The organism is Pseudobacillus sp. FSL P4-0506 (assembly GCF_038003025.1).
In the GTDB taxonomy this organism is placed as follows: Bacteria; Bacillota; Bacilli; order Bacillales; family Domibacillaceae; genus Pseudobacillus.
Genome location: NZ_JBBOOI010000001.1, coordinates 3095281 through 3152951, shown reverse-complemented (window position 1 = coordinate 3152951; position 57671 = coordinate 3095281). Strand labels below are relative to the sequence as shown.

The window sequence follows — 57671 nt, the reverse complement described above, 5'->3', positions numbered from 1 at the left end:
CACCGTCAAAGATCAATTTGAAGGAGAAGTGCGTTCAGACGTATGGACATTTACAACCAAAGCAAAGGAAACAGGCGGTGGCGGTGGCGGAACAACAGAGCCACCTAGCAAACCAGAGATGCCTAATGGCCAAGAGAAAATTATCGAAATCAACGAAGAGCAAATCCAAGCGGGTTCACATGAATGGCGGCTTGATATGAAAGAAGAGAAGGCCGAACGGATGAGTTTAGTCCTATCAAAAGAGTTAGTGAAGAAATTAGCCGCTAGCCAGCAGCCAATGAAGGTTGTTCTTGATGGAGGTCATGATATGATACTTTCATCAGAAAACCTCACTTATTTACAGGAGCAAGACGACGAAATGATTCATATTAAAGTGTCCAAAAAAGCGCAAGTGGCCAAAGCTGCAGCTGCTCCCCAATTCAAATCTGAGGTTGTAGAGGTATCCATTTTAGCTGGAGAAAAAACCGTTATTTCTGATTTACCGACACCGCTTTTATTCAGTATGAAGTTGAACGGCTCCGTTGAAAAAGATAAAACAACAGGTGCTTCTTATAACGAGAAAACACAGAAGTGGGAGTATGCCGGGGGCTATTTGCAAGGGGAACATTGGGTCATCCCGATAAGACAAGATTCTAGATTCACCGTACTTTCCAGTGATAAAGTCTTTAAAGATACCAATCAGCACTGGGCAAAGAAGGAAATTCATTCCCTTGCTTCAAAACTGATTACAAGCGGAAAAACGGAGGAGCTATTCGCTCCAGAACAAAAGTTAACAAGAGCAGAATTTGCTGTCTTACTAGTTCGTGCGATGCAAGTACCGCTGAAAGAATACGAGGGGATTTTTAAAGATGTCCCAGAAAGCAAGACTTGGGCAGCTGCTCAAATTGAAGCAGCCAATCGAGCAGGGATAGTATTCGGAAAAGAGGGAGGAGTATTTGATGCTGATGCCAATATTACCCGTGAACAAATGGCTGCTATGATTATTCGTGCAATTGAGTATCAGCAGCCGCAACTGCTAGATTCATTGAAGTTAAACCAATCATTTAAAGATGACAACCGCATAAATAATTATGCCAGGGTGCCTGTCAAACAAGCTGTAGAGCTTGGTCTTATTAATGGTTATAAAAATGGCAAGTTTGAACCGAAAAAGGATACAACAAGAGCGGAAACAGCTGTTGTACTTTATCGAATGCTGAACAAATTAAATAAAAATTAATAAAGAAAAGCCAGCAAAAATGATTTCTATTGCTGGCTTTTTGTTTGATTTTTTCCTTTTTTTCTTGCGAATCCGCAAATGTCCTGTGTTTCGGACATCCATAATCCGTAACGGCAGAATATCGCTGATCCGCAAGCCAGAATTGATGCCAAACGTAAATAAAAAATAATCCCGATACGGTTGATGCAACAACCACTTCTTAATCATCAGGATCTTTTCTGGGCTCTGGATCGGTTCCACACTATTTTGTCCTTGTTTCGTCGTCATAAAAGGTTGCCTCCAGTTGCTATAAAAGATGGATTATGTCTCATTTAGTACGACTATACAATGCAACGCAATCGCTATTATGTCGCATTTGTGTTTTTATATCCTTCCATATATGCAAAAAAGGTAGGAAAGTTGAATATGTTATATTTTAATTAAATAGATAGCAATAATATGAGTTCATCTAATTATTTAAAGACCTAAGTAGCATAAAATATTTCGGAGGCGTTTAATGAAGAGAAATCCTCGAAAAATAACTATATTTTCAACAGGTATACTCTTGCTTTTTATATTTTTTGTTTTATATGATTACTTCAAATTTAATGAGCTCAATTGGATCGAAAACTTTTTGAAGTCTTTATTTATATTAACTTTTGTAAGAATCTTGAGTTGGTTATTTGATAGTAAAAAACAGCAAACGTAATCAATGACGCATAAAAGAAAACAGCCCTCAATGAGAGAGCTGTTTTCTTTTTAATTCCCTTTATTTCACAAAACTTACTAGTGTCTCTGTGGCTTGTCTCTCACGAGTCCATTTCAGGGAACACATAGTAAAACACCTCAGAATTTAAAATTCACTTAATTCAGCTGATACGTGTATCAGTTGAATTAGTCTTCGGAAGGTTTGCGAAATACTTTGATGTGTTGCTTTTTCATGTTAAAAGTAAACTCTATGTCCCAACCAGACTTTTTAACTTTAATTACATCTTCTTTAAAGTAAAATACAAACGCCGTGTCTAATTCTTCATCAACAATTAAATAATTAGGGGCCTCGTTCCAAAGTGAGAACTCTGCATTAGTGTATAATTTCCAACCATTATTTAACTCGTGTTGTTTCATGTGAGGTAGTTCACTGAATTTTTCCATTTGTTTTCTCCACGCTTCTTTTGGTGATTTTAATTCTCCGTTTGATTCTTCATACATAGTCTTACACCTTCTCGTTATTATAAATTTTCTATTTTTATTGAATAATCTACTTGGCTAACTAAAGAAGAAACAGCCTATAATTTTGAGTCTGACACCGAACCAAAAAAGCTGTCGGTTTTAACTTCTAAAGATCGGGGCATCTCTAATAAAGCATAATAACCATGATGTTGCATTGACAACTTTGTTTATTTTATATTCCATCCGGTTGTTTGATTAGTTTAAAATCTTCATCATCAAGTGCATTTCCCCTACTTATATGCAATTTCCACTCCTTATCTTTCTTTACAAGATGCATAGGTACTTGCTCAACGCTGCCATCCTCGTACTCTATTACTGTAATAACGGTTGCTTTATCTTCTGTTACACTTTTGACATTCTTAATTTCATAGTCCTCTAATGGTGAAACACCTTCTTCAAGTGTTTTATATGTTTTTAGCTTCACTTCGCGATCATCATTAAAACGATCATCAATAACTAAATCAACCAAACTTTCATGGTCTTTTGCTTTAACTAACTCTATATACTCTTTTACAAATTTTTCTGGAGAAAGACTGCCTTGTATCTCAGAGTTTGTTAGAAACGGAGTAACTACAACAGCGATTGCTGCAACAGCTAGAAACGGAACGAACCAAAGCTTTCTCATTTAATCCCACCACCTTCCATTTTATGATTATGTTACCATTTAGAGTTAAGATAGTTAAGCTTATTTATTTTTTTCATTTAATTTAATAAGAGCCCCTCGTAAAATTTAATAATTCTTCTGGATGCTTCGTTACAGAAACAACACAATTACCACTATGTTACATTCTTAACTTTGTTTTTCTTATATACCGTCTGGTTGTTTAATCGGTTTAATTAGTGCATAACACATTGATATAAAGAACATAAGTTCGTATAATTATTTTAAAAAGGAACTAATGTTCCTATATGGAGGTATCCAAATGTTATATGAAGATAGAAAAATGCTAAAGTGGCAGGGGTTTATGTTGTCGGAACATACAGAACAGCTCCAAGAAACTAAACCTGTTGTAAAAGAAATAGCGATAGATGAACAGCAAAAAGAAGTGTTTGATCGAGTTTTACGTCATGCCTATAATCAGCAATTGCCTGTCACGGTTCATTTAAATACGTTTGGTTATCCGTATATGGAAGTAACGGGTGTCATTCAATCCTTTCATCACAAACCTAATCACTTGAAAGTTTTAGGAAAGGGAGTGATATGCACAAAGGATATAGTGGCGGTAGATTTTGCGAATAAGAAGGATGAAGGAGATGGATATTGATTATACGTTGCTCCCTAAACGTTCTATTCTTTGCATAGACGTTAAATCTTTCTTTGCCAGTGTAGAAGCTGTCAGGCGTAAAATACACCCTCTGGATGCCTATATTATTGTGATCGCCAATAAAAATAGGTCTGGTTCAGTGGTATTAGCTGCTTCTCCACGAGTGAAAAAGGAATTTGGCATCCAAACGGGTTCCAGAGCCTTTGAAATCCCTCATGATCCACGATTCATACTGGTGGAACCGTCTATGAAGCTTTATTTAAAAGTAAATAAAATGATCATAGACATCCTTAAACGTTTTGTAGCAGATGAAGATTTGCATATTTACAGTATTGATGAAGCATTCCTTGATGTGACAGCTTCCAGAAAGCTGTTTGGAAACAAATTTGAAGTGGCTCGCACCATACAGAAAGTCGTTTTTAAAGAATTAAAGTTAGTCGTCACGATTGGAATTGGCGATAATCCTCTTTTAGCAAAACTAGCTCTCGACAATGAAGCAAAGAATGCAGCGAATGGGCTTGCTTATTGGTCGTATGAGAATGTCAGTGAAACGATCTGGAAGATCGAATTGAAAGATATGTGGGGAATATCGACAGGGTACATACATAGGTTACATCGTTTAGGGATTCATTCTGTCTATGATCTGGCTCATGCTGATCAACATAAGCTGAAAGACCGGCTTGGCCTAATGGGCTTACAACTTCACTACCACGCATGGGGAGTAGATTATAGCATTTTATCTGAAAAGCCCCAAGCGAAAGAAAAATCATTTTCTAAAAGTCAGATATTACTGCGTGATTATTACAACGAACGAGAGATTATGATTGTGATTCATGAAATGGTGGATGAAGTAGCGATGAGACTTCGTTTGCACCACGTAGCAGCCGGGAAAATCGCTCTTGCTATTAGCTATTCTCGGGACATTGAAGAAAGGGGATTTACACATCAAACACAGCTGCCTAGACAGACAAACTGCACGAAAGACCTGAATACTCAATTTGAAAAACTGTTTAAAAAATATTGGAGAGGACAGCCGATCCGGCAAATTTATGTGGGATGCGGCAAATTGGAACCGGCCTTGTATGAACAAATGGATTTATTTAGTACAAATGAAGAACTGGAAAAAAAACATGCACTTGATGAGGCCATGGACGAAATAAGGTTCCGTTTTGGGAAAAGTTCAATCTTTTGGGCGCATAGCCTGTTGCCAGGAGGAACCTTCCTGAAAAGATCCAATCATGTTGGGGGACATAGAGGGGAATAGAAGAAGGATATTCAATAAAAGCAGCTGAATAGTTACTCGAAGAAATTGCCTCCATTTGTCTGTCTTTTGTTTGGTCATCGACATTATAGCGGACGGGCGATTTTTTGTATTAAAAGAGCTGTCCATAAGTCAGTTATCCCGACTTATGGACAGCCTCTTAAAATGATTTGTAAAACATATTAAATCGTTAACAAATGATGACTTTCAGAATGACTGTAAACAAATTTCCCATCGACCATCGTTGCTACTACTCTAGTGTTTGGAATTTCATCTGGCGGGATTTGGAAAATATTTTTATTCATGATGATAATATCTGCGAATTTTCCTTCTTCTAATGTGCCTAATTCATGCTCTCTAAACACACTATAAGCAGATCCTTGTGTATAGGCTTTTAATGCAGCAGCCACGGTGAAACTTTCTTGTTCATTCCATGTATGTTCACCTGTGTGATCCATTCGAGTAACCGCATGGTAGATTTGTTTCATAGGATCTAAGGACGCAACTGGAAAATCCGTCCCGAAAGCTACATCAGCCCCTGCTTTCTTTAAGGATTCGCCAGGATAAATATAAGGGTATTTCTTCTCATCTACTCGGGTTGTATGGCTAGTTATAGGCATGAGGGCTAAATGAGAAGGCTGCACGGATGCAATCACCCCTAAGTCTTTAAATCTCTTTATATCACCTGGATGGATAATCTCAATATGCTCTAACGCATGGCGAGAATCTCTCTCTCCATTTTCTTTTCGTGCTTCTTCAAACATATCCAATCCTATATGAACAGCCCCGTCGCCAATGGCGTGAAAGCGAATTTGAAACCCTTCCTTATCTGCTTCCAACACCCATTCTGTCAACTGTTCCACAGAAAAAACGGTTTCTCCTTTTGTATCTGGTCTATCTACATAAGGATCAAGCATATAAGCCGTATGACCTGTAACTACTCCATCAATAAATTGTTTTAATCCGGTAAATTTTAATTTTTCTGATTGATAGCTATCACGTAATGTTTTTGCTCTTTCCATCTCTCCATTTAAAGCAGGATAGAGATGGATACGTGCCGTTAATTTACCCTCGTCATCAAACTTTTTAAAAAGATCAAACCCTTCATTCAGGCTAGGATACAGATCATTTACTGACGTCACACCTAGTTTAGCAGCGTGCTGAAGGAAAGACGCTAGCAATTCCTCTTGTTTTTCCCTAGGAAATGCCATTGCCTTCTCTGAAACTAAAGAGATCGCTTTTTCAATGAGGATCCCGGTCGGTTCTCCCATCGTATCTTTTTCAATTATTCCGTATGGGGGATTCTTCGTTTGACTATGAATATTGGCTACTTCCAAAGCTTTACTATTGACCCATGCATAATGAAATTCCGCATGATATAAAAAGACTGGACGCTCCTTCACTACGTTGTCAAGCGTAGAACGGTGGGGAAACTGATGATTCTCCCAATTGTTGCTATCCCAGCCATTTCCAATAATCCATTCATCTGCAGGGTTTTTTTCAGCAAACTCTTTTACCATCATGACGGCTTCTTCTTCAGAACGTGCAGACTGTAAGTTAACACTGAAATCATTAGTTAAACTTCCACTCAACAGATGAAGATGAGCATCATGGAACCCTGCTGTAATAAGTTGATCTCCAAAATCTAATTTTTTTGTGTCAGACCCTATAAAGGGTTGCATCTCGTTTGAGTCGCCAACCGCCACAATTTTGTTTCCTTTTACGGCAATTGATGCAGGAGAAGGCTGATCCCCTAAACCTGTAAAAACTGCTTGACTCGAAAGAATGATATCTGCTTTTGTCATTTTAAACCCTCCAATTATATAGTATTCAGTAAATTATGCGGATAAATCCATTTCTGGCGGCCTCTTTTTGAATCCCTTTGTTAGATAAGTTAAATAAATAACACCAGCCAGAGCCCATATACTCCCTAAAACTTTGGAGTAAGTATCTAGGTTTAGTAACAGCCATATATCTAAAACAGCCCCTATTAATGGCACAATAAGATAGAGGACTGTCCCTTTTATGGTTCTCTGTTGTTTTCGGATAAAGTAGTGACCGATAACCGAAAGATTAACAAATGTAAAGGCAAGAAAGGCTCCAAAGTTAATGAATGAAGCGACAATTGTCAAACTCAGCACCAAGGCTAATAAGGAAATCAAGCTAATGACAAGAATGTTGTTAACCGGGGTGTTTAACTTAGGATGCAGGCTTCCAAAAAACTTTTTCGGCAATTGACCATCTCTGCCCATAGCATATAGAACACGAGCCCCACTCGCTTGGGATACCATAGCTGACCCAAAAATACCAACTGCAGTAAGTGCAAGAAAGAGCGCGTCTACAAAATTCCCGCTAATTAACAGAATGATTTCATGTGAGGCGGCATCGGCATTTTTAAAAGACATATAATTTGGCCAAACATTATGTGCAATATAAGAAACGGTTGTAAAAATTAAGCCGCCAACTATCGTAATGATGAACACAGCCCGTGGAATATTCTTTTCAGGTTGAATGGTTTCCTCAGCAAAAGTCGTAACCGAATCAAAGCCAAGAAAGGAAAAGCAAAGCAAAGCAGCTCCAGCAATAATGAAAGAGAATGATTCTTTTGGGTTGTAAAAAGGAAGGCTTGTAAACAGTTCTCCTGTTCCTTCCCCTTGTAAAATCGACCGAATGGCCAAAACACAGAAAAGGATAATGAACCCTACACCAAAGATAGTGATCAATATGTTTGCGCCAGTTGCTAATTTAATCCCTCTGATATTGACGATGGTTACTAACGTTAACATCAATAAAATCCATATGTAACTAGGAATGGACGGAAAGGCCGCCTGATAAAATATACCGAATAGTAAATAGTTCACCATAGGAATAAGCAGATAATCCATTAAGAGCGACCATCCTACCAAAAAACCGACATGGGGATTAATCGACTTTTGGGTATAGGTATAGGCGGATCCTGCCACTGGAAAGGCTTTAGCCATTTGCCCATAACTATAGGCTGTAAATAGCATAACAATCGTGGCTAGAATATAAGCACCCGCCACCATTCCATGTGAAATCTGCGCTGCCACTCCATATGTGCTAAAAACCGTCCCAAATGCCATAAAGGAAAATCCAAAAAGGACAACAGGCAACAGAGTCAATGTCCTCTTCATCTCTTTAGTTTCTGACATCTAACAACCTCCTTTTCAACTAATATTAAGAATATTGCAAATTTTATACCAATTAGCGCAAGCGATGATTTTATCCTTTAGAAACCGAAAAAACCATTCCGAAACTATTCCAAAACGCATATTTTATGCTATTATTCATAATTTAAACCTCGTGTGGATGTTAATTAAGAAAAACTTGCAGGCGTTGTCACTTGTCCCTTTTTCACACAGAAGATAAACGGCCGCTTTATAGTCCTTCTAAGTCGGGATAGGAGCAGGAAAAAGTACGTTTGGAAAATTAAAAAATAATAGATTTAATAGAGTAGTTTATAGATAGAGCTTTAACCGATTTAGAAACAGATGGAGATACAGGAGAAAAAGCGTTTATTGCTAAAAATTAATAAAGTTTTTAAATCAGGTGGCTATGACAAAACAAATGAAAAGTGACAGGGATTTAATTATCAATTTGCCTTCTCTCAAAAACATGATTTTTGGGGGGGAATGTGTATGTGGATTTAGATAGCGGTTCTGCTGCTGTTTACAGCGATGCTAGCGATATGGTTACAACTAAAGAATAACGAATGCATAGCAGAGATGTAGAAAGGGCTTATCATAAAACTTCATTGTACACGAGCAACTTATCATGATTTCAAATTCGTTCCATTCTCTCTAATTGCAGTTTCATTACTCATTTAAAATCCTAAAGAATCATTTCTTTAAACCATGATAGGAAATAGATAGAATGTTTAAGATTATAGTGATTAAGATAAGGAGTTTAATGGAATAAAGGTTATCATTGTAGAAAAGCCATCTGTAGCTAAAAGCATTGCTGATGCTTTAAAAATAAGAACAAAAAAAGAAGGGAGCTTGTTTTTAAACAAACTCCCATTTATATAGAATGATATATTCTTCAAGACTGTATTAGTTTTGTTGCAGGAAATCCTCGGTTGAAATTACATTGGCATACATACTTTTAAGTGCGCTGACAAACGCATAGTGAACCTGTTCTGCTGGAACGACCTTATCTTGATAAGATAAGTCCCTTGTCGCACAGGCATCTTCAATCAGTGTAGCTTCAAAGCCTAGATCCACTGCAGCTCTAACTGTGGCATCAATACACATATGCGTCATCATACCTACAATTACTAGCTTGGTTACTCCTTTTTCTTTTAATTTGCTTTCTAATTCAGTTTTTAAAAAGCTGTTAGCGAAATGTTTTATAATAATGCTTTCGTGTTCTAACGGTAGAACAGCTTCATTTATTTCCACTCCCTCCGTATTTGGAAGAAAGAAGCCTAACTCTGGACTACTTGCGACATGCTGGACATGAAAAATATTATCTTTGTTATTTTGTCTAAACCAATTAAGAATTTTAGCCGCATTAGCGGCTGCTTTTTCAGGATTGCTTAATTCCATCCTTCCATTCGGAAAATAGTCATTTTGAATATCGACAATGATTAAAGCTGAGCTCATTTTTTTCACCTCATTTAAAATTTTAATTACAATATAATGATAAATAACATCTTAATTTTTATCGATACTTTGGCGAAACACTTTTAGATCAAAACATTTCATGGTGAAAGGAATTTATTATGGAACTTGATAACATTGATTTTAAGATCCTTCGGTTACTATCTGAAAATTCACGTATTCAATGGAAAGACTTAGGTAATCAAATTCATATGACGGGACAAGCAGTAGGGAATCGTATAAAAAAACTTGAGGAAAGTGGTGTGATTAAAGCTTACTCTCTACTAGTCGATGAAATGAAATTAGGACTTACTTATACAGCGTTTGTCATTATTTATATGAAAACAGCAGATCATGATTCGTTTATACGTTTTATCTATGGTCGAAATGAGGTAATTGAAGCTCATCGAGTATCGGGAGAAGGATGTTACCATTTAAAAATAAAAGTTACATCCCAAGACCAATTAAATCTTTTTCTTAATGAACTATTGGAATATGGGAATTACAGTATCCATTTATCCATCCAAGAGATTAAACAACAGAACCCGTTGACTGCCACATGATAACAAGTGGTTATTATTTTTCTATAAGATCAAAAACAACAAAAAAGGTATAATACCTCAATATTCGAGGTATTATACCTTTTTAAGTACATGACTTTAAAACCTTATTTATCAAAATAAGTAACCAAGTTTTATTCCTCGCTATTTAACATTTACTTTAGAAGTTCAGTTTAAAACTTTTGCGGGTTCTTCTTCTACTAAAGGAACAGTGCAGTTAAGGTTTTAATCCCGCTATAACAAAGGGTAAATAGAAGGAAATTAGTCTTCTTCCTACCATCAAAAATAGCCCTTTAAGATATATAGTCTTTGATATAAGTTTTGAAATAAAAAATTCTCAAATTCTAAGGGCTTTCCACCATAATTTTGCCTCTCCTAGAACCACAGTTTTCGTCAGTAAGGCTTTTTCCTTTGTAGGAGTGGATTGTAATTCTATGATGTGAGAAATAGTTACTATAAAAGATAATGAACAGTAGACAAGAGGAAAAGATTTATCATGAAAAGTTATTGTGCATGAACAACTCTCAATGACTTTTAAACTCGTTTCGTTCTCTCTAACCGTAGTTTTATTACTCATTCGAAATTCTAAAGAACCATTCCTTTAAACTACAAAGAGAAAGAGATATAATATTTTACATTACACTGATTAGGGAGTTTAACAGAATGAAGGTTATCATTGCAGAAAAGCCATCCGTAGCTAAAAATATTGCTGATGCTTTAAAAATAAGAACGAAAAAAGAAGGTTATTTTGAAGGCAATGGCTATATCATCACCTGGGCTTTTGGGCATTTATTACAGCTGTACGATGCGAAAGATTATGATGAGAAATTGAAAAAGTGGAGTATGGAAAACTTTCCATTTATCCCGTCGCATTTCCGGTACAAGGTAAAAAGCGATCCGCGCAACAGGGAGAAAGAAGACCTTGGAGCAAAGAAACAGCTAAAGATTATCTATTCTTTGATTAAACGAAATGACGTGGAGACTATAGTGTCTGCTTGTGACTATGACCGGGAGGGCCAAATTATTGGTGATACCATTATCTATAATCTCAAGTCCCAGAAAAAAGTATACAGATTGTTATTGAACGAGTGGACCCCTGAGGAAGTGTTAAAGGGTCTCCAAAATATTAAGCCAAATATTGAAATGAAGCCCCTTCAAGATGCTGGCTTAAGCCGCCAGTGGGCAGACTGGCTGATTGGCATCAATTTAACGTCAGTTGCTACATTAAAGTACCAAAAGGGAAGAGGACAGGCGTTAAATATCGGAAGGGTCTTGCTGCCAACCTTAAAAATTATTTACGACCGCGATAAGGAAATCGAGAATTTTGTACCGGAAGATTATTATAAATTAACGGCTACTTTTCAAACGAAAGACGGCGAAGAGTATGAGGGGACTTATTTCGAAGAGGGGCAGGAAAAGTTCAAAAGTAAAGAACCTCTCGAATTAATCGAGCAGATCCTAGCCAATCAAAGCGGCACAGTGATTGATAAAAAGGTCGAACGGAAAAAGGAGTTTCCGCCTTATTTATTTAATCTCTCAAATTTACAAGGGTACATTACAAGTAAATATAAAGGCTGGACGTCCGACAAAGTATTGAAAATAGCCCAGTCCCTTTACGAGAAAAAATTGATCACGTACCCTCGAACAGCGAGTGTGGCTTTAGAAGAAAGCCTTGTAGGCAAGGCAGCTAAAGTGCTGGATGTTTTAAAAAGGGGGCTGCCTTTTGAAGAGGAAATTAAATTTCAAAAAACGAAACGGATATTTAATAACGCAAAGGTGGAGAGTCATAGCGCGATTATTCCCACTTATTTGGTTCCTAAGTCGTTAACGAAAGACGAAGAGATGGTTTATACGGCCATTAAAAATCGCTTTATTGTTCAGTTTATGACGATAGCGGAATACGAAGAAACGAAAATCACAACTAAAGCAAATGTTAACGAAATAAAAGGTGTGTTTATTTCTAAAGGAAAAGTCCAGACAGTCGTTGGGTGGAAAAAACTCGAAAAAATTGAATCAAAGGATACGCTGTTACCGGCTGTTACAATCAATGAGCATGTGGATATAACAAAGCAAGATGTATCGTCCCATGTGACAAAGCCTCCGAAGCCTCATATCGAAAAAACATTGCTTCGGGTCATGGAAACCTGCGGAAAAGGCAGCAAGGGCGGAGAGAGTGAAGAGGGAGAGGAAATGCTTGCTTCCATTCTAAGCGGCTATAGCATTGGCACTCCAGCAACAAGAGCAGAAACGATCAAGAAACTAAAAGATATTGGTTACATTACGGCAGAAAACAAAAACCTGGTATGTACTGAACTTGGCAGAAAGCTGGTAGAAACGTTCCCGGTGAAGGAATTATTTGATTTGGAATTTACCGGACGGCTAGAAAAAACATTATCAGATATTGAAAAACAAAAATTCACCAAAGAATCTTTCCTGCATGTAATTTCTGAATTCACTTCGAAAGCCGTTGAAAAAATAAAAAGTGATCAGGAAGTCGTCATCAATGAGGTATCTAAAGAGAAAAAACAAGCTGAAGTGCTTGGAAAGTGTCCGCTATGTGGGCACGCGATCATTGAAGGACAGAAGGGCTTTGGCTGCAGCAATTGGAAAAGCGGCTGTAAATTTGTTATTTGGAAAAACGATAAGTTTTTAGCTTCCATGAAGAAGAAGCCGACTAAAACGATGGTAAAAACACTTTTGAAAAACGGAGTGGTGACAGTAAAAGGATTAACAAGCAAAAAAGGCAACAAATTTGATGCAAATTTGCGTTACGAAAAAAATCAAGACAATGAATACTTTAGTTGGAAAATGGAGTTCAATAAATAACACCCAATTTTCCTTAACGTTTAGAACAGCTCAATTCACTTCATTGGGCTGTTTTTTATTGAATAAGTGAGAAAGGACAACTCAATGTTTTGGTGCTTATTGTATCTATGGCTAGAAAAGGGAGAACATCTTAATCGTTATATTCCCAGTTCCTTAGCCAGCTCACAATGGTTAAATTCATGGAAGAAAGAGGATAAAATGGCCGTGTTAATCGTATGTGCCTGGTGTATAAAAATGTAGTTTTTAATATCCGCATTCAAAGATGAATTCAAGCAAAGCGTATTCATTATGGGTGAACAGTCTGGTTTCCACTTGTTTATCAAAGTGCACATGTAGTGTTCAGAAGAATGGTTCATTCAGGCCGTCTTTGATGGCATTAAGGTGTATTTTACTGCAGTCTATGTTATTAAATATATAATATGATCCAGACACTGGATAGAAACAATAAAGAGCGGTTCCTCCAATTCCATCAGTGTTTATTTAGAAAAAAATCAGTTGTTTTTGAGAAGGCTTTCCTCTATTATCTTTTATAAAAAGGTACGATAAATACCAGAGAAGAACAGCTACTTATTGTCTGTTTTACGGATTAGACCTATCCAGTTTTTGAAGAGTGCAAAAGCACTCTTTTTCATTAGAAAGAAACGTTGGAAATGATGAATACTATATTCCGCCTGGGATGCCAAATATCTTATTTATACATTTATATGTTCTTTCTAGCAATCATTATATTTAGTAGTATATGGGTTGTACAAATCGGGCCAAAAAGAGAGGAAGAAAAATGCTCAAAAATGAGTTCACATACGAGCTAGTAAACCACTTTGATTTATTTATTCATATTTTTAATAGCATGTCAGATTTAGTGTTTTTAGTTCAAGTTAATCAAGGTAAGGATTTTCGATACTTATTTGCAAATGCTGCAGCGAACCGGTTAATTGGTATAGATGAGACAGCTTACGGACACGCATTAGATGAATTTTTGCCGCCCGAGACCTTGGCATTAGTTACTGAGAAGTATAAGGAAGCTATTAAGAAAAAAGTTCCAATTACTTATGAAGAAGAGCTTAATTGGCCTTTTAACAATAATCGGAAAAGTCAATCAATTAACAAAGATAGAAAAGGATATTTTGAATCAACGGTTACCCCTCTATTTGATGATCAGGGAAAGTGTACACATCTATTGGCGATTGTTCGCGATATAACAGAGCAAAAAGAGAAAGAACAAGAATTAAAGCGTGTAAGTGAACACATGGAATTGATTTGGAATCATACGGCTGATGTTATTTATACATTTAATGCATCTACGAGCTTTGTTAGTGTAAATCCGGCATTTGAGCATTTATTTGGCTGGAAGAGTGAGGAACTATTGAATGACCCAACAATCAGCATTGTTCCGAAGCATGATAGAGTGGAATTAGAGCAGATCATTGAAGCATTAAAGAATGGACAAATTGTCCTCTCCCATGAAGTGCGGCGTATAGCAAAGAATGGGCAGATCATTCATGTGTTAGCTTCCTATTCACCTATTTATGATCATGATGGAAATTGGGATGGAGGAGTGGCTGTTTATAAGGATGTTACGGAACAGATGAAGATATTCAAAAAATTAGAAGACAGCAAAGAGAGATATCGTATCATTACAGAATATTCATCTGATTTAGTTAAAGTCACTGATGCGAAAGGAACAGTAATTTACACCTCGCCTTCTCATTTAACCATTCTTGGGATAGAGCCAGTTGATACTTTAAACAAATCTATTTTAGAGCTTATGTATCCAGAAGACACCCAACTATTTGATCATACTATAAGAAAAATTGTTTGCAGTCAGGAACCTCAATCAATAGAGTTTAGAAGAATGAATGCAAAAGGTGATCTTATTTGGCTTCATACAATCGGTACACCGATTATCAACGATAAAAAAGAAGTCGAACACATTATATTTGTAGCCAGAGAAATCACGGAGAGAAAGAAGTATGAGGAAAAACTAAAACAGCTGGCCCTATATGACTTTTTGACAGGAAAGCCAAATCGAGCACAATTCTATAATAGATTAAAAAAAGAAGTAAAACGGGCGAAAGAGACACAGTCTATGTTTTCTGTCATGATGCTTGATTTGGATCACTTTAAACTGATCAATGATACAATGGGACACGACATTGGAGATCGGCTGCTCAAAGGGTTTGCTGAACGTGTGGAAAATTGCTTGGATGGGAAGGATATGCTTGCTAGGCTCGGGGGCGATGAATTTATTGTTCTATCGCCAGATTTATGGGGAAAAGAAGAAACGATTGACAAGGCTGAGCGGATTATAGAGTCTCTACAAAAGGACTGGGAATTCGATGAATATCTTTTTAAGACCACATCGAGTATAGGAATCGCTTTTTTTCCTCCATATAGATTAACTTATGAAATGCTACTTAAGCAGGCTGATTTAGCGCTATATCAGGCAAAAGCAAAGGGAAGAAATAAATTTCAAATCTTTCAAGAACATATGATAGATCATTGATTATAAAAAGAGAGGGACAAAGCCCTCTCTTTTTATAATCTATCTAATGGGCTCTTTTATGATGTTTAAACAATTTGGAAAATATATAGAATATATAGATAATTAAAAGTCTTATTTTGCAATTAACTGTCTTTTTTTGTTAAAATTATAAAATAGAAACTAAGTATGAACAGGAGATTTTAGTGAAATTTTTTCTATAGATTTTAATTTTTGAAGAAGTAGTTTTGGATTTTGCCTTTTATCACTCTGCTATTTGTAATTTTTGTTTTCATTCATCCTCATACGGTCTTCCTATCAAGGAGGCTGCCCCTAGATGCATCGAGGAAGCGACATCAGCTGTCGAAGATGATCAATTATTTAAACAAGAAGCTCCGTTTAATCAGTTGATTCAGCAATCTAAACCATCTCTAAATAATGGCAATAAAGACTACAGGAAGGGGCGATATAATTGAAAATGAAGAAATGGCTGTCGAAATTAACTACCACTGGCCATCCAAGGCTTTCATTAGAGGAGACGTCTTCTGAGTCACTGGCATCTATGGAGAGTAACATTTATCAAATGTTATTTAACCAGCATCCGGACGGTATTGTGTTGCTTGACAGTGACGGCAGAGTAGTTGACTGCAATGAAAAAACTGCCGAGCTTTTAAATTATAACCTTGCAGATTTACGGGATGATTTTTTTCGGTATGTTGACGAACAACATTCAAAAAGAGTCCTTCGAAGCTTTAAAAAGGCATTAAAAGGTGAAACCACTCAATATACGGCTATAAGAATGACAAAAAATAATACGCCTTTTCATATTCAGGTCATGTTTACTCCATTTATCGTCGAAAATACAATGCAGGGAGTAGTTGGTTTCTTTCGTGATAACAATGAAGCAGCCAACCTTAAAGATCATCTGACTAGAGCACAGAAAATCGCGGCGGTTGGAAGTTGGGACTATAACCCTCAGGAGGATAAATTATTTTGGAGTGATCAAGTATACACAATTTTAGGAGTGGAAGATCGACCGTCTTTTATTCCAACAGTTAGTAAATTTTGTAAGGCTATTCATATAGATGATCAGGATAAGTTTGATGAGTTACTTAGTGGAGCTTTGCAAGACGGCATCGGCTATGAAGTGGAAGTGCGGATAATCAAAATGGGAGGGGAGGTTCGCACTTGTTTTGTAAAAGCAGATGTATTTGTTGATGATAAAGGAAAAGTAAACTACTTGACGGGTGTAATTTGGGATGTGACAGAAAAGAAGAAAAAGGAACAGACGATCTGGGAGCAACAAATGCAGACGAAGAATATATTGCAAGCGATCGATGCGGCTGTTTGGTCAGAGGATGTTACACATAACAAACTGCTTTTTTGTTCAAATGCTGTGCAGAATATTTATGGTGTGTCTCCAGAACAATTTTCAGAATATATAGACTATTGGAAAAAGGCGATTCACCCTGAAGACAGAAAAATGGTCGAAGAAGCTCAAGTCAAACTCGCGGCTGGTCAAAAATCAAATCTTGAATACCGAATTATTCATTCATCTGGCGAAATAAAGTGGATTGAGGATCGTTCTATTCCAACGATTGATGAAAAAGGCCAGCTTATCCGCCTTGAGGGAATTATTTCAGAGATTAGCCAGCGAAAAGAGTACGAAGAAAATTTAAAAAACATAGCTAACCAAGACTTTTTAACGGATTTGCCGAACAGAAGAAAATTTGAAAATGAGCTATCGGCAGCACTAGAGCGGGCGACAAAGAACAAACAAATGCTTTCTCTTTTCTTCCTTGACCTGGACCGGTTTAAAAACATTAACGATGCGCTTGGGCATGCGATTGGAGACAGGCTGCTCATCGAAGTATCTCAGCGTCTGTCAGCCATCTGCGAAAAGCAGGGCTATCTTGCAAGACTAGGCGGAGATGAATTTGGAATTTTTATCGAAAATATTACTGGAGTGGACGCTAGCCTTGCGTTGGCTCATAAAATCTTAGACATATTCGACGAGCCATTTTTGATCGATGACTATGAATTGTATGTAACAACAAGCATTGGTATTACTTATGCCCCATTCGATGGAGAAAATATATTAACATTGCTAAAAAATGCAGATGTGGCCATGTATCGGGCAAAGGAAGCCGGAAGAAATGATTATTACGTATACACACCTACTATGAATATTGAAACATTTAAGCAATATTCACTTGAAAAAGGATTGCGCAACGCCTTAAAAAACAATGAATTTTATTTGGAATATCAGCCTAAAGTTGATTCTCAAACAGGCAGGTTGTCGGGGGCCGAAGCATTAATTCGCTGGAAGCACCCTGAATGGGGAATTGTCTCTCCTGGAGAGTTTATCCCTTTGGCAGAAGAAAGTGGCTATATATTGACAATTGGCGATTGGGTGATCAAACAAGTTTGTTCTCAAATAAAAGAATGGGAGAAAAAAGGGTTAAAGATAGTCCCTATATCAGTAAATGTTTCTTACAAACGGCTGATGAAAGTGGATTTTGTTGATAGTGCCATCAAGGCTGTAAAAGACGCAGGTATCCACCCGAGCTATATTGAGTTTGAAATTACTGAGCGAACAATGATTCAGCATGAAGAAGTAGTTAAGGCGGCCATAGCCAATCTTCAAGCATATGGGTTTACTTTCTCGTTAGATGACTTTGGTACATGTCAATCGTCTCTTTCTTATTTATCTACTTTTGAAATTGATGTGCTGAAGATGGACCGTTCATTTGTTAAAGAGATCGGAAAAAACAGACGGATTGAAAGTATTGTTTCCAGTGTAGTAGCACTTTCGGACGAGCTGGGGATAAAAGTAGTCGCTGAAGGGGTAGAAACAGAATGGCAGTTTGACTTTCTTCGTAAGCGAAACTGCCACTTTATTCAGGGGTTCTTATTCAGCCCACCGGTCAAGAACGAAGTGTTCGAACAGATGCTGGCTGATCCTTACATTGGCATGAACAAACAGGCTAAAGCAGAAAATCGTCTAGCAAGTCATAGAAAGCGTGTGAATTTTTCTAATCCAATGATTGCAGCCATGTCTATTACAAAAATTAGAGACAGGGAAGTGAAAATGGGTTATTCAGGGATTCTTATTACTAATATTGGAGGAGACGGGCTTTCGTTTTTATCACAGATTAATTTGCCTGAGCGCCAGGACATTATTTTGAAAATTACATTTGCACTTGGAGCCACCACATTTGAATTGTTCGGAATCATTGCACAAAAGCAAGAAGAGACAGAGGTCTACCGATATGAAATGAAGTTTCAAATGCAAGGAGAGGAGCAGGAAAGGCTAAGAAGTCTGATTATGTGCATTAACGAGGAAATGAAGAATGATAAGACATTTACTGGCATAAGGACATTTTCCGGTTCGGTGCAAGAATTTTTTGAAGGAGATAAAGTGTCATAGCGGGAGGAGAACCCCCGTTGTTTACTGATTTAAGCACTGCTCCTATTTCCCGGGATATAGTTCATTTAACGCAATGGACTTCAAGCTTAACTGCCTTAAAAAGGTGCCTAGTTTAATGTGGATAATTTATAGTAGAAAAAGTGATTGGTTCAATGATAACAAGGTGGTTGAATTCTAAACTCTCTGTAACCCCGTTCTGATTTTGGAACGGGGTTACAGAGAGTGGTTGAATGATAAGTGCAAATCTTCTAATTGAAAATCTGGTTTTTTAAATGGTGTTCCATATGTTCAAGATAGTCTTGAATGAGCCATTCAAGGGTCTTAAGTTCGTTATTGCCTATGTCGCATTGGTACGCTAATTTTTCGTCAGGTATCCGATCGATCACTTTTATTATTTTTTTATTTAAGCTGCACCATAGGTGTACGATCTCTTCACTTGTTATATGTTGATAGTCCTGAAGCTCCACCCATTGATTCTGGTTATAGGGCGTAAGGCGAAAGGGCTGCTTTTCATATTGAATGCTGATAAATTTTCCAAGATTATTAATGGCTGAATCGCATAAATGGCCTAGTATCTCTTTTTTTGACCATTTGTTAGGCATAGGTCGTCGCGCCGCTTCTGCTTCTGAAAAATGACTGAACACTTCTGGAACCTTGATTAACCAGTGATTTATACTTTCAATGACCTGTTGCATATCCTTCTCCTCCAATACTATTATTTAAGTTTCCCCTTTGTTTCTTATTATTTCCTTATGACATAACTCCTTAGATATTTACCGCATCTTTACTTTGAAAGAAATGATTTCTACTTACTTTCTCACAAATCCTTCTTCTCTTTCACAATTTGGTGGGCTTTTCAGAAAGTATTTTTATTTCATGCGCTGTATCGCTTTTCTTGCGAGAGATCTATCAGTGAGGGTAATTAAGTCATTTCTTACCCGCAATTCTATGCTTGAAGCCGATCTGTGCGCATCGCTTTGCCTCAATGAAAATAGCCTATCAACCGCATTTTTATAATCACCGGAGGAAGAACAAAAGGGGACGAGAGCAGTTAAGGAAGTAGTTAAGAATAGCCGCCAGGAAAGTAAAGTGAATATAATAAATAATAAAAGACGGCGCAGCAAGCACCGTCTTTTCCAAATTTATTGTTGTTCTTTCTCGTTGTAATATTTCACTCCGAATTGCGATCCTTCAGATACCATTTTGTTGTCAGCAATATCGTCAGGATGAGGATGTCCGGCTTTTAAAACAGGGAATTCTTCGGTAGAAGGCTGGACGTCCATATTCATCTTTTCTTTCGCGGTATTGACCAGGCTGTCGAATTTGTTGCGATTTTCCTCTTTGGAAAGCCACCAGGCTGCAGCTCCTGCTCCAAGAAGCATATAACCTAAACCTGCCCCGACGCCGCCTTGACTTTTTTCTGTATTTCTTCCAAACATAACAGAATTCCTCCTTACAACTTGAGCCTTTTAAGCTTTTCTTATATTTTTAAAAGCTAGTATTGCTTCTTGCATTATAATTACCCAAACTTGGGCAAATTAAAACCCACAGGTTATTTACACGTGGCCTTCAAAAAAGCAGATTTTTTTACTTATACGCCGTTTTCTTTTCTTATAGGCAGGGTATTAAAAAATGCAGGCATCAGTTATAGGAGGAGTGAAGATGGAGCATACCTTTAATAATGGACAATGGTCCTGGTATGAGCTCATGCAGTCCCAAATGGATGAGGCGGCTAAATACGCTGAACAATATCATTCATATAAAAGATGGGCAGAAGAAACAAAAAGAAATGTATCTAGTATCTTGAGAGTAGACACAAGTGAAAGAGGAAAGGAAGCCCTATGGGGTTCGCTTGTCTATTTTCAAGATGTTGAAGAAAAGGAAGGCAAACGAATTTTTCACTTCTATTTAACAAAAAAACATTTATTTACGGATGATTTAGATTTGTCTATTCTTGAAAATGTAGATGAGGATGTAATGAGAAAAAAGATGGATGAGGCCGAATGTCCGGTAGAAGGATTTATGATTATGATGGGGGAGCTCATTAATCATTTCCTTGAAAAAATTGACGTGTTTGAAATTCGTTTGAGAGATTTGCTTTGGAAAATTAGGGAAAAGAATAATATAGAAATCCTCGATCAAACAGCCAAAAGCCGTCACGAACTTCTCGTATGGCAAAATTTGATTATTCCTATAATGGAAATAAAATACGGAATTGAAGAAACTTTTGGCGACGATGTGTCCAAAGGGTTTCATTTTAAGAGAGCATCAAAGCGGATAGAACGCGCTTATATGTTAATTAATGAATATGATAAAGAATTGAAAGCCATGGTAGAGTTAGAGAACACAGTTTCTACCCACCGGGGAAATGAAATTATGAAAACCCTGACTGTGCTGACAACGCTTTTTACACCTGTAGCTGCATGGGGGGCTATTTGGGGAATGAACTTTAAAAATATGCCCGAGCTTGATTGGAAGCTTGGTTATATTTTTTCCTGGGCGGTGATTGCTCTTACCACGCTAGCTTTGTATGTATACTTATTGAAGAAAGGCTGGATGGGAGATATTTTACGCGGGAAAAAGAAAAATTCATTTTTTAAATAACCGCCTTTATTATAAGAAATACTTATTGAACTCAATTCGATTATCGTTATTTACTTATGTTAGTGATTGTATTATGATGAAATAGTATGAAAAGCAGAGAGTCATCTTTATTACACTTTCAGCTATGCTTACATATTTATGAAAAGAGGGGGAATCGGGATGGCAAACAATGATGTATTCAATGCCCGTTCAAATTTTGAGCTCGATGGTAAGCGTTATAATTATTACCGTTTAGCTGCTCTAGAGGAAGCGGGTGTGGCGAAAGTATCCCGCCTGCCATATTCGATCAAAGTATTATTAGAATCTGTACTGCGCCAGCATGATGGCTATGTTATTAAAAAAGACCACGTTGAAAACCTGGCTAAATGGGGAGCGGCAGACTTAAAAGATGCTGAAGTTCCATTTAAGCCTTCACGTGTTATCTTACAAGACTTTACTGGTGTTCCAGTTGTAGTTGACCTTGCTTCATTGCGCAAAGCAATGGCAGATATGGGAGGCAATCCGGATGTGATTAATCCAGAAATTCCGGTTGACCTTGTTATTGACCACTCTGTACAGGTAGACACATACGGTACACCTGAAGCACTGGAAAGAAATATGGAGCTTGAGTTTGAACGTAATGCCGAACGTTATGAATTCTTAAGCTGGGCACAAAAAGCATTCGATAACTATCGTGCTGTTCCACCAGCTACTGGTATCGTTCACCAAGTAAACCTTGAATATTTAGCGAGTGTTGTCCATGCGGTAGAAACTCCAAATGGCGAATTTGAAGCTTATCCAGATACGCTTGTTGGAACAGACTCCCATACAACAATGATCAATGGTATCGGTGTTCTCGGTTGGGGTGTCGGCGGTATTGAAGCAGAAGCAGGTATGCTTGGACAGCCGTCTTATTTCCCTGTGCCTGAAGTTATCGGGGTTAAATTAATCGGTGAGCTTCCAAATGGAGCAACTGCAACTGACTTAGCGCTTAAAGTAACACAAGTGTTGCGTACAAAGGGCGTAGTTGGCAAATTTGTTGAATTTTTCGGTCCTGGTGTATCTCAACTTCCGCTTGCAGACCGTGCAACGATTGCCAATATGGCACCTGAATACGGAGCAACTTGTGGTTTCTTCCCAGTGGATGCAGAGTCCCTTGACTATATGCGTCTAACAGGCCGCGAAGAAAGCCATATCAGAGTAGTAGAGCAATATTTAAAAGAAAATGATATGTTCTTCACTCCTGACAGAGAAGATCCTGTCTACACAGATGTAGTGGAATTAGACCTTGCTGAAATCGAACCAAACTTGTCTGGTCCAAAACGTCCACAAGATTTGATTCCGCTTTCCAGCATGCAAAAATCTTTCCAAGGAGCAATCAGTGCGCCAGAAGGCAACCAAGGCTTTGGTTTGACTCCTGAAGAGTTAGATAAGACAGCGACAGTTAAATTCGCTGACGGCGAAACAGCTGAAATGAAAACAGGCGCTGTGGCAATCGCTGCGATCACATCTTGTACGAACACATCTAACCCATACGTACTGCTTGCTGCAGGCTTAGTGGCGAAAAAAGCGGTCGAACTCGGTCTAGAAGTGCCGAAGTATGTGAAAACATCATTAGCTCCAGGATCAAAAGTTGTTACTGGTTACTTACAAGATGCTGGCTTGATGGGCTACATGGAGAAACTCGGCTTTAACCTTGTAGGCTACGGCTGTACAACTTGTATCGGTAACTCCGGTCCATTAAAAGAAGAAATTGAAAAAGCAATCATCGATTCAGATCTTTTAGTCACATCTGTGCTTTCCGGTAACCGGAACTTTGAAGGCCGTATCCATCCGCTTGTAAAAGCAAACTATCTGGCTTCACCACCATTGGTTGTAGCTTATGCGCTTGCTGGAACGGTTAACATTGACTTTGCTAAAGATCCAATCGGTAAAGATAAAGATGGCAAAGATGTCTTCTTCAAAGACATTTGGCCAGAGACAGAAGAAGTAAAAGAAGTCGTACAGCGTGCGGTAACACCAGAGTTGTTCCGTAAAGAATACGAGCGTGTATTTGACAGCAACTCACGCTGGAATCAAATTCAAACAAGCAACGAGGCTCTTTACAGCTGGAATAACGATTCCACTTACATTCAAAACCCGCCATTCTTTGAAGGATTGTCTGCAGTTCCTGAGAAGATTGAAGCACTTAAGGGCTTGCGTGTAATGGGTAAATTCGGTGACTCAGTGACAACTGACCACATTTCACCTGCTGGCGCAATCGGCAAAGATACACCTGCTGGTAAATACTTGCGTTCAAAAGGGGTAGAGCCACGTGACTTTAACTCTTATGGTTCACGCCGTGGTAACCACGAAGTGATGATGCGCGGAACATTCGCTAACATCCGTATTCGTAACCAAGTGGCTCCTGGAACAGAGGGCGGCTTTACAACTTACTGGCCAACAGGCGAAATTATGCCAATTTATGATGCTTGCATGAAATATCAAGAAGATGGCACAGGCCTTGTTGTTCTTGCTGGTAAAGATTATGGTATGGGTTCATCCCGTGACTGGGCAGCGAAAGGTACAAACCTTCTTGGCGTGAAAACAGTTATCGCGGAAAGCTATGAGCGTATTCACCGTTCAAACCTTGTCATGATGGGCGTGCTTCCACTTCAATTCAAACTTGGAGAAAACGCTACGACTTTAGGTTTGACTGGTAAAGAAGTCTTTGAAGTAGATTTAAACGACGATGTGAAGCCACGTGACGTTGTGACAGTGACAGCTATTGATGAAGATGGCAGCAAGAAGCAATTCCAAGCTCTTGTTCGCTTTGATTCTGATGTAGAAGTGGATTACTATCGCAACGGAGGCATCCTGCAAATGGTGCTTCGCGGCAAGCTACAAGACATTAAAGCATAATAAGAAGCTTTTTGATAGGGACCGGCAAATCTGCCGGTCCTTTTTGATTTATTATGTATATATTATTCTTAACCTCGCTCGTCCTATTTGCGTCATGAGAAAATAAGTTGTTTAAAACGGCGGCTGACCATGCTATTCAATCATTAGGCATGTAAGAGGAATGGTGAAATTGTAACGGCACAGGTTAATAAAAACTGGATGAGGGACGTACACAAGACATTGTTTATTCACTGACTGATAAGTTTACTTATTTGATGCATGCAGCTACTTTGCCCATAGATTATCTTCTGTTGTTCCTACTATCATTTTGCTTCGCAACAAATCATCACGATTAAAAGATTCATGGCCTTATTTATTTATCTTTTTAACGTCAGAAACTGCATTCACAACGTTAAAATAGTCATTCTTTGCCCTTCCTGAGAACGATAACACCCTATCGGTTTTTTTAAAAGTAGGCAGTGTAGATGAAAAGAAAGCTACATTTAAAGGAAATTAATTGCCCACCCTTCTAGAGCGATAGCATTTAATGTCTGTCACTCTGTTGTAAAAGATAAGAGTGAAATGGTGTTAAATGTATAAAAGTTTGTTTGGCAGTCCATTAGTACACAGGCCCTCCTAATGGGGTTGATTCAGCAGTTGATAAAATGTCTCATACTTTATCAGCCAGTGAAATTATCATTGAGACAAGAAATTCTCATTGTAAGGAGTCAGTCTGCCATTGGCATCCATCAAAGAAATTGGATATCTAACGTTTGGATCAGAATTTATAGAGGCAGGGGGAGAAGCGGTTGTACGATGCGGAAGGTGAAGCTTGTCTTCTTCTATGATGTATCTATAAAGAAAAGGACTATAGGCAGAAAAGTCTTTATTCCAGTCATAGCAACGTTCTTATTGTGCGCTTATCGCTTCCTTGAAAAGGGGACTTCACAAACAAAGCAGGAACAGCTCTGTACAATAAATAGGGAAAGAGGGAAGAGAGGCTCGCAGTTAAAAGGTTTTACATAGGAAATGGCTTTGGCTGAAGAAAATTAGATAAAAAATAACTATTAAATTAAAATTAATATAAAAACATATTGAATATCATTTTACATTTGTGATAATATGAAACGCGAGATCAAGTAACATAACAAAGAAAAGGGGAGCAAAATAGCAAAAATTAAACTAGAAAAGCAAGTCCAGAATATAAAAAGCAGCAAGAGAGACTACAGGAGGAGCGAAGGGTGCCGACCTGTTTACCTTACGCTCTGTGGCTTGTTCATTATTAATCCAGAGAAAACTCTGTACATAACAACAGCAACTGTGATGTCAATGAAACATTGCATGTTCTGTAGTATTACAAGCAGACAGTTTGTGGTCAGCAAACTCGTAGTCTGATAAGAAAATGAATGGTCTGCACGAATAAAAGCTGTCCGTACTATTTATATCCGGCAGCTTCCCTATGAAAATAGTAATCAAGGAGGAAAATTTATGTCTAAGGTAATGGTTGTTAACGAATCTAATTTTGATGAGGTTGTTTCTTCTAATGAAGTAGCTGTTATTAAGTTCGGTGCTCCGTGGTGCGGGCCTTGCAAAATGATTGCACCAGTTTTAGATAATCTTTCCACTAGCATGGAAAATGTCTCATTTGGAGATGTGAATATTGACGAAAGTGGCATGCTTGCCGAGAAGTTTAACATTATGAGCGTTCCAACCATTTTAATTTTTAAAAACGGTTCAGTAGCTAAGCAAAGTTTAGGTTTTTCTCCAGAAGATAAGTTGAAAGACCTAATCTCTAAATATCTATAACGGGCATCAAAACGATTTATTTTCCGAGGAAAGAGGGGTATGAAAGATGAGTGAGAAAATTTATGACGTAATCATTATTGGAGCAGGTCCAGGCGGCATGACCGCGGCTGTATATACATCAAGAGCCAATTTGAAAACGCTGCTGATTGAGCGTGGAGTACCTGGCGGCCAGCTCCAAAATACAGAGGAGATTGAGAATTTCCCTAGTTATTCTCATATAGCTGGACCGGATTTAGCACAGAACATGTTTGAACATGCTTTGAAGTTTGGAGCAGAATACGAACAGGCTAATGTGAAGGACATTGTAGATGAAGGGGATGTAAAAGTCGTTCATAGTGATAATCAAACATATAAAGCACGGGCAGTCATTATCGCTACAGGCACTAAATATAAAAAATTGGGCATCCCTGGTGAAGAGGAATTTTCGGGTCGCGGTGTCTCATGGTGTGCAGTCTGTGATGGGGCATTTTTTAGAAACAAAGAGCTTGTCGTTGTAGGCGGGGGAGATTCAGCAGTAGAAGAGTCCGTCTTCTTAACGAAATTCGCTAAAAAAGTGACTGTCCTGCATCGCCGGGACCGCTTTAGAGCCCAGCCGATTTTAGTCGACCGCATGCTTAAAAATGACAAGATTGACGTTGTTTATAACACGGTAGTAAATGAAATTGTTGGAGAAAACAAAGTAAACGCTGTTCTTCTGGAAAATACTGAAACGGGTGAAGTAACTACATTCCCGGCAGATGGAGTATTTGAATATATCGGCATGAATCCTGTATCTGAATTTGTGAGAGATTTAAAAATCACGGATGAAGAAGGGTGGATTATTACTGATGACCGAATGAAAACAGCTATTCCGGGCATTTATGCAATTGGTGATATCCGCAAAGATGCCGTTCGCCAGGTCGTCACAGCTACTGGTGACGGGTGTGTGGCAGCCATTGAAGCTCAGCACTTTGTAGAGAATTTAAAAGAACAATTAGCTACATCTCTTTCATAATTTTATTATAGCTGGACGTGGAGAAATCTGCGTCCAGCTTATTTTTTATATGCCTAATGACAAAATTATGCACATTTTTCACTTTAGAGCCATGTTTTATCTTGTGCCTCATAATTGCTTTTTCCTAAAAAATTTGCAGCTGCCGCATTTAATTATCATAGTTATTTGAAAATTTAGTATAGGAATGTTTGTTTATGGGTAACATAGTCATAATGACGATTGAAAAGAAGGGAAGACATACACTATGAGAAAAAGACAAAGAAAATCATTTGCTGAGCTTGTAAAAGAAAATAAAAGTGAGTTGTTAAGAAATCCGACAGCAATGAAAGAAATAGAGGAAAGATTGGAAGAGCGGTTAGAAATAAGGAGATCTGTGAAATAGGGATCTCAAGGCTTACGCGGAGATTGACTATACATAAAAAGCGGCCTAACGTTTAATAGTAACGTTGGACCGCTTTTTTGATTTAATGAGCTTCGGATTGATTGACGCCTACAGGGATGCCGGGCCTTGAAGAATCGCTCGCTCCGTACAATTGACTAGACTGATGGTCAAACAGTACAGCCTGAACGTTGCCCATTGGCAGAGCAATCTGATCAAATTGATAATTCATCTTTTCTAACACTTGTTTAGCTTCTTCAGGAATGCCTTCTTCCCACCAGATTAAGGGGCCGGTGCCATTGAAAATCCGTGGTTCTTCGATGGCGTCTTTCAGGTCCATTTCATAATTAATAACATGGATGAGCGTTTGCAGAACGGAAGCGACAATCGTCGGACCGCCGGGTGAACCAAGCGTTAAGAAAGGCTTCCCATCTTTAAAAATCATCGTCGGGGTTTTCATGCTGACCGGATATTTATTCGGCTCTACACTATTTACTCCTCCAAGTGAGGGATCGAAATCTGTCATATCATTATTTAATAAGAATCCATAGCCGGGCACCATGATTCCCGAGCCAAAATTATGTTCAAGGGAAGAGGTGCAGGTAGCAATATTTCCATCTTTGTCCACAGCTACAAAGTGGGTAGTTTCTGAGCCGATCTCAAAAGCCTGCGCCATCAGGCCGCTCGGTTGTTTATTTTGATCAAATTTCCATGGGTTTCCTGCCGCAACTTTATCATTGCGGAATTTAAAATTATATAACTGAAGGCGCTCATCCAGATAGTCGGGGTGAAGCAATCCTTCAAGTGGGATATCGTACAGATCAGGATCAGTCATAAAGGCTAGTTTGTCAGCAGTCATCACTCGCAGCGTCTCAGCGATTAAATAATACTTCTCCCATGAACGGACGCTGTATTGACCAATATTTAGTTTTTCTAATAGTTTAAGCATATAGAGAAGGGCAAAACCACCTCCATTTGGAGGGCTCGGCACCACGATATCAAATCCTTTATAAGCAGCCTGCAGCGGCTTAGCTATTTTTGCTTCATAATTAATCAGATCCTCTAATACTAAGCACCCGTCAAGCTTCTGAACTTCCTCAGCGATGGCTTTTGCAATTGCTCCTTTATAAAAAGAATCCACACCCTCTTTTTGAAGCTCTTTAAGTGCCCGGGTTAAATCTTTGTTTATAGCTACTTCTCCTTTAGTTAAAGGAACATCGTCTGGAAAAAAGAAAGCTTTGGCTTCTTTTCCGAGGCGGTTTCCGAACCTTTCAATGGCCGTTACCCATAAGTCATTCACTTCTATACCTTTTTCAGATAAATGGATAGCAGGTTCGATCACTTCTTCCCAAGTTTTGCGTCCGTAAAGGGCCAGCGCTTTATCGAATGCTTTTAAAATACCCGGAATCGCTACGGCTGTTCCGGGAGTAGATCGCTCCAGAAAGGGAATGACATCCTGATCTTCATTCACAAACACATTTGTTCGGGCATTCTTAGGTGCTTTCGAATGACCGTGGATAACCTTTGTTTCATGTTTTTTGGCATCATAATAGACGATAAAGCCGCTGGCGCCAAGCCCAGTATTAAAAGGTTCCGACACAGCCAGCGCAAATTGCATGGCGGCCAGCGCATCCATTGCATTACCGCCGGATTTTAGCACATCAGCACCAATTGTAGATGCTTCCACTGTCGCACTTGCAGTCATTCCACCATCTGCCCATGCGCGCTGACCGCCGTTTTCTCGTTTTTGGTTTTTTATAATATTTTTTATATCCATTATTTACACCTCAAATTTTTTAGTTACTTAGTTACTTGGATAACCGCTCAATCGTTTTTGCGAGCAAGATTGTGCGGTCTACCAGTGAATGCAAATCTGTATATTCTTCTGTTTCGCTATGTGAAAATTCACCGATAGGACCCATACCATCGATGGTCGGAATGCCTTTTGCTGCTGTAAAGGATGCATCGGATCCGCCACCAGTGCTGACTTCGTGAATAGCAAAGCCCAGCTCTTTGCCCGTTTCTCGTATCCTATTAAAAAGCTTTTCAGATTCTTCTGTTCGCTCCATTGGAGGGCGGTCAATACCGCCGCTTAGTTCGGTACGTGTTCCATGAACGACTTCTTCACCGGCGATTTTATGAATCGATTTAGTGATGTTCATTGCCTGATCGTTATTTTTTACACGGACATCAATCTCTGCTTCCGCATATGGCGGCACCGTGTTAACGGAAGTGCCTCCTTTAATTAGGCCAACATTTACCGTCAGTCCCTGGTCATAATCATTTAACTCTTGGAGGCGGATGACCTTATAGGCAAGCTCTTCGATTGCACTAACGCCGATTTCTGGTTCTACACCCGCATGAGCACTTTTTCCTTGCACCTTCATGACGAAGTGGCCGACTCCTTTTCTTTCGGTGACTACCCCGTCATTCGGCCGCCCGCATTCAACGATGAGACTGTAATCTTTTTCTGCTGCTGCTTCTTCAATTAATGCCTTAGAGGAAATCGAGCCAATTTCTTCGTCACTGTTAAAGATGATATGAACGTTATTCACAGCAGCTGATCCGCTTTCTTTTAATGCTTTCATCGCATAGAGAAGCTGAACGTGACTTGCTTTCTCGTCATTTACACCTGGTCCGTAGGCTTTATCTCCAATAATTGAAAAAGGCCGCTTCTTCGCTTCACCTTTAGGGAATACGGTGTCCATGTGGGAGACGATCAAAATTTTTGGTTGACTTTCCCGCTCTGCTTTAATTTCCAGGTGATTCCCTTGTTTAGTTTGTCGATGTACCTTAACATACATGCCAATCTCTTCGAATTTATTTTTTAGCAAAGCGCCTACCTGATCCACGCCTTCTTTGTCGTAAGAATTGCTGTCTGTATTGACGATGGTCTCTAACAGATCAATCATTTCCTGTTTTTTACTGTGAAGATAATCAATCAAAAGAAACCCTCCTTGTTCTTAATGTCTGTCCTTAAGTGATTCCCTGTTTTTCTGAAAGTGTAAACATGCTTTATTTTACCAACAGGCTGAGATATACTGAGTAAATTAGAAGATAAACTGCAAAAGGGAGACTCGATAGATGTTCATTTCAGAGAAAGAAGTACAAGTAAGATATGCAGAGACAGATGCCATGCAAGTTGTGTACCATGGCCAGTATGTGGTATGGCTTGAGCTTGGCCGTACTCAATTAATTGAGGATTTAGGCTTTAACTATGCTGAAATGGAGAAAGAAGGGTATGTAGCTCCGGTGCTTGATATACAGCTTTCTTACAAAAAGCCGTTTCGTTATGGGGATACAGCCTGGGTTTACTCTTGGATTGAAGAATATACGGGTGTCCGTACTGTGTATGGTTATGAAATTAAAAATAAAGAAGGAGAAGTATGTTTGACGGGGACAACTTCTCATGCGGTCGTAAAAAAAGATACATTCCGTCCGGTGTCACTGAAGCGGGTGTTTCCAGACTGGCATAAAGTATACGAAGAAAATAAGAAGCAGGCATAGAAAGATAGGAGAAGGAAATGGCATTCGGCATACATAAACAGGAGCTGGCAGAGTGGAAGCGGCAAATCGACAATGGAAATATTGCTTTTTTAACCCATTATTGGCTGGATGAAAGATTTCCCCATTGTCGTACCGTCACAAAAGTAGGGTGCAAGGATTTAGAAACGCTCGCCCGCTGGGGAAGAAAGTACGGCTTAAAAAAAGAGTGGATTGACAAAAGAAAAGACGGCTATTCACACTTTGATCTGCTTGGAGACCGGCAAAAAGAGATCTTAGAAAGAGAAGGGCTGCAAAGCCATATTGAAAAGTTTCAATTATAAAAAGCGAAAAGGCGCAGCATGCGGCCTTTTCGCTTTTTAAGAGGGCTTTACATAGTCGTATTTTGGCTCGTCCAGTTTTTCATTATAGTTCACCTGCAGGTCGTGACCATCAAAAAACCATAAATCCTTTTGTTCTATAAAATAAATGACGCCATCTATTTCGGTTTTTGCTCCGATTTCCACAGGCTCATCTTTGGTGACACCGAGTGAAAAACCTTGATGAAGGGGGCTGGAGCCTCCATAACGGACGAAAAAACGGACATAGTCACCTTGACTTACTTCCATTTCGTTTTCAAACCATGAGCGTGCCTTTGCCTCTACTTGAATATGCATATGTTATTCACCTCTACTTTTTCTAAGTGTATCACGGATGCAGAAAATAATGAAAACAGATGCCTGCCTATTTTAAAAGAAAGGCAAATCCACTTAATGACAAGAGGTGAGAAAATGATTTTGGTAAGTTCTTGCTTAGCGGGCTTTGAAGTAAGATATAACGGTTCACACAGTTTATACAGCAAGATAAGAGAGTTGGTGGAAAGCCAGAAAGCGATCGCTGTATGTCCAGAGTTGCTTGGCGGTTTCTCCACGCCGAGAGAACCAGCAGAAATCGTAGGCGGCGATGGGGAAGCAGTCCTTGATGGCCAGGCGAAAGTAGTGGAAAAGTCCGGAAGGGACGTCACAGCGCTTTATATAAAAGGTGCTTATGACACCCTTAAAAAAGCTCAAGAAATAAAAGCAACGGCTGTTATTTTAAAAGAATACAGCCCTTCATGCGGAAGCGCGATGATTTATAACGGGGAATTTAGAAATAAAAAGATAGCTGGCAACGGCGTAACCGCAGCTTTGCTTCACAGGCATGGCTTTAAAGTGATCTCCGAGGAAAACCTGTCAAAACTTTTAGATGAAATAGAGGGGGATGCTTTCACGAGTATCGATTAAAATCATTCCTTCCATATAAATGGAGATTAGCAGGTTGTAGATGATGAATAATAAAAAAAGAAAAAGCAGCGCTCGTGCGGGCAACTGTTTATTGCCGCAACTTGCGCTGCTTTTGTCTGCATCCTACCCCTGACTGTAAAAGCAGAACGATTAAGAGAATGACAATGATTACAACCACTTAATTTTGGGCTCGGTCTTATTTTTAATCCGCGAGATGTTGGCGCGATGGCGATAAATAACAAAAAAGGCTAACATACCGACAACGATAATGAGCGGCGGATTTTGAAGAATAATCGCATAGGTTAAAGCAACGATAGCAACAATAATCGATGATAAGGATACATACTTCGTTAGATAGAGTGAAATAAAAAAGCTAAGCAGGATAACAAGAAACATGACCGGTTCGACGCCTAGCAGGACGCCGCCTGACGTTGCGACTGCTTTTCCCCCTCTAAAGTTAGCGAATACAGGGAACATGTGCCCGATTACTGCTATAACCCCGGGGATAAGCGGATTCAGGCCTGGATCAAGCCAGAGTGGAAGCATAGTCGCCGCTGTCCCTTTTAAAATATCAGCAAGCGTCACCACAATTCCCGCCTTTACACCCAGTGTACGAAACGAGTTGGTTGCACCGAGGTTGCCGCTTCCGTGTTCACGAATGTCAATGCCAAAAAAGCATTTGCCGATAATTAAGCCGGAAGGAATCGATCCAAGTAAATAAGCTAGTAAAATAATAAGTCCAGTAATCATAAACTTACTCCTTTAATCTTGTCCTTTACAATAGAATGTATGAAAGTTTTTACATGCTGATTCTTATTTTAACATGCATAGAATAAGAAGAGGAGATTTTTCCGTTGCCTGATTAAAAAAATTAGCGTACGCTGAGTAAACGGAAAGATTTAACTTCAGAAAGAAACAGGTGAAAATATGGGATTGTTTTTTAGTGCTGTTCAATGGCTGTTTTTTATGATGGCGAGTTCACTTGTAGCTCCAATTGCTATTGCTGGTTTATTTCATCTCTCTCCGGCAGATACAGCGGAATTTGTACAGAGGACGATGTTTGTGCTCGGGCTTTCCGGAATGATCCAAGCCTTAATTGGACATCGGCTGCCTATTAATGAAGGGCCGGCCGGACTATGGTGGGGAGTCTTTGCGATTTACGCCGGTTTTGCAGGCACAATCTATTCTTCAACGGAGCAGGCTCTGCAAAGCCTTGAAGGGGGAATGATCGTTTCAGGTATCATTTTTATTTTTCTGGCCGCTTTTGGTTTGCTCGAAAAAATGGCTAAATTATTCACCCCGACAGTAACATTTATCTATTTATTGCTGCTTATTTTACAGCTGAGCGGTTCATTTTTGAAAGGAATGCTTGGCTTGCCGAATGAAACGGAGAGCGTTCGCCCGCTTGTGATGGCAGGGAGTGCCGTCACCTTGATAGCGGCCTTTTATTTTTCTGCGCACCGCATTCAATGGATGCGACAGTATTCGGTTATTATCTCACTTGGTTTCGGCTGGCTGCTATTCTTTCTTATTGGCGAGGCACCCTTCCATTCTGCTTCAGGAAAAGAACTGTTCCATCTACCGGGCTTGTTTGTTTTTGGCCCGCCGCTATTCGACTCAGGCACAATCGTCACAGCTGCTTTTATTACACTTTTGTTAACAGCTAATATGATTGCTTCGATTAGAGTAATGGAAGAAGTCATTATGCACTTAGATGGTTCAAGTGAAAAAGGTAGTTATCGCAGTGCTGGCGTGGCGGCTGGTATCAACCAAATGCTCGGAGGAGGCTTTTCAGCCATTGGTTCGGTTCCTATTTCAGGAGCAGCGGGGTTTGTAGCCCAGACAGGCAATGCTTCCATTCAGCCGTTTTTCATCGGTTCACTGCTCGTTGTGGGAATGAGCGTGTTTCCACCTGTCATGAATGTGCTTGCTTCCTTGCCAGCTCCAGTTGGATATGCGGTCACATTCGTAATTTTCTCTCGCATGGCTGGTTTTGCTTTTGCTGAAATGGATAAAGAAAAAAATAAAGAACGAGCCCGCCTTGTTTCCGGTGTCTCTTTATTAGCAGGAGTAGGTGTCATGTTTGTCCCTGCGGCTGCCTTTACTAATTTTCCTGCGGCGGCTGCTTCTATTTTAAATAATGGGCTGATCTTTGGAACAATTATCGCTATTTGTGTAGAGCAGTTTCTATTAGTGACGGCTAGAAAGAAAACGCTCGGCAGTTAAGGATTTTTAATCGTTTAAACGCCGGTTAGTGTAAGAAATAACGAAAAAACGCTTTGGAAGCTGCTGCTATCCAAAGCGTTTTTTCATTGATTGTTCAGTTTAATTTCTTCTATTCAGGCAAATTTGGCGTCAAAGACATTAACAGCTGCTTCAGCCACTGCAATCATCTCTTTTGCTGCATCTAATGTAATTTTGTTCATATGAATGAACCTCCTTGTTTTTGATAATCCTGTAGAAAAACACTTATGAAAACTCCCAGGAAGCCTGGTACTAATAAGTGCAGACGTTTTGCCCGTTGTCCACAGAAGTTGATTGATTCAATCAGGTCAGATGTGCTGCTTAGGACAGGATAGTTAGTGATGGTTGTGCCTGACTGAAATTTATTCTAAAAGATGCTTTTGTCTTATGGAAGAACGCACTTTTTTGTGAGATGTTACTAAAAGGATACTTTTTTTAGAAATACAGGGAGTGGGAACAGCAAATGAACGATTTACGGTCAGAGATACAAAAAAAGATAGAAAATGGTCAGTTTAATTGTGAAAAAGAATTGACTTTATCTCTTATCAGCGGCAAATATAAGATTACCATTGTTTATTATTTAGGGACTGATGGCACTTTGCAGTTCAGTGAAATTAAACAGCTGTTTCCAAGAATCACACATAAGGTGTTAACTACACAGATTAGAGAGTTAGAGGAAGGTGGCATTGTCCATCGGAGGGTGTTCCCTGAAGTTCCTCCAAGAGTGGAATATTCATTAACAGAGTTAGGCCAAAGTTTAATGCCTATTGTTTTGATGATGTATGAATGGGGAAAACAAAACATTAAACTTTTTGCTAGATAAGTACCATCCAAGTGGAGCTGATGGATCGATTGGCAGTATGAAATGTAAAAGATCCTTCTTTAAGAGAATGCGGTGGTCGCTTGAAGGGAATAAAAGTAATAGAAGGAGAATGGCTAAAAGAAGCCGAATTATTGAGTGCAAGGAGGAGAGTTAGTTATGATTACTAATCCAACGAGAGAAGAAATGGGACAGCTGCTAAAAAAGGCAAAGACTATTGCTGTCATCGGCTTAAGTGATAATCCAAACCGAACAAGCTATATGGTTTCTGAAGCGATGCAGCAAGCTGGATATAAAATTATTCCAGTAAACCCTACTGTTGATGAAGTTCTGGGAGAAAAAGCGGTGGCTTCCTTAAAAGATATTAAGGAGCCTGTTGATATTGTAAATGTATTTCGCCGATCAGAGTTTTTACCGGAGATTGCCAAAGAATTCGTTGAGATAGATTGTGAGATTTTTTGGGCACAGCTTGGTGTAGCTAATGAAGAAGCGTATGAGTTTTTAAAAGAAAAAGGCAAGACCGTCATTATGGATAGATGCATAAAAGTGGAACATGCCCTCACTAAATAAGCGGGCAACTAAGAAACAAGCGGTCCATTTCCGCTTGTTTTTTACTGTTATCTATTTGCATAAATTGCATGTTGACCATACAATAAGGCAGAGGAAAATGCAGAACGGAACAGTACAATTGTAAACTTCCGGCATAATGGGAAGATGAAGCATTGGAATTTTTATGATATAATAAAGTGTACGAACGTTTGTTTGTTTCTCTAGGAAGTCTGAAAGGGGAATTTTTGTGACAAAAAAAGAAGTGACCTTTGACTATAATGATGATGCCATCCAAGTCCTCGAGGGACTGGAAGCGGTCAGAAAGAGACCTGGAATGTATATTGGGTCTACAGACACGCGAGGTCTGCATCATTTAGTCTATGAAATTGTAGATAACTCAGTGGATGAAGCGCTTGCCGGCTACGGCAACGAAATAAAAATCATTATCCACAAAGATCAGTCGGTGAGCGTCCAGGACTTTGGCCGCGGTATGCCTACTGGTATGCATAAACTAGGAAAGCCAACTCCGGAAGTTATTTTGACGATCTTGCACGCCGGCGGGAAGTTTGGACAAGGCGGATATAAAACGAGCGGCGGACTGCATGGTGTCGGCGCTTCTGTCGTCAATGCTTTGTCTGAGTGGCTGACAGTGACGATTCATCGTGATGGTTTTATTTATCAGCAGCGCTTTGAGCATGGAGGCGTCCCGGTAACGACGCTTGAGAAGATCGGAAAAACAAAAAAAACAGGAACCACCATCCACTTCAAGCCAGACCCGGCTATTTTCAGCACCATTCATTATAATTTCGATACGTTAAGTGAGCGGTTAAGAGAATCGGCCTTTTTGTTAAAGGGCATGAAGATCAGCTTGATAGATGAACGTCAAAAGCTGGAAGAAGTTTTTTATTATGAAAAAGGCATCGAGGAATTTGTTAAATATTTAAATGGAGAGAAAGATGCTTTGCACCAGGTAGTGTCCTTTGCTGGAGAACAGAATGGGATTGAAGTAGAATTTGCTTTCCAATTTAATGACGGCTACTCCGAAACGATCCTGTCGTTTGTTAACAATGTCCGGACGAAGGATGGAGGCACCCATGAAGCGGGAGCGCGTACAGCCATGACAAGGGTATTTAACGAGTATGCGCGCAAAGTAAATCTATTAAAGGAAAAAGATAAAAATCTCGAAGGTACCGACATTCGTGAAGGCTTAGCTGCTATTGTTTCTGTGCGTATTCCAGAGGAACTGCTTCAATTTGAAGGACAGACGAAAGGAAAGCTCGGCACAAGCGAAGCTCGGTCGGCAGTTGACAGCGTGGTGTCTTCGCAGCTGTCCTACTTCTTAGAGGAAAATCCGGAAACAAGCTCATTGTTAATTAAAAAAGCCATTAAAGCCGCTCAGGCAAGAGAAGCAGCAAGAAAAGCCCGTGAAGATGCCCGTAGCGGGAAAAAGCGCAAGCGCAATGAAGGTGTGCTTTCCGGTAAGCTTACGCCTGCACAGTCACGCAACCCGCAAAAAAATGAATTGTATTTAGTGGAGGGTGACTCAGCCGGCGGATCAGCCAAACAAGGACGCGATCGCCGCTTCCAGGCTGTTCTCCCATTGCGCGGAAAAGTGATTAACACGGAGAAGGCTAAGCTTGCTGATATTTTTAAGAATGAGGAAATTAATACGATTATCCATGCAATTGGTGCGGGCGTAGGGCCAGATTTTAACGTGGAAGACGCCAATTACGACAAGGTCATTATTATGACGGATGCCGATACAGATGGTGCACATATTCAAGTCTTACTGCTCACTTTCTTTTATCGCTATATGAAGCCGCTTATTGAAGCTGGAAAAGTATATATCGCCCTTCCACCGCTTTACAAAGTAAGCAAAGGAAGCGGAAAAAAAGAAAAAGTGGAATACGCCTGGACAGATGAAGAGCTTTCGGAAACAATGAAGCGAGTAGGAAAAGGCTGTATGCTCCAGCGTTATAAAGGCCTTGGTGAAATGAATGCCGATCAATTATGGGAAACTACGATGAATCCGGATACGAGAACGCTCATCCGCGTGCTTATTGATGACGCAGCCCGAGCTGAGCGCCGTGTCACTACACTGATGGGTGATAAGGTGGAGCCGCGCCGGAAATGGATTGAATCAAATGTTGCTTTTGGACTGGAAGAGGACGGCAATATTTTAGAAAACGAGAACCTTTCAGTCGGCAAGGAGGAGTAAGTAGATGCAAAAAGAAGTATTTCAAGATTTACCGCTTGAAGAGGTGCTTGGAGACCGATTTGGGCGCTATAGCAAATATATTATCCAGGAACGTGCGCTTCCCGATGCCCGGGATGGATTGAAGCCGGTACAGCGCCGGATTTTATACGCGATGCATACAGAAGGAAATACGCATGAAAAAGGCTTTCGGAAATCTGCCAAAACAGTCGGAAATGTTATCGGTAATTTCCATCCGCATGGTGACTCTTCAGTTTACGATGCGATGGTGCGAATGAGTCAGGAGTGGAAGCTTCGTCAGCTTCTTGTGGAAATGCATGGGAACAATGGCTCAGTCGACGGTGACCCTCCGGCGGCCATGCGTTATACAGAGGCAAGGCTTTCGGCTATTTCCGGAGAATTGCTAAAGGACATCGATAAGCGCACGGTTGACTTTATTCCTAACTTTGACGATACGACAGAAGAGCCGACTGTTTTGCCAGCAAGGTTCCCTAACTTGTTAGTCAATGGGTCAACGGGGATATCCGCAGGTTATGCGACGGAAATACCACCTCATCAGCTAGGTGAAGTGATCGATGCAGCGGTTATGAGAATGGAACGGCCTGATTGCACAGTAGCCGATTTAATGAAAGTGATTAAAGGACCTGATTTTCCGACAGGCGGTATTATCCAGGGAATTGAAGGCATTGAAAAAGCGTACAGAACAGGAAAAGGAAAGATCATTGTACGTGGAAAAGCCGAAATTGAAGAAATTCGCGGTGGGAAAAAGCAAATTGTCATTACTGAAATTCCTTATGATGTAAATAAGGCAAACCTTGTCAAAAAAATAGATGATTTCCGTCTTGATCGCAAAGTAGAAGGAATCGCAGAAGTACGGGATGAAACAGATCGGACTGGCCTCCGAATCGTGATTGAGTTGAAAAAAGATGGCGACGCCCAAGGAATTTTAAATTATTTATATAAAGTAAGTGATTTGCAAATCAGCTATAACTTTAACATGGTGGCCATTCATAATCAGCGGCCGGTGCTCATGGGGTTACCTGAATTGCTCGATGCCTACATAAGTCACCAAAAGGAAGTTGTTACGAAGCGATCGGAATATGAGTTGGCAAAAGCGAAGGCACGCCAGCATATTGTAGACGGCTTGATCAAAGCGCTGTCTATTCTTGATGAGGTTATTGCTACCATACGGGCATCAAAGGATAAACGCGATGCCAAAAATAATTTAATGGCTTCATTCGATTTTACGGAAGCTCAAGCGGAAGCCATCGTCAGCCTGCAATTATATCGGTTGACGAACACGGATATTACAGCTCTGCAGAAGGAAGCAGAAGAACTTGCAGCGGAGATAGAGCAGCTGACGGCTATTCTGGCAAGTGAAAAAAAGCTGACAAGCGTCATTAAAAAAGAATTAAAAGAAGTGCGAAAAAAGTACAACGACACAAGACGAACAGTGATAGAAGAGGAAATCGAAGAAATAAAAGTAAACCTGGAAGTGCTCATTCCAAATGAAGAAGTCATCGTCACAGTTACGAAAGATGGCTATATTAAGCGAACAAGCTTGCGCTCCTATTCGGCATCCGGCGGAAAGGATCTTGCCATGAAAGAGACCGATCGCCTTCTTTACAAGGCAGAGGTTCACACAACAGATGTACTGCTTGTGTTTACAAGCAAGGGGAGCTACTTGTATTTACCTGTTCATGAACTTCCCGATATTCGCTGGAAGGACCTCGGACAGCATCTGGCGAGCCTCGTAACTCTTGAAAAGGATGAATCGATTATCGCTGTTTTTGCTGTTAAGGACTTCCAGGAGCCGCTTTACTTGTTGTTTGCTACAAAAAATGGCATGATCAAACGCACTGAATTGGCTGCTTATAAAGTACAGCGTTATTCACGGGCACTGACAGCTATTAAGTTAAAAGAGGATGATGAGGTAGTCGGAGTACATGTAACAAATGGAAGGAATCAAGTGTTCTTGGCTACTTTTTATGGGTACGGCCTCCTCTTTTCCGAGGAAGAAGCAAGCCTTGTCGGGCCAAGAGCCGCAGGAGTGAAGGGGATTAATTTGAAAGACGGCGACCATTTAGTGAGCCTTGAAGTATGGAAAGAAGACGAAGAAAAAGACTTGTTGCTTGTTACGCAGCGCGGAGCTGTCAAGAAAATGAAGTCCACTGAATTTGAGCCGCTTTCACGTGCAGCAAGAGGAGTGGTGATGCTTCGAGAATTAAAAGGAAATCCGCACCGTGTTGTTGGATTGACACTGATCGAACAAGAGACACAATTTGTTTTGCAAACAGAAAAAGGCCTAACGGAACAATTTGATTTTGCGAGTTTAAAGCGAAGTGATCGTTATTCGAATGGGACGTTTGTTTTAGATGAAAATGATAGCGGAAAAGTGATTGCTGTTTGGAGAGATATAAAGGCAGAAGAATCATAAAAGCAGATGACGAGCATTGCTAGTTTTTTAGCATATCGCAAGGTCTATTTTTCATCTTTTGAAAGAAGCTGGACTATTATCCAGCTTCTTTTTGTTTTTTTCTAAAAATTAAAGGGAAGAGAGAAGGGTACCTAGGTCGGTTGATTGCAGAGCGATCTTCTGATAGATTGTAAAGGACTGTTTTCTGTCACTCATTTTTAAGAAGGGATGCGTTTTATGAATTGGATGGAGAAGATCGATCAATACATACTGTCAGTCAATGATTATTTGTATACGTATGTAATGATTGCTTTATTAATTGGGTTAGGCTTGTTTTTCTCATTCGGCACGAGATTTGTCCAATTTCGCTTGTTTGGAGAAATGTTTCGCGTGATCTTTGAGAAATCAACCATCTCTGCGAAAGGAAAGGAAGGAATCTCTTCTTTCCAGGCGTTTACAGTTAGTGCAGCTTCAAGAATTGGAACAGGCAACCTAGCGGGTGTAGCGACGGCTATTGCTGCCGGCGGTCCCGGCGCTGTTTTTTGGATGTGGCTGATCGCTTTCATTGGAGCAGCGTCTAGTTTCATAGAGAGTACGCTCGCTCAGATCTACAAGGTGAAAGATGAAAATGGCTTTCGTGGCGGCCCTGCATATTATATGGAAAGAGGGCTGAATAAAAGATGGATGGGAATCATTTTCGCTGTTACCATCACCTTTTGTTTTGGCCTTGTTTTTAATGCTGTTCAGTCTAACACTATTTCCATTGCTATGAATGAAAGCTTTAACGTATCAAAGCCTATTGTTGGCCTTGTTCTGTGCATACTCACAGCTTTAATTATTTTTGGCGGTCTTAAGCGAATTGCTCATGTTACGCAGGTGCTCGTACCTGTTATGGCTATTGTTTATATTCTTGTGGCCTTATTTGTTCTAATTATCAATATCACAGAAATCCCGGCTATGTTTATGTTAATTATCAAAAATGCTTTCGGTATGGAGGAAGCAGTAGGCGGTACGCTTGGGGCTGCGGTTATGAACGGAATTAAACGGGGACTATTTTCGAATGAAGCGGGAATGGGATCGGCTCCAAATGCAGCGGCAGCCGCTTCTGTCAGTCATCCTGTGAAACAAGGGCTCATCCAAACGCTTGGTGTATTTGTCGACACGATCGTCGTTTGCTCCGCTACAGCTTTCATTATTTTGTTGTCAGGACAATACTTAAGGGAAGATGCTTCTTCCATTAACTTAACCCAGTCCGCTTTGTCTGTGCATATCGGTGAATGGGCAGCTATCTTTTTAGCTGTGGCTATTTTTCTATTCGCATTCAGTTCTGTGATCGGAAACTATTATTATGGCGAAACGAATCTGGAATTTATTAAAAACTCTCCGATCGCTTTGTTTATTTACAGAATGGCCGTTATTGGCATGGTGTACTTTGGCTCAATTGCAAAAATCAGTCTTGTCTGGGACATGGCGGACCTGTTTATGGCCATCATGGCGCTAATCAATTTGGTTGCTATCGCGATGCTGTATAAAATTGCTGTAGCAGCCCTAAAAGATTATCAACAACAGCGAAGAGCCGGAAAAGAGCCTGTTTTTTATGCGGATTCAATTGAAGGAATCGGCAAAGCAGACTCCTGGGAAAGAAAACGGCAGGAGGAAGGACAAGCATAAGGCAGCATCCGCTGTCTTATGCTTCTTTCTATAGAGGCAACCTTGACATTTCCTTTTATCTAGACATCGGTCGGTGCAAACTTTGATAGAATATAAAAGGAAATAACTGTTTATTGTTTTTAGTTAGTGGAATATAGAAATCAATCGATAAATTAACTATTAGGCGATAATAAAGCGGGTGAGCAAAGTTGAGTGATACATTGAAAGTGATCTTATATATAGACTTGGCACTTGTCATGATTTTGCTTTTTTTGCTTGCTTTTCTATTGATCCAAAAAGTAAACACAAATAGAAAGGCAGAGAAAGTAGAATCAATAAAGGCTTACTTGCGTCCGGATCTTTTTGCCTACTTGTTAGGGGATGAAAAAGATTTACACAATCGATGGTTGAGTAGTCATCCGCTTAACCTCCAGGCGCTCGAAGAATTGCTGGAGGAAGCTTCTAAAATGTTTAAGGGTGAAGAAATAGCGGCCATGATTACGATGCTTGCTGAAGAATGGTTAAAAGAGGAGTATCGTCGGCGATTAACAAAAAGGCGATGGAGCATAAGAATGAACGTCTTGTATCATATAGAAAATTTCCATATGGCCTCTTTTGCACCATACTTGTGGCTTGCTCTGGCAGAAGATTCGTTTCAAACGAAGGCAGAGCAGACGGAAGCCATTCGGGTTTTGGCTTCACTACAATCTAAAGCGTTGGCTACAGATCTCATCCAACTTACCCCACCGTTCTCTAAAGCTTTATATAAGGACGTATTAAGAAGGTTTAACGGTACATACCAATCGTTTTTTATTGAAAACTATGAGAAGTTAAACAATATTTTTAAACAGGCGATCATTGAGTGGATGGCAGAAACACAGGATTATCGATATATTCCTTTTATTGTAGACCAATTGAAACAGTCGCATTTAGAGCTTCGAATTGCTGCTTTAAAAGTATTGTATTTGTTCGGGTATGCTGATGATTCAGCGGATATCTATTCATTTAGCTACTCTTCTCATTGGCAGGAAAGAATGCTATTTGCCAAGTTAGCCGGCGCAGCAAAAAAAGATCGTTTCCTGCCCCAGCTCACAAAATTAATTGCGGATGAAAACTGGTTTGTTCGCAATGCTGCCGGGGAAGCTCTTCAAAAGTATGCTGATGGTGCACTGATTCTGCAGCATATAATAGAAACTCATCACGACCGCTATGCAAAAGATATGGCTGCCCAGTGGCTTGAAAGCGAAGGAGCGATAATATGATTGTCCAATTTATTAGCAGCCTTGTCACTTTTTTGTCATGGTTATTTATTTCGTATACAATAGTTGTGCTGTTATTTTATTTTGTTATTTTATTCATTTCAGCAAAGCAACTGCGAAGCCAATACGGCTTTAATTCTAAAGAAGCGGAAGAAGACCTGCTTGATTCCTTTGACACAAAACCTGTCTCTATTCTCGTGCCTGCCTATAACGAAGAAGCAGGCATTTATAACAGTGTTCGTTCTCTCCTTAGCATTTATTATCCGGAATATGAAGTGATTGTGATCAATGACGGATCGAAGGATAGCACAGTGGAAACGATGATTGAGTCATTCCAAATGGTAAAGACGAATACAGTGCTGCGTACAAGAATTCCAACAGCAGAGGTTAAAGGGATCTATCGTTCGACCATTTATAAAAATGTTTATATGATCGACAAGGAAAACGGCGGAAAAGCAGATGCTTTGAACGCTGGGATGAACTTATCACATTATCCTTACGTCTGTTCACTTGACGGGGATTCTGTCTTAGAAAGAAATGCTTTCCTGAAAGTCATAAAGCCGATTCTCGACTCAGATGGCGAAGTGATTGCTGTCGGCGGGAGTGTGCGGATCGCCAATGGTTGTCATATTGAAGGCGGAGAAGTGATGACCGTGGATTTATCCAACAAACCCTTTGTCATTATGCAAGTGATCGAATATTTACGGGCCTTCTTAATAGGCCGTATTGGATTGAGCCGTCATAATCTGCTGCTGATTATATCAGGCGCATTTGGCGTTTTTGAGAAGGAGTCAGTCATTCGGATTGGCGGCTATCGCACAAACACCGTTGGAGAAGACATGGACCTTGTGGTGCGCCTGCACCGGATGATTAAAGAAGAAGGGCTCAATAAAAAGATACTGTATGTTCCGGACCCCGTCTGCTGGACAGAAGCTCCAGAGTCTGCGCTTTATTTGCGTAGACAGCGCCAGCGGTGGCATCGTGGGCTCTGCGAAGTAATTTGGAACCATAAAGATATGCTGTTCAATCCTAAATATGGACTTGTAGGCGTGCTATCCATGGCTTATTTCTTTTTGATTGAGCTGATGGGTGTATTCGTTGAATTAGCCGGCTATATTCTTATCCTATTCGGGGTCCTATTTTCATTTATTAATGCCGAGGTCACTATATTGATGGCTTCTCTATCTTTTTTATACGGTTCTATTTTATCTATGAGCGGTGTGCTTCTGGAAGAATGGAGCTTGAGGAAATATCCGAAACCAGCCAATATTGTGAAGCTATTTTTCTATGCGCTCTCTGAAACCTTCTGGTATCGTCCTTTGACGATCAAGTGGCGGGTAGAAGGTTTTTTACAATTTTTAGCTGGCAAGAAAGATTGGGGCGAGATGAAACGGATTGGTGTAGGAGCCAAGGTTGAGTCAAAATGAGTTGGTCGTTGAAAGGATAGCTGAAAGGAGTTTAACCAAGTTGTTGCAAGAATTTAAGAAATTTGCCATGCGCGGCAATGTCATTGATCTGGCGATCGGTGTTATTATCGGAGCTGCTTTTGGTAAAATCGTTTCTTCTCTCGTGCAGGACATTATTATGCCGATCATTGGACTGCTTATAGGGGGCATTAATTTTTCAAAGTTAATGTTTCGCTTCGGAGGAGCTGAGGTGAAATATGGTCTCTTCATACAATCCATTGTTCATTTTTTAATTATCTCATTTGCTCTTTTTCTCTTTGTACGGGTATTTAATAAGTTATACCGTCAGGAAAAGGAGGAGGAGACGCCTTCACTTTCAAAAGAGGAAGAGCTCCTTACAGAAATTAGAGATTTATTAAAATCGCAAAAAACGCTTAACAATTTAGAAGATTCAGAGTATAATAGAGAAAATTAAATAGAAAATTTAGCTAGGGGTGCCTTTAAGGCTGAGAGGATGCATGCATCTAACCCTTGAACCTGATTTGGTTAGTACCAACGGAGGGAAGCTGTCTTTATTTATGTATGTTTATTTGGTGTACATAAAGAAAAGCCTGCCGTTGTGGCAGGCTTTTTTTATTGCAAAAAGGAGGAATATAAATGGATGAATTGATGATTGGTCGAGCGAAGTTAACGAATCGGCTTTTTACCGGCACAGGAAAGTTTGCAGATCACTCGGTCATGAAACAGGCTTTTGCTGAATCAGAATCAGAAGTAGTTACCGTGGCGGTGAGAAGGGTAGATTTAGAAGCGGAGCATGAAAATATTTTAGAAGATATTCCGCCGAATATGATTATCATGCCCAATACCTCAGGAGCTAGAAATGCCGAGGAGGCAGTTAGAATTGCAAGACTGGCCAGAGCCGCTGGGATGGGCAACTGGATTAAAATTGAGGTCATTTCCGATCAGAAATATTTGTTGCCTGATAATGAAGAAACCATTCGAGCCACAGAAATCCTTGCTAACGAAGGATTTATTGTTCTTCCTTATATGAATCCGGATTTAATGGCAGCAAAAAAGCTAGCAGATGCTGGGGCGGCAGCCATTATGCCGCTCGGTTCACCGATAGGGTCAAACCGGGGCATCCGGATGAAGGAAATGATTCGGATTCTAATAGAAGAAAAAACACTGCCTATTATTGTTGATGCAGGGATCGGCAAACCGTCTGAGGCAGCTGAAGCCATGGAGATGGGGGCTGACGCGGTGCTAGTCAATACGGCAATTGCCACAGCTGATGACCCGGTAAGCATGGCTAAAGCGTTCAATTTAGCTGTTAAGGCTGGAAGACAGGCTTATCTGGCGGGGCTGGGAGCAGTGTCGCAAAAAGCAGCCGCTTCCTCCCCGTTAACTGGATTTTTACGTTAAAAAGGAGGGATTTTTTTGAGTTTTTATGAGGTGTACCGTTCAATCAAAGATCAACCATATGAAGAGTGGTTAGCTAGCATGACGACAACCGATGTAGATAGAGCTTTAAATAAAGACGATTTGAATGAACAAGACCTATTGGCGCTTCTTTCCCCTGCAGGCGGCGAACGTTTAGAAGAAATGGCTCAAAAAGCCCAGCGATTAACAGTTCGGAATTTTGGTAAAGTAATCTCCTTGTATGCCCCGCTTTACTTAACAGACTATTGTGTGAATAAATGTGCTTACTGCAGCTTTAGCTTTGATAATGATTTTCCAAGACGAAAGTTAACGTCATTAGAAATTGACCAGGAAGCAAAGGCGTTAAAGGATATGGGGATTCAGCACGTTATTTTGCTGACAGGAGAATCACGTATTCATTCATCGGTAGCTTATCTGGCAGAAGGCGCAAAAATTTTGAGAAAGCATGCCTCTTCAATCGCCATCGAGGTACAGCCGCTTGATACGGAAGAATATCATCAGCTTTTTCAGGCTGGGGTAGATGGGCTCACGGTTTACCAGGAGGTATACAATGAGGAAGTGTATAAAGAGATTCATATAAAAGGACCAAAAAGAAATTACCGTTACCGTCTTGATGCACCAGAGAGAGGCTGTCAGGCTGGGATGAGATCAGTCAATATCGGCGCCCTGCTTGGAATGGATAATTGGCAGAAGGAAGTATTTTTCACCGCTCTGCATGCAAGGTATTTGCAGAAAAAATATATAGAAACAGAAATTGCCGTTTCTTTTCCTCGCATTCGTCCGAACCTGGGTGGATTCGAGCCGCGGGTTAATGTAGAGGATAAAGACCTTGTCCAGGCTATGCTCGCCTTTCGTCTATTTATGCCGCGAGCAGGTATTACACTCTCTACACGTGAAGAGGCGGAACTCAGGGATCATCTCATTAAGCTCGGGGTAACAAAAATGTCTGCTGCCTCCTCTACTGTTGTAGGCGGATATGCTAACAAAAAAGAAAACAATAGCCAATTTGAGATTTCTGATAATCGTTCGGTAGATGAAGTGAAAAAGAGACTAAAACAGCTGGGCTATCAGCCTGTTTCAAAAGATTGGGATATCTTGGCGGTGGAGGAGGAGACGGATGACTTTTCGGCTTCATGCCATCACAACGGGAAAGCTCGAACTGGCGCAGGCGTCTGAAGCGGCCGCTAGCATTCATCCGTTTGTTGATTTTATTCATATTAGAGAGAAACAACGCAGTGCCAAAGAGTTGTTTCATTGGGCTGAGACATTTATCGCTAGGGGGGTTCCTGCTGAAAAGCTAATTATAAATGACCGTGTAGATGTGGCGCTTGCCACAGGAGCCGGCGGTGTACAGCTGACAGAAAATAGCTTGCCGCTTAGACAGGTGAGAAGCTTTGCTAAAAATATAAAGGCCGGCTGCTCGATTCATGAGCCGGCTGACGCAGCAGCCATACAAGGAGAGGCGGTCGATTGGCTTTTGTTTGGCCACCTTTATGAAACGGCTTCCAAGCCTGGTAAACAACCTAAGGGGCTAGAGTTATTGCAAACAACAGTGGGTTTCTCTCGCATTCCGGTGATCGCGATCGGAGGGATTATGCCGCATCACGTTCAGGAAATTAAAGGTGCTGGAGCGAAAGGAATTGCGGTGATGTCGGGAATTTTTGCAAGTAAAGAACCGGCTGTCGCCGCCTCATGCTATCGAGCTGAAATAAAAAAGGAGGAAAAGCAAATAGATGAATATTGTGGTTAACGGCAAAGAAAGGCAGGTTGTCTTGGAGGAACCGACGCTTGAGAATTTACTCACTGTTTATTCACTGCAAGGAAAAACAGTGATTATTGAGTCAAACGGTAAGATTATTCCAAAGGAACAGCTAGGCTCAACAAATGTAGAAGAAGGCGATCGTATTGAGATTATTCAATTTGTAGGCGGCGGTTAAGGAGGAAGAACTATGATGGAAGGCCGTTATTCGAGACAGGAATTATTTTTAAAAGAAACGGACTCTTACCGCAATAAGCATGTAATGATTATTGGAGTTGGTGCATTAGGGTCCTCTCTGGCTGAAATGCTTGTCAGGGCAGGGATTGGGAAGCTGACATTGATTGACCGTGACTATGTTGATTGGACGAATCTTCAGCGGCAGCAGCTTTATAAAGAACAGGATGCAAAAGACAGCCTGCCGAAAGCAGAGGCAGCTAAAAAAAGACTCCAGGAAATCAATTCTGATGTAGACATATCAGCTGTAACAGCAGACGCGGGTCCAGAGGAGCTTTCTGCTTTAATGACTGAACACTGCCCTGATTTACTGCTTGATGGAACAGACAACTTTGAAACAAGATTTTTAATCAATGATTTGTCGCAAAAATACAATGTCCCCTGGATATATGGAGCATGTGTTGGCAGCCAGGGAATCAGTTGTGTCATCCTTCCTGGAGAAACTCCCTGTCTTGCTTGTTTGCTTGACGTTCTGCCAGCCGCAGGCATGACTTGTGATACCGCTGGAATTATTGCGCCAGCAGTACAAATGACCACAGCTTTTCAAGGAGCAGAAGCATTGAAGATTCTTGCTGGCCGATGGAAAGATATACGCAAAGAGCTAGTTTCCTTTGATTTATGGAAAAATACACATTCGTCTATTAATATAGCCACTTTAAAGAAGACCGCTTGTCCATCATGCGGCAAAAAAGCGACTCATCCGTATTTAACAAGAGATCAACGAACAAAGACCGCCATCTTGTGCGGAAGAAATACAGTGCAGGTAAGGCCGCCAGTCAATAGAACATTTAATTTAGCTGAGCTGGCCTTGTCGTTTGAGCGACAAGGTAAAAAAGTAAAAACAAATGGCTTTTTATTGTCAGTGGAGATCGCAGGAAAGCGAATTGTTCTTTTTCAGGATGGCAGGATGCTCGTGCACGAATCGAAAGATCCGGATGCAGCCAAAAAACTTTATCAGCAGCTGCTTGGTTAACAGAAAGCAAGAGGACAGATAAATTATAGGATGATGTTATCTGGCCGATTGAAAGTGTTTGTTAGCCTGATGAAGAGCAGGGGGTGACTATTGAAATAGGAGCAGTCTGAGCCGTCCGCTGTACAGCGGACGGCTCAGACTGCGTTCAGAAACATACAAAAATTTAAAATCTGTCTTGGGCAGTTCTATTTTCCTGACAGCAGCTATATAAAAGAAGAGAGACTGTGCGTGATATAGCTTGTAGAGAGGGAGAGATTAAATGCAAGACTGTTTGAACAATAAAGAGTTACGTAATGAGAGTCTCCCGTTCTGTCCTTTCTGCAGAAAATTAGAGGGATAAAGGGAGCTGGAGGGCCAAATGCGTAAAGAAATAAGGCGCAAATTTCGATTAAAAACGGCTTTTCTTGTGCTATTGCTCGCTGCTGGAACAGCAGTAGTCCTTTTATTGAACACATCACCGAAAGAGCTTTTTTTATTATCGGAATATAAAGCGTACGAGCAAATGAAAGCTGAGTTGGCAAAACAGCACAGTGAATCATGGGAATTCTCCAAAAAGCGAATGGAGCAGCCATCCATCTCTCACGCTCGTTTTAAAGCAAAAATGGAGATGAGCAATTGGACGTATGATCCCGATAGGGCAGCGATTGAGAAAATATTTAAGAATGCTGAAATGATAATAAAAACGGAAAAAGATCCAAAAAAACATGCGGGTAATTATCACGTTGCTCTCAACCTCGAAAATGAACAAGCCTTTGATATGGATATTATTTATACGAATTCACAAATAGGGATGAGGGTTCCCTTTCTTTATTCAAAGTTTTTATATTTATACTCAGATGAATACGGCGAGTTTATGAAAAAGATATACCCATTTTATAAAGGCCCGGAAACGTTGGAGTTCTCTCAAGTAATACACCGTCAAAAAGGCGTAACGGATTATTTACGAACACACTATTTTCCATTCTTAATAGACCAGCTAAAAGAGGACAACTTTACTCTTGAGAAGAGAGGGAAGTATAGGTTTAGAGGAGAAACAATACATGTGAAAAAAGTCACACTTTCACTTACACCAAAAGAGACAAAGATTTTACTCAACCGTTGCCTAGAACGGTTAATAAAAGATAAAAAACTTCATTCAATGATAGGAGCTCAAATGGAAACGAAAGAAAAACTGAGTGGATCAGCAGAAGTGCATAAGGAGGCTTCTTCTTCAGGAAAAATAGAAACTGAAATTGTAAACGGCCTGAAACAAGTGCAGAAAAAATTACAAAGAACAACATTTCCTCGAGGCTTTTCTTCCATTTTATTTATAGATAAAAAAGGTAGAATTATCGATCGGACCATGGAGCTGACTGTAGCTACCTCTTCTTCAGAACAAGCAGTGTGGTCTGTTCACACGAAACATATTCGGTATGGACAAGGACAGCGTGTTAAAGAGTTTACCTTTCGACGGGTTCTGGCAGGAGGCCACAAAGAAAGGATAGCTGTTCAAGTAGCAAGTGAAATAAAAGGGGAGAAAAAGAAACAGGTGGAGGATTTGCAAATTTCTCTGAACAGGGAAGCAGAAACGGTCAAATTTAAAATGAACTCTGTAATTGGCAAGAACAAAGGAGGAAGGCAAACGATCCGCCGCTCTTTCACATTTACTGCCCCGGGAGAAAAAGCTCATAGACTCCCAGATAAAATAAGCGGGGAAGTCAAACAGGTACAAGATGTCAGCACAATGAAAAAGTATTCTAATCAAAGGACAGATATAAAAGCAGCCATCAAAGATAAAAAGTATGGCGGTGCATTTTCTTTTATAGTGGAGAAAGAATCTAAGCTTACAGATAAAATGAAGAGCGATCTGCTTGCTAAAGACTTTACAAGCGAAGCCAATTTAAACAAAATGACAGATGCTCAAATAGCAGAAGTCCAGCGGGAGATCAGCCTGAACATAGTGAGCTTGATGAACCGTCTAGGGTTATTTGGCGGCGCTTTTGGCTATCCGTTTGCAGATGATCCTCATGTCGAAGATCTATATAAAGAGGACCCCTCCGCCGAAGAAGTATTTAATAGTCGAACAGCGGAACATGGCGAACCTATTTTTTAGCTTATCGGTAAGATTTTAAGAAAAAGCAGGAGCTCGGTGATGATCTGCTCTTGCTTTTTCAGTTATAGATAGTGTTGAAAATCTTTTTTGACTACAATTGTTGCCGCTTTTTTTCGAAACAACAGCCAGACAATGACGCTCAACACAAAGGCCACTGCTTCCAGTGAAAGGATGTACCATGGATAAGGTCCTAGCAAGTCAAGCATACTAGCTGTCGCAGGCTTATGATGCAAGTAAAGATAGTTGCCTTTTGTGAGTTGATTAATGAATGAAATAACAGGCACAAGGATATTAAGAAAAATCAATGTTTTTACAATAGACATAAATGTAGGTCTGTATTCCTTCACCCACGTAAAATAAAGCGGAGTGCAAAATATCAGCATGTGTGTACAAAAGAAATGAAAAAAACGAAAGTGCGGAAAGCCGAAATATAAGTAGGGAGTAATCAATGCTTGAGACGCTCCCAATAGACCAATGAACAATAAGATTTCATAAAATATCTTCTTTCCTGTTATCAGTAGGAGAATCGTAAAGAAGGTAGCAAAGCTGCACAATTCAAGTGGAAGAGAACGGCTTGCTGTCCACGTGCCAGTCTGGAGCATCCAGACATGGTAAGCTGTTTCAATCCCGATTAAAAAGAAAGCAGCGGTTAATTCGATGGCTCTCATGTTTTGACGTTGAAGTTTGTCCCTAAATAGAAAAAGAGAAAAAACTATCCCGACTAAAACTATCAATGCTGTTATATGACTCGTAGAAAACATTTGAAATTGAACATCTTTATAACTGCCACTAAACCATTCCATCTATTCATCCTCCTTATTGGAAATATTTTAACATATAGGCATCTATTAATTAACCATCCTATGAAAAGACAGTTTATCTAATTATACGCACATCAAAAATAGAAAATACTGTACAGTTGTATATAAAATGAAAAGTAATGGTATCATTCGACTATCAAGGAAATTACAGGGGGGATAATTATGGTGAAATATATGGTTTTTGATTTTGATGGGACGCTGGCCAATTCAATTGAGCTATTTATTGCGGGTTATAATGACCTTGCCGCAAAAGAGGGATACCGTGAAATGAAGATAGAGGACATTGATTTGTTAAAGAAGATGACCATTCCCGAAAGATGCCGGCATTTAAATTTTCCAATGAGAAGCATTCCATTGGCTGCTCCAAAGCTTTATCGATATTTAAGGAAGTCAGAGAAGGGTCTTCCTTTTTATCCAGGGATCAAAGACATGCTTGACCAACTTAACCAACAAGGGATAAAAATGGCTATTATTTCATCTAACGCGACGGATATTATCGCTCGCTCGCTTAAAGCTCATCAAATTGATTATATAGAGGACATCTTATGCTCCAAGCATATTTTCACGAAAGACAAATTGATGAAAAAATTAATGAATAAACATCGTTTAAAGCCGTCCGATGTTTTATATGTCGGTGATGAGGAAAGGGATATTTCTGCTAGTAAAAGGGCAGGGATCAAAGTTGTTTGGGTGGCTTGGGGATATGACGATGAGGCCATTGCATTAAAGGCGAATCCCGACTATATTGCCCGGCAGCCATCAGATGTGCTCGCAACCGTAGAAAATATATAAGCATTCAGAACATAAATAAGGAGGCTGCTGCCAGTCAATTTCTGACTAAGCTGCAGCCTGTTATCAATTAATATCTTAGTGTGAGCAGTAAATCGCGAATGGATGGGTCTTTCATAATGGTTTCCCTATACTTATCAGTAATTTTCGTCAAAGCTACATCATGATAGAAAAATTCAGTGAAGAATTTGACTAGTGGTCTAGAGAAGGTATGAATGGCTTGCCACTTATTATCTTCAATCCCTGCAAATAACATCTCTTCCCCATCCACTATCAAAATTCGGCTTTTTTCCAAATGCTGATGATTCATATCTGGGATCAGTGTGGTAACCGAAGGGATAGCTGTCGGAATTTCACCGATTACATGCACTTTTACTTCTACCCCTTCACAGGATTTGCTTTCGAGAAGAGGAAGGTAAGCAGAAAAGTCGTCTGACCATCCAGAAATGAGAATAGACTGGGATGCTTTTTGGATCATACTTTTCAATAAAGCCTGAATGGAATGATTTTCTTTTAGCGTCCAGACACGATCATCGGTTGTTGTTTGTTTCACTCTAGTTTGTCGCAATTGATCAATATGTGAATCAAAATCAGCTTTCAGTTTTTCGATCGTTGATTCAACAGGAAGGGCGGCGTATAGCCGTTTTTTTTCGATCGTTGATTCAAGAATCATTCCTTTTTCTCCCATTCGATGAAGCACTTCATATACTTTTGCACGGGGAACGCCGGATAATTTCACGATATTTGTAGCATCTAATGGCTCTCCAGCTGAGACAAGAGATTCATACACTTTGCTTTCATATTGAGTAAATCCGAATTGTTGAAGCATGGTTTGGCTCCTTATTCCTCTTTTTACAAATATCATAACACAATCGTAAAACTCCACGTTGCCGAAAAATTTTTTCTTGTTTTTCCCCTTCAATAAAGTTACTCTTTTAGTAGTAACTTTTTGAGAAGGGCGTGCTTGTATGGATAAAAGGGTATATTTGCTCACTATCGTTTCGTTTGTTGTCGGAATGGTTGAATTAATTATTGGAGGGCTATTGGATCTGGTAGCCGAAGATTTGCATGTAAGTCTGGGGAAGGCTGGTTTTTTGATCACGATATTTTCACTTATATTCGCTATTTCAGCGCCCATCTTGTTGACAATAACGTCAAAAATTGAGCGGAAAAAATTAACATTGCTTGCTTTGCTTATCTTCTTTATTGGCAATGGGATAGCTGCCATCAGTCCTGTTTATGGTATGCTGCTGTTTGCTCGTGTACTCTCAGCGGCAAGCGGATCGCTGCTCGTTGTGCTCTGTGTAACGATGGCGTCAAACATCGTATCTGCTGCCTACCGTGCCCGGGCAATTGGAGTAGTGTTTATGGGCATTAGCGCCTCTCTCGTGCTTGGCGTCCCAATCGGGTTAATGCTTGGAAATACATTTGGGTGGAGAGCTCCGTTCGTCCTTATTTGCTTGTTAACTTTGTTTTCAATAGCAGGGGTATACTTTTTCATGGGCAAACTAGAAGCCAGGCCATCGATTCCGTTTAGAGAACAGCTTCGAACGCTGAAAGATGGAAAAATTCTTCTTGCCCAGTTCATTTCTTTCTTATTCCTGGCGGGCCATTTAACACTCTACGGATACTTGACTCCCTTTCTAAAGATATCTTTACATTTGGAGAGCACGTGGGTAAGCATTGTATATTTAGTTTTCGGCGTAGCGGCCGTTTTAGGAGGCGGACTTGGCGGGATGCTGGCAGATCGGTTTGGCGCAAAAAGGACGATTCTTTCCGTGCTTGTTCTATTTGCTTTAACTCTTTTTGCTATTCCCCATACCACATTTGCTTTGCCACTCTTTTTGATTGTAATGATTGTATGGAGCATGCTAAGCTGGGCCATCACACCAGCCATGCAGAGCTATCTGATAGAAATTTCTCCTGAAACGGCAGATATTCAGCAAAGCTTGAATAATTCAGCTCTTCACTTCGGCATTGCCTTCGGTTCATTCATCGGCGGGCTCGTCATTGAACATGCCTCTATCGAACATAATGCGAGTGTAGGCGGAGTGTTTATTTTAATTGCTCTGGCGGCAGCCATTTTCTCTATTGCCAAAGAAAGCAAAAAAGCAGGAGCGGTGGAGGAATGAAGAGCAACGAAGAAGGCCAGAAAGCCTGTATAGTTTAATGCGGAAGATATGCAGGTGTTATTCGAGAGAGCAAAAGATAAATAGGGGATTCATTGTGCATCGCTCGTAATCATGGGCAAAAAAACAGTGATCTTCTCCGATAAGGGGCTGTTATTAAGCAAGTATTGTAAAATATAAGGGCTGAATAACTTTTGGATGGGACGACAGGCAGCGTAATAAAAGGGGGATATCCTATTGAAAAAGGGCCATATCTTTTGGTTGATGAGTCTCTTTCTTTCTTTTTTAGGATTTTACAATATAGAGCATTTATTTACGATAAAGCCTGATGAAACTTCCGGCAATGGAAATCTTGGCATGCTAGTTATTCTAGCATTTTCACCTATTTTTGCTATCAGCTGCTTCTTAACCTACAAGTTAGTAAGAGGCAGTGTGAGGGGATGGAAGATGAGAGCACTAATTCTCGTGCTTTCTACGGCAAGCTGCCTGTTGCTAATACTGTTGGTTATTAGTTATAAAAATGAGTTGGTTGTTGAATTGGGAGGCCCTCCGGATCATCCTCAATCAAAGATTTATCGCTTTGGATGGATTAATCAATATACAAATAGTATCTATTTTAATGCGTATACTTTTTTCTTTATCCATCTCTTGGCCGTGATGGTCGGTTTGCTATCTACAATAAAGAGGGACAACCCTAATGAAAGTGTCCGTAAAAACGAAAAGTAAAGAAAATCCGGCAGAAATGTTTCATGCCGGATTTTTGCTGTGAAATTTAATGCTAATTATTTATTTTTCCCCGCTTTAGTCACAAAAGACTTATTCTTTCTCCATACCAGTTGGTTTTTTCATTTGTTTATAGCTGACTTTGTTAATCACAGTGGCTGATAATGCCGGCCCTTGGATATCAAGCCATGAAGGATACCAGCTATTGATCATCAGCTGCATCGGAGAGGAGCTGAAATTTCCTTCCCAAGACTGGACGACTTTCCCATCGATCAAAAAACGCGTTTCTTCAGGGAGGATGTCCATTCGATAATCGTGAAACTCCTCCGTTGGGTCAAAGGGGAGAGTATATTCCTGCTGTTTCGCTACTCTGCCATCCTGATAAATAGTGAAGAGCGCTTTGCTTTCTGGCTCATTAAAAATTTCAATATCAATCTCGTGATGCAGATCAGGCGGCGCATATAGGAAGAATCCTGTAATAGAGCCCGATGCATGAGCGACTTTAATGGCCGCTTCAAACTGTCCGTATTGAAAAGTGTTCCTTGTCCGTATCTCACCGCCATCTGCCGTTTGATGATTTAATTTAATCTTTACGCTCCCGGGAGTATGTTCAATTTGTTGAGAGAGCAAGTAACCACGACCTAGTTTAAACCGTTCTCTAACTTCCCATCTTTGATCGTTCCATGTATGAAAAGTATCAGTAGTGGATCGAGTAAAATGTACTTTTTCTGAAAATAAGTCACGAATATTCCTATTCTCCTTTAGTGACAAGAGAAGAACCAATGAAAAAGCAGTCATAAACAAAAAGAAACTGGAAAGAAGTAATATCTTTTTCATTTGTATGTCTCCGTCATTATTCGTATTTGGCAAACTCTCTTTTTATAATTGAATACGACTGCTTTAGGCGTTCTTCATATTGAGGTTGCTCCCATGGTTTCCAACTGTAAGAAAAGAAATCGTCAGCACGTAGGTGAATTGGTTCTGAGCCGGCTATTGCCGCAAAAGAGATCGCCTTAATTTTCTTGGAGGCTTCCATGCCGTCTTTCCAGTAGTCGCCGGCAATTTCTTTTGTACTCGGATCTTTTACATTAAGCAGCATCCACGGAATGCGAATTTCGACTATTCCCGTTTTTTCATTTACTTCATAATCTGCTAGAGAGTTATAATTTTTGCTGTCTGGATTGCCATTTCCTTTTTCTAGCTTTCCAGTTTCGAACGATTCAAAAGGATAGCGCTGCTTAGTAACCGGGTTGATTAATGTTTTATTTAACGCCATCTCGATTTTATGAAATGTGCCGTTATTCTTTTTAGAAGCATAAGGCTTCTTAGAAATCAGGTTTAATTTTTCCCCATACATAAAGTAGTGACTGTCATAGTAACTGTCCACAAGCATGCGCGAATCGTCTTTTCCATTCAGCCGCAATAGAAAATCAATTCCGCGTTCCGAGGTAATGCCCCCATTATAAGAAATGTTTTTATTGCCCTGCTGAGCTATCGTGTCGATTAGAAGAGTGGTATCCATTCCAGCTGCTTGTGTTTGGTTATAATCCAACCGAACATAAAGATATCTTTCATCATGAGTGATAAACGCTTGTTTAATGGCACTATTTTTCTTTAATTGTACAGGGATAACATTTGCTTTGTCCCAATCACCGGTTTTCCCATCAACACGAATTTTTAAACGGTCAAAGCTAACGATGCCGAATTGCTGTTCGTTTGTCTGAGCGTTTGACCAATACGGGCGACGATTCGGGTCATCGAATTCCATTGTGTTCCACGTTCGCTTGAACCACTCATCTTGCCAGTTGAATACCAGTCCTCCAGTGTAACCCTCTTTGATAATATCTTCAAAGCGTTCGGTAACGACCTTACCTTG

At 40.0% G+C, this 57671-nt stretch carries 49 protein-coding genes and 1 riboswitch (2 of these 50 only partly in view); of the genes, 33 read left to right on the top strand and 16 right to left on the bottom strand.

The genetic code is table 11. The features are described from left to right. Nucleotides 1–1216, top strand: partial view of an S-layer homology domain-containing protein gene (locus tag MKZ02_RS15750; protein WP_340854416.1) — the 3' end only. It extends 4343 nt beyond the left edge of the window; only the last 1216 of its 5559 coding nucleotides appear in the window; the start codon falls outside the window, past its left edge; it ends in the stop codon at nucleotides 1214–1216. On the opposite strand, the gene MKZ02_RS15745 is transcribed toward MKZ02_RS15750, so the two are convergent. From MKZ02_RS15745 to MKZ02_RS15735, 3 genes are all read right to left on the bottom strand, one after another. Continuing rightward, the gene (locus MKZ02_RS15745) at nucleotides 1202–1483 is read right to left on the bottom strand and encodes a hypothetical protein (protein ID WP_340854415.1); all 282 of its coding nucleotides are present in this window, start codon (nucleotides 1481–1483) and stop codon (nucleotides 1202–1204) included. The genes MKZ02_RS15750 and MKZ02_RS15745 overlap by 15 nt on opposite strands. A gap of 606 nt (nucleotides 1484–2089) precedes the next feature. Then, nucleotides 2090–2404, bottom strand: coding sequence for a hypothetical protein (locus tag MKZ02_RS15740; protein ID WP_340854413.1), 315 nt, complete (start codon nucleotides 2402–2404; stop codon nucleotides 2090–2092). Nucleotides 2405–2597: 193 nt separating this feature from the next. Continuing rightward, a complete protein-coding gene (locus MKZ02_RS15735; protein WP_340854411.1) occupies nucleotides 2598–3050 on the bottom strand; it encodes a hypothetical protein in 453 nt (150 codons plus the stop codon). A 298-nt stretch (nucleotides 3051–3348) separates the two neighbouring features. On the opposite strand from MKZ02_RS15735, the gene MKZ02_RS15730 reads away from it, so the two are divergent. Beyond that, a complete protein-coding gene (locus MKZ02_RS15730; protein ID WP_340854409.1) occupies nucleotides 3349–3690 on the top strand; it encodes a YolD-like family protein in 342 nt (113 codons plus the stop codon). Then, nucleotides 3680–4954, top strand: a complete 1275-nt coding sequence (locus MKZ02_RS15725; protein WP_340854407.1) for a Y-family DNA polymerase — start codon at nucleotides 3680–3682, stop codon at nucleotides 4952–4954. Before MKZ02_RS15730 ends, MKZ02_RS15725 begins: the two co-directional genes overlap by 11 nt. A 179-nt stretch (nucleotides 4955–5133) precedes the next feature. On the opposite strand, the gene MKZ02_RS15720 is transcribed toward MKZ02_RS15725, so the two are convergent. From MKZ02_RS15720 to MKZ02_RS15710, 3 genes are all read right to left on the bottom strand, one after another. Then, nucleotides 5134–6756, bottom strand: a complete 1623-nt coding sequence (locus MKZ02_RS15720; protein WP_340854405.1) for an amidohydrolase — start codon at nucleotides 6754–6756, stop codon at nucleotides 5134–5136. 33 nt (nucleotides 6757–6789) lie between these two features. Next, nucleotides 6790–8124 carry an APC family permease gene (locus tag MKZ02_RS15715; protein WP_340854403.1) on the bottom strand — a complete coding sequence of 445 codons (1335 nt, stop codon included), beginning with the start codon at nucleotides 8122–8124 and terminating at the stop codon, nucleotides 6790–6792. 900 nt (nucleotides 8125–9024) lie between these two features. Then, nucleotides 9025–9576 (bottom strand): cysteine hydrolase family protein, encoded by a 552-nt coding sequence (locus MKZ02_RS15710; RefSeq protein ID WP_340854401.1) that lies wholly within the window; start codon nucleotides 9574–9576, stop codon nucleotides 9025–9027. A 119-nt stretch (nucleotides 9577–9695) separates the two neighbouring features. On the opposite strand from MKZ02_RS15710, the gene MKZ02_RS15705 reads away from it, so the two are divergent. From MKZ02_RS15705 to MKZ02_RS15690, 4 genes are all read left to right on the top strand, one after another. Next, nucleotides 9696–10136 carry an Lrp/AsnC family transcriptional regulator gene (locus tag MKZ02_RS15705; RefSeq protein WP_340854399.1) on the top strand — a complete coding sequence of 147 codons (441 nt, stop codon included), beginning with the start codon at nucleotides 9696–9698 and terminating at the stop codon, nucleotides 10134–10136. A 660-nt stretch (nucleotides 10137–10796) separates the two neighbouring features. Then, nucleotides 10797–12959, top strand: coding sequence for a type IA DNA topoisomerase (locus MKZ02_RS15700; RefSeq protein WP_340854397.1), 2163 nt, complete (start codon nucleotides 10797–10799; stop codon nucleotides 12957–12959). Between the two features lie 778 nt (nucleotides 12960–13737). Continuing rightward, nucleotides 13738–15462 carry a PAS domain S-box protein gene (locus MKZ02_RS15695; protein ID WP_340854395.1) on the top strand — a complete coding sequence of 575 codons (1725 nt, stop codon included), beginning with the start codon at nucleotides 13738–13740 and terminating at the stop codon, nucleotides 15460–15462. A gap of 454 nt (nucleotides 15463–15916) precedes the next feature. Further along, the gene (locus MKZ02_RS15690) at nucleotides 15917–18868 is read left to right on the top strand and encodes a sensor domain-containing protein (RefSeq protein WP_340856419.1); all 2952 of its coding nucleotides are present in this window, start codon (nucleotides 15917–15919) and stop codon (nucleotides 18866–18868) included. A gap of 248 nt (nucleotides 18869–19116) precedes the next feature. On the opposite strand, the gene MKZ02_RS15685 is transcribed toward MKZ02_RS15690, so the two are convergent. Then, nucleotides 19117–19563, bottom strand: a complete 447-nt coding sequence (locus MKZ02_RS15685; protein ID WP_340854394.1) for a DinB family protein — start codon at nucleotides 19561–19563, stop codon at nucleotides 19117–19119. 447 nt (nucleotides 19564–20010) lie between these two features. Next, nucleotides 20011–20307: a hypothetical protein gene (locus tag MKZ02_RS15680; RefSeq protein WP_340854392.1), complete on the bottom strand. Its 297-nt coding sequence runs from the start codon at nucleotides 20305–20307 to the stop codon at nucleotides 20011–20013. A 223-nt stretch (nucleotides 20308–20530) separates the two neighbouring features. On the opposite strand from MKZ02_RS15680, the gene MKZ02_RS15675 reads away from it, so the two are divergent. The 5 genes from MKZ02_RS15675 to MKZ02_RS15655 all read left to right on the top strand — a co-directional run bounded on the left by MKZ02_RS15675 (nucleotide 20531) and on the right by MKZ02_RS15655 (nucleotide 27513). Then, nucleotides 20531–21472 carry a magnesium transporter CorA family protein gene (locus MKZ02_RS15675; RefSeq protein WP_340854390.1) on the top strand — a complete coding sequence of 314 codons (942 nt, stop codon included), beginning with the start codon at nucleotides 20531–20533 and terminating at the stop codon, nucleotides 21470–21472. A 159-nt stretch (nucleotides 21473–21631) separates the two neighbouring features. Next, the gene (gene acnA, locus MKZ02_RS15670; RefSeq protein WP_120037699.1) at nucleotides 21632–24352 is read left to right on the top strand and encodes an aconitate hydratase AcnA; all 2721 of its coding nucleotides are present in this window, start codon (nucleotides 21632–21634) and stop codon (nucleotides 24350–24352) included. A gap of 1467 nt (nucleotides 24353–25819) precedes the next feature. After that, nucleotides 25820–26137: a thioredoxin gene (gene trxA, locus MKZ02_RS15665; protein WP_340854388.1), complete on the top strand. Its 318-nt coding sequence runs from the start codon at nucleotides 25820–25822 to the stop codon at nucleotides 26135–26137. A 46-nt stretch (nucleotides 26138–26183) separates the two neighbouring features. After that, on the top strand, nucleotides 26184–27131 hold the full coding sequence (trxB, locus tag MKZ02_RS15660) for a thioredoxin-disulfide reductase (RefSeq protein ID WP_120037706.1): 948 nt from the start codon (nucleotides 26184–26186) through the stop codon (nucleotides 27129–27131). 244 nt (nucleotides 27132–27375) lie between these two features. Continuing rightward, a complete protein-coding gene (locus MKZ02_RS15655; RefSeq protein WP_120037708.1) occupies nucleotides 27376–27513 on the top strand; it encodes an FbpB family small basic protein in 138 nt (45 codons plus the stop codon). A gap of 82 nt (nucleotides 27514–27595) precedes the next feature. On the opposite strand, the gene ggt is transcribed toward MKZ02_RS15655, so the two are convergent. After that, the gene (gene ggt / locus MKZ02_RS15650; protein ID WP_340854384.1) at nucleotides 27596–29287 is read right to left on the bottom strand and encodes a gamma-glutamyltransferase; all 1692 of its coding nucleotides are present in this window, start codon (nucleotides 29285–29287) and stop codon (nucleotides 27596–27598) included. Between the two features lie 31 nt (nucleotides 29288–29318). Further along, entirely contained in the window at nucleotides 29319–30455 is a 1137-nt protein-coding gene (locus MKZ02_RS15645) for a M20 family metallopeptidase (RefSeq protein ID WP_340854383.1), read from the bottom strand. A gap of 139 nt (nucleotides 30456–30594) precedes the next feature. Between MKZ02_RS15645 and MKZ02_RS15640 the strand changes: the two genes are divergently transcribed. Next, complete coding sequence (locus MKZ02_RS15640) at nucleotides 30595–31017, top strand: acyl-CoA thioesterase (protein ID WP_120030773.1); 423 nt, start codon at nucleotides 30595–30597, stop codon at nucleotides 31015–31017. 17 nt (nucleotides 31018–31034) lie between these two features. Then, nucleotides 31035–31337, top strand: coding sequence for a hypothetical protein (locus MKZ02_RS15635; protein WP_120030775.1), 303 nt, complete (start codon nucleotides 31035–31037; stop codon nucleotides 31335–31337). A 36-nt stretch (nucleotides 31338–31373) separates the two neighbouring features. On the opposite strand, the gene MKZ02_RS15630 is transcribed toward MKZ02_RS15635, so the two are convergent. Beyond that, nucleotides 31374–31670, bottom strand: a complete 297-nt coding sequence (locus MKZ02_RS15630; protein ID WP_120030777.1) for a HesB/YadR/YfhF family protein — start codon at nucleotides 31668–31670, stop codon at nucleotides 31374–31376. 114 nt (nucleotides 31671–31784) lie between these two features. Here MKZ02_RS15630 and MKZ02_RS15625 point away from each other — a divergent pair, with 114 nt between their 5' ends. After that, nucleotides 31785–32276, top strand: a complete 492-nt coding sequence (locus MKZ02_RS15625) for a DUF523 domain-containing protein (RefSeq protein ID WP_340854381.1) — start codon at nucleotides 31785–31787, stop codon at nucleotides 32274–32276. Nucleotides 32277–32444: 168 nt separating this feature from the next. Here the strand turns inward: MKZ02_RS15625 and plsY are convergent, their stop codons facing one another. Further along, complete coding sequence (gene plsY / locus MKZ02_RS15620) at nucleotides 32445–33026, bottom strand: glycerol-3-phosphate 1-O-acyltransferase PlsY (protein WP_340854379.1); 582 nt, start codon at nucleotides 33024–33026, stop codon at nucleotides 32445–32447. A 177-nt stretch (nucleotides 33027–33203) separates the two neighbouring features. Between plsY and MKZ02_RS15615 the strand changes: the two genes are divergently transcribed. The 15 genes from MKZ02_RS15615 to MKZ02_RS15545 all read left to right on the top strand — a co-directional run bounded on the left by MKZ02_RS15615 (nucleotide 33204) and on the right by MKZ02_RS15545 (nucleotide 51333). After that, nucleotides 33204–34502, top strand: a complete 1299-nt coding sequence (locus MKZ02_RS15615) for a purine/pyrimidine permease (protein WP_340854378.1) — start codon at nucleotides 33204–33206, stop codon at nucleotides 34500–34502. Between the two features lie 481 nt (nucleotides 34503–34983). Then, entirely contained in the window at nucleotides 34984–35343 is a 360-nt protein-coding gene (locus MKZ02_RS15610) for a winged helix-turn-helix transcriptional regulator (protein WP_340854377.1), read from the top strand. Nucleotides 35344–35499: 156 nt separating this feature from the next. Beyond that, a complete protein-coding gene (locus tag MKZ02_RS15605; protein WP_120030786.1) occupies nucleotides 35500–35910 on the top strand; it encodes a CoA-binding protein in 411 nt (136 codons plus the stop codon). Nucleotides 35911–36136: 226 nt separating this feature from the next. Beyond that, entirely contained in the window at nucleotides 36137–38107 is a 1971-nt protein-coding gene (gene parE / locus MKZ02_RS15600; RefSeq protein WP_120030788.1) for a DNA topoisomerase IV subunit B, read from the top strand. A 4-nt stretch (nucleotides 38108–38111) separates the two neighbouring features. After that, on the top strand, nucleotides 38112–40541 hold the full coding sequence (parC, locus tag MKZ02_RS15595; protein ID WP_340854375.1) for a DNA topoisomerase IV subunit A: 2430 nt from the start codon (nucleotides 38112–38114) through the stop codon (nucleotides 40539–40541). A gap of 216 nt (nucleotides 40542–40757) precedes the next feature. Next, a complete protein-coding gene (locus MKZ02_RS15590; RefSeq protein WP_259455517.1) occupies nucleotides 40758–42191 on the top strand; it encodes an alanine/glycine:cation symporter family protein in 1434 nt (477 codons plus the stop codon). 188 nt (nucleotides 42192–42379) lie between these two features. After that, entirely contained in the window at nucleotides 42380–43432 is a 1053-nt protein-coding gene (locus MKZ02_RS15585) for a HEAT repeat domain-containing protein (RefSeq protein WP_340854373.1), read from the top strand. Beyond that, a complete protein-coding gene (locus MKZ02_RS15580) occupies nucleotides 43429–44856 on the top strand; it encodes a glycosyltransferase family 2 protein (RefSeq protein WP_340854371.1) in 1428 nt (475 codons plus the stop codon). The genes MKZ02_RS15585 and MKZ02_RS15580 overlap by 4 nt, the downstream gene beginning before the upstream one ends. A 40-nt stretch (nucleotides 44857–44896) precedes the next feature. After that, complete coding sequence (gene mscL / locus MKZ02_RS15575) at nucleotides 44897–45310, top strand: large conductance mechanosensitive channel protein MscL (protein WP_340854369.1); 414 nt, start codon at nucleotides 44897–44899, stop codon at nucleotides 45308–45310. Nucleotides 45311–45315: 5 nt separating this feature from the next. Further along, a riboswitch (TPP riboswitch) is annotated at nucleotides 45316–45416 on the top strand. Nucleotides 45417–45492: 76 nt separating this feature from the next. Further along, a complete protein-coding gene (locus MKZ02_RS15570; RefSeq protein ID WP_340854367.1) occupies nucleotides 45493–46257 on the top strand; it encodes a thiazole synthase in 765 nt (254 codons plus the stop codon). A 15-nt stretch (nucleotides 46258–46272) separates the two neighbouring features. Beyond that, nucleotides 46273–47451 (top strand): 2-iminoacetate synthase ThiH, encoded by a 1179-nt coding sequence (thiH, locus tag MKZ02_RS15565; protein ID WP_340854365.1) that lies wholly within the window; start codon nucleotides 46273–46275, stop codon nucleotides 47449–47451. Next, nucleotides 47393–48025: a thiamine phosphate synthase gene (locus MKZ02_RS15560; protein ID WP_340854363.1), complete on the top strand. Its 633-nt coding sequence runs from the start codon at nucleotides 47393–47395 to the stop codon at nucleotides 48023–48025. Before thiH ends, MKZ02_RS15560 begins: the two co-directional genes overlap by 59 nt. After that, nucleotides 48009–48212, top strand: a complete 204-nt coding sequence (gene thiS / locus MKZ02_RS15555; RefSeq protein WP_120030803.1) for a sulfur carrier protein ThiS — start codon at nucleotides 48009–48011, stop codon at nucleotides 48210–48212. The genes MKZ02_RS15560 and thiS overlap by 17 nt, the downstream gene beginning before the upstream one ends. 15 nt (nucleotides 48213–48227) lie before the next feature. Beyond that, on the top strand, nucleotides 48228–49241 hold the full coding sequence (locus MKZ02_RS15550; protein ID WP_340856417.1) for a ThiF family adenylyltransferase: 1014 nt from the start codon (nucleotides 48228–48230) through the stop codon (nucleotides 49239–49241). 358 nt (nucleotides 49242–49599) lie between these two features. Then, complete coding sequence (locus tag MKZ02_RS15545) at nucleotides 49600–51333, top strand: DUF6583 family protein (protein WP_340854360.1); 1734 nt, start codon at nucleotides 49600–49602, stop codon at nucleotides 51331–51333. Between the two features lie 62 nt (nucleotides 51334–51395). Here the strand turns inward: MKZ02_RS15545 and MKZ02_RS15540 are convergent, their stop codons facing one another. Further along, nucleotides 51396–52136 (bottom strand): YwaF family protein, encoded by a 741-nt coding sequence (locus MKZ02_RS15540; protein WP_340854359.1) that lies wholly within the window; start codon nucleotides 52134–52136, stop codon nucleotides 51396–51398. A gap of 180 nt (nucleotides 52137–52316) precedes the next feature. On the opposite strand from MKZ02_RS15540, the gene MKZ02_RS15535 reads away from it, so the two are divergent. Continuing rightward, nucleotides 52317–52946, top strand: coding sequence for an HAD-IA family hydrolase (locus tag MKZ02_RS15535; protein WP_340854358.1), 630 nt, complete (start codon nucleotides 52317–52319; stop codon nucleotides 52944–52946). A gap of 67 nt (nucleotides 52947–53013) precedes the next feature. Here the strand turns inward: MKZ02_RS15535 and MKZ02_RS15530 are convergent, their stop codons facing one another. Continuing rightward, nucleotides 53014–53772 (bottom strand): TrmB family transcriptional regulator, encoded by a 759-nt coding sequence (locus MKZ02_RS15530; RefSeq protein WP_120030811.1) that lies wholly within the window; start codon nucleotides 53770–53772, stop codon nucleotides 53014–53016. A 139-nt stretch (nucleotides 53773–53911) separates the two neighbouring features. Here MKZ02_RS15530 and MKZ02_RS15525 point away from each other — a divergent pair, with 139 nt between their 5' ends. Together MKZ02_RS15525 and MKZ02_RS15520 are read left to right on the top strand one after the other, a co-directional pair. Next, nucleotides 53912–55075 (top strand): MFS transporter, encoded by a 1164-nt coding sequence (locus tag MKZ02_RS15525; protein ID WP_340854357.1) that lies wholly within the window; start codon nucleotides 53912–53914, stop codon nucleotides 55073–55075. Between the two features lie 234 nt (nucleotides 55076–55309). After that, entirely contained in the window at nucleotides 55310–55798 is a 489-nt protein-coding gene (locus tag MKZ02_RS15520) for a hypothetical protein (protein ID WP_340854356.1), read from the top strand. Nucleotides 55799–55888: 90 nt separating this feature from the next. Here MKZ02_RS15520 and MKZ02_RS15515 read toward each other — a convergent pair whose 3' ends face one another. Together MKZ02_RS15515 and MKZ02_RS15510 are read right to left on the bottom strand one after the other, a co-directional pair. Further along, nucleotides 55889–56632: a glycoside hydrolase family 16 protein gene (locus MKZ02_RS15515; RefSeq protein ID WP_340854355.1), complete on the bottom strand. Its 744-nt coding sequence runs from the start codon at nucleotides 56630–56632 to the stop codon at nucleotides 55889–55891. 16 nt (nucleotides 56633–56648) lie between these two features. Beyond that, on the bottom strand, nucleotides 56649–57671 hold the 3' end of the coding sequence (locus tag MKZ02_RS15510) for a hypothetical protein (protein ID WP_340854354.1). It continues 2142 nt past the right edge of the window; 1023 of the gene's 3165 nt are visible here — the last part of the coding sequence; its start codon lies beyond the right edge, outside the window; it ends in the stop codon at nucleotides 56649–56651.

Coding starts and splice junctions, on each gene's coding strand:
- MKZ02_RS15745 (WP_340854415.1), bottom strand. CDS start 1,483: ATGACGACGAAACAAGGACAAAATAGTGTGGAACCGATCCAGAGCCCA.
- MKZ02_RS15740 (WP_340854413.1), bottom strand. CDS start 2,404: ATGTATGAAGAATCAAACGGAGAATTAAAATCACCAAAAGAAGCGTGG.
- MKZ02_RS15735 (WP_340854411.1), bottom strand. CDS start 3,050: ATGAGAAAGCTTTGGTTCGTTCCGTTTCTAGCTGTTGCAGCAATCGCT.
- MKZ02_RS15730 (WP_340854409.1), top strand. CDS start 3,349: ATGTTATATGAAGATAGAAAAATGCTAAAGTGGCAGGGGTTTATGTTG.
- MKZ02_RS15725 (WP_340854407.1), top strand. CDS start 3,680: ATGGATATTGATTATACGTTGCTCCCTAAACGTTCTATTCTTTGCATA.
- MKZ02_RS15720 (WP_340854405.1), bottom strand. CDS start 6,756: ATGACAAAAGCAGATATCATTCTTTCGAGTCAAGCAGTTTTTACAGGT.
- MKZ02_RS15715 (WP_340854403.1), bottom strand. CDS start 8,124: ATGTCAGAAACTAAAGAGATGAAGAGGACATTGACTCTGTTGCCTGTT.
- MKZ02_RS15710 (WP_340854401.1), bottom strand. CDS start 9,576: ATGAGCTCAGCTTTAATCATTGTCGATATTCAAAATGACTATTTTCCG.
- MKZ02_RS15705 (WP_340854399.1), top strand. CDS start 9,696: ATGGAACTTGATAACATTGATTTTAAGATCCTTCGGTTACTATCTGAA.
- MKZ02_RS15700 (WP_340854397.1), top strand. CDS start 10,797: ATGAAGGTTATCATTGCAGAAAAGCCATCCGTAGCTAAAAATATTGCT.
- MKZ02_RS15695 (WP_340854395.1), top strand. CDS start 13,738: ATGCTCAAAAATGAGTTCACATACGAGCTAGTAAACCACTTTGATTTA.
- MKZ02_RS15690 (WP_340856419.1), top strand. CDS start 15,917: ATGAAGAAATGGCTGTCGAAATTAACTACCACTGGCCATCCAAGGCTT.
- MKZ02_RS15685 (WP_340854394.1), bottom strand. CDS start 19,563: ATGCAACAGGTCATTGAAAGTATAAATCACTGGTTAATCAAGGTTCCA.
- MKZ02_RS15680 (WP_340854392.1), bottom strand. CDS start 20,307: ATGTTTGGAAGAAATACAGAAAAAAGTCAAGGCGGCGTCGGGGCAGGT.
- MKZ02_RS15675 (WP_340854390.1), top strand. CDS start 20,531: ATGGAGCATACCTTTAATAATGGACAATGGTCCTGGTATGAGCTCATG.
- acnA (WP_120037699.1), top strand. CDS start 21,632: ATGGCAAACAATGATGTATTCAATGCCCGTTCAAATTTTGAGCTCGAT.
- trxA (WP_340854388.1), top strand. CDS start 25,820: ATGTCTAAGGTAATGGTTGTTAACGAATCTAATTTTGATGAGGTTGTT.
- trxB (WP_120037706.1), top strand. CDS start 26,184: ATGAGTGAGAAAATTTATGACGTAATCATTATTGGAGCAGGTCCAGGC.
- MKZ02_RS15655 (WP_120037708.1), top strand. CDS start 27,376: ATGAGAAAAAGACAAAGAAAATCATTTGCTGAGCTTGTAAAAGAAAAT.
- ggt (WP_340854384.1), bottom strand. CDS start 29,287: ATGGATATAAAAAATATTATAAAAAACCAAAAACGAGAAAACGGCGGT.
- MKZ02_RS15640 (WP_120030773.1), top strand. CDS start 30,595: ATGTTCATTTCAGAGAAAGAAGTACAAGTAAGATATGCAGAGACAGAT.
- MKZ02_RS15635 (WP_120030775.1), top strand. CDS start 31,035: ATGGCATTCGGCATACATAAACAGGAGCTGGCAGAGTGGAAGCGGCAA.
- MKZ02_RS15630 (WP_120030777.1), bottom strand. CDS start 31,670: ATGCATATTCAAGTAGAGGCAAAGGCACGCTCATGGTTTGAAAACGAA.
- MKZ02_RS15625 (WP_340854381.1), top strand. CDS start 31,785: ATGATTTTGGTAAGTTCTTGCTTAGCGGGCTTTGAAGTAAGATATAAC.
- plsY (WP_340854379.1), bottom strand. CDS start 33,026: ATGATTACTGGACTTATTATTTTACTAGCTTATTTACTTGGATCGATT.
- MKZ02_RS15615 (WP_340854378.1), top strand. CDS start 33,204: ATGGGATTGTTTTTTAGTGCTGTTCAATGGCTGTTTTTTATGATGGCG.
- MKZ02_RS15610 (WP_340854377.1), top strand. CDS start 34,984: ATGAACGATTTACGGTCAGAGATACAAAAAAAGATAGAAAATGGTCAG.
- MKZ02_RS15605 (WP_120030786.1), top strand. CDS start 35,500: ATGATTACTAATCCAACGAGAGAAGAAATGGGACAGCTGCTAAAAAAG.
- parC (WP_340854375.1), top strand. CDS start 38,112: ATGCAAAAAGAAGTATTTCAAGATTTACCGCTTGAAGAGGTGCTTGGA.
- MKZ02_RS15590 (WP_259455517.1), top strand. CDS start 40,758: ATGAATTGGATGGAGAAGATCGATCAATACATACTGTCAGTCAATGAT.
- MKZ02_RS15580 (WP_340854371.1), top strand. CDS start 43,429: ATGATTGTCCAATTTATTAGCAGCCTTGTCACTTTTTTGTCATGGTTA.
- MKZ02_RS15570 (WP_340854367.1), top strand. CDS start 45,493: ATGGATGAATTGATGATTGGTCGAGCGAAGTTAACGAATCGGCTTTTT.
- MKZ02_RS15560 (WP_340854363.1), top strand. CDS start 47,393: ATGACTTTTCGGCTTCATGCCATCACAACGGGAAAGCTCGAACTGGCG.
- thiS (WP_120030803.1), top strand. CDS start 48,009: ATGAATATTGTGGTTAACGGCAAAGAAAGGCAGGTTGTCTTGGAGGAA.
- MKZ02_RS15550 (WP_340856417.1), top strand. CDS start 48,228: ATGGAAGGCCGTTATTCGAGACAGGAATTATTTTTAAAAGAAACGGAC.
- MKZ02_RS15545 (WP_340854360.1), top strand. CDS start 49,600: ATGCGTAAAGAAATAAGGCGCAAATTTCGATTAAAAACGGCTTTTCTT.
- MKZ02_RS15540 (WP_340854359.1), bottom strand. CDS start 52,136: ATGGAATGGTTTAGTGGCAGTTATAAAGATGTTCAATTTCAAATGTTT.
- MKZ02_RS15535 (WP_340854358.1), top strand. CDS start 52,317: ATGGTGAAATATATGGTTTTTGATTTTGATGGGACGCTGGCCAATTCA.
- MKZ02_RS15530 (WP_120030811.1), bottom strand. CDS start 53,772: ATGCTTCAACAATTCGGATTTACTCAATATGAAAGCAAAGTGTATGAA.
- MKZ02_RS15525 (WP_340854357.1), top strand. CDS start 53,912: ATGGATAAAAGGGTATATTTGCTCACTATCGTTTCGTTTGTTGTCGGA.
- MKZ02_RS15515 (WP_340854355.1), bottom strand. CDS start 56,632: ATGAAAAAGATATTACTTCTTTCCAGTTTCTTTTTGTTTATGACTGCT.